The 57,671-nt window shown below is 70.1% G+C and carries 43 protein-coding genes, 1 pseudogene and 2 CRISPR repeat arrays (2 of these 46 only partly in view); of the genes and pseudogenes, 26 read left to right on the forward strand and 18 right to left on the reverse strand.

Annotated elements, in window-relative coordinates:
- Both DYI95_RS07645 and DYI95_RS07650 read right to left on the reverse strand, forming a co-directional pair.
- Window positions 1-364: the 5' end (the start) of an XdhC family protein gene (locus DYI95_RS07645; RefSeq protein ID WP_116900375.1), read on the reverse strand. 983 nt of this gene lie to the left of the window's left edge; only the first 364 of its 1,347 coding nucleotides appear in the window; the start codon lies at window positions 362-364; the stop codon falls past the left edge of the window.
- Between the two features lie 302 nt (window positions 365-666).
- On the reverse strand, window positions 667-1,554 hold the full coding sequence (locus DYI95_RS07650) for a MoxR family ATPase (RefSeq protein WP_116900374.1): 888 nt from the start codon (window positions 1,552-1,554) through the stop codon (window positions 667-669).
- A 282-nt stretch (window positions 1,555-1,836) separates the two neighbouring features.
- On the opposite strand from DYI95_RS07650, the gene DYI95_RS07655 reads away from it, so the two are divergent.
- The 6 genes from DYI95_RS07655 to DYI95_RS07680 all read left to right on the forward strand — a co-directional run bounded on the left by DYI95_RS07655 (window position 1,837) and on the right by DYI95_RS07680 (window position 10,835).
- Window positions 1,837-3,090, forward strand: a complete 1,254-nt coding sequence (locus DYI95_RS07655; protein WP_116900373.1) for an ROK family transcriptional regulator — start codon at window positions 1,837-1,839, stop codon at window positions 3,088-3,090.
- Between the two features lie 128 nt (window positions 3,091-3,218).
- Complete coding sequence (locus DYI95_RS07660; protein WP_116900372.1) at window positions 3,219-4,571, forward strand: sugar ABC transporter substrate-binding protein; 1,353 nt, start codon at window positions 3,219-3,221, stop codon at window positions 4,569-4,571.
- Window positions 4,572-4,800: 229 nt separating this feature from the next.
- Window positions 4,801-5,910, forward strand: coding sequence for a carbohydrate ABC transporter permease (locus tag DYI95_RS07665; RefSeq protein ID WP_243149679.1), 1,110 nt, complete (start codon window positions 4,801-4,803; stop codon window positions 5,908-5,910).
- Window positions 5,798-6,652, forward strand: coding sequence for a carbohydrate ABC transporter permease (locus DYI95_RS07670; RefSeq protein ID WP_243149680.1), 855 nt, complete (start codon window positions 5,798-5,800; stop codon window positions 6,650-6,652). The genes DYI95_RS07665 and DYI95_RS07670 overlap by 113 nt, the downstream gene beginning before the upstream one ends.
- A gap of 22 nt (window positions 6,653-6,674) precedes the next feature.
- Window positions 6,675-7,760, forward strand: coding sequence for a glycoside hydrolase family 130 protein (locus tag DYI95_RS07675; protein ID WP_116900370.1), 1,086 nt, complete (start codon window positions 6,675-6,677; stop codon window positions 7,758-7,760).
- A 15-nt stretch (window positions 7,761-7,775) separates the two neighbouring features.
- Complete coding sequence (locus tag DYI95_RS07680) at window positions 7,776-10,835, forward strand: beta-galactosidase trimerization domain-containing protein (RefSeq protein ID WP_116900369.1); 3,060 nt, start codon at window positions 7,776-7,778, stop codon at window positions 10,833-10,835.
- 31 nt (window positions 10,836-10,866) lie between these two features.
- Here the strand turns inward: DYI95_RS07680 and DYI95_RS13105 are convergent, their stop codons facing one another.
- Window positions 10,867-12,864: a VWA domain-containing protein gene (locus DYI95_RS13105; RefSeq protein ID WP_116900368.1), complete on the reverse strand. Its 1,998-nt coding sequence runs from the start codon at window positions 12,862-12,864 to the stop codon at window positions 10,867-10,869.
- A gap of 378 nt (window positions 12,865-13,242) precedes the next feature.
- Window positions 13,243-13,545: direct repeats of the CRISPR family, unit length 31 nt; unit sequence GTTTGTAGGGTACCTATGACTCGGGTTTGAC.
- Window positions 13,546-13,852: 307 nt separating this feature from the next.
- Here DYI95_RS13105 and DYI95_RS07690 point away from each other — a divergent pair.
- The 3 genes from DYI95_RS07690 (at window position 13,853) to istB (ending at window position 18,059) form a co-directional block, all read left to right on the forward strand.
- Entirely contained in the window at window positions 13,853-15,319 is a 1,467-nt protein-coding gene (locus tag DYI95_RS07690; RefSeq protein ID WP_243149681.1) for an IS1634 family transposase, read from the forward strand.
- Between the two features lie 66 nt (window positions 15,320-15,385).
- Window positions 15,386-15,885: a CRISPR direct-repeat array (repeat unit 30 nt; unit sequence GTTTGTAGGGTACCTATGAGGGATCGAAAC).
- 153 nt (window positions 15,886-16,038) lie between these two features.
- Window positions 16,039-17,262 carry an IS21 family transposase gene (istA, locus tag DYI95_RS07695; RefSeq protein ID WP_164581349.1) on the forward strand — a complete coding sequence of 408 codons (1,224 nt, stop codon included), beginning with the start codon at window positions 16,039-16,041 and terminating at the stop codon, window positions 17,260-17,262.
- Window positions 17,259-18,059 (forward strand): IS21-like element helper ATPase IstB, encoded by an 801-nt coding sequence (istB, locus tag DYI95_RS07700; RefSeq protein WP_135225726.1) that lies wholly within the window; start codon window positions 17,259-17,261, stop codon window positions 18,057-18,059. Before istA ends, istB begins: the two co-directional genes overlap by 4 nt.
- A 407-nt stretch (window positions 18,060-18,466) precedes the next feature.
- On the opposite strand, the gene DYI95_RS07705 is transcribed toward istB, so the two are convergent.
- From DYI95_RS07705 to DYI95_RS07755, 11 genes are all read right to left on the reverse strand, one after another.
- Window positions 18,467-19,662, reverse strand: a protein-coding gene (locus DYI95_RS07705) for an IS3 family transposase (RefSeq protein WP_164581350.1) whose coding sequence is annotated in 2 segments (ribosomal slippage) — window positions 18,467-19,419 and window positions 19,419-19,662 — 1,197 coding nt in all. Because the reading frame shifts where the segments join, the coding sequence is not laid out codon by codon here.
- A 21-nt stretch (window positions 19,663-19,683) separates the two neighbouring features.
- Window positions 19,684-20,553 carry a CRISPR-associated endonuclease Cas3'' gene (locus DYI95_RS07710; protein ID WP_116900360.1) on the reverse strand — a complete coding sequence of 290 codons (870 nt, stop codon included), beginning with the start codon at window positions 20,551-20,553 and terminating at the stop codon, window positions 19,684-19,686.
- Between the two features lie 70 nt (window positions 20,554-20,623).
- Window positions 20,624-21,349: a CRISPR-associated protein Cas5 gene (gene cas5, locus DYI95_RS07715; RefSeq protein ID WP_243149682.1), complete on the reverse strand. Its 726-nt coding sequence runs from the start codon at window positions 21,347-21,349 to the stop codon at window positions 20,624-20,626.
- An 11-nt stretch (window positions 21,350-21,360) separates the two neighbouring features.
- Complete coding sequence (locus tag DYI95_RS07720) at window positions 21,361-22,299, reverse strand: CRISPR-associated protein (RefSeq protein ID WP_116900359.1); 939 nt, start codon at window positions 22,297-22,299, stop codon at window positions 21,361-21,363.
- An 82-nt stretch (window positions 22,300-22,381) separates the two neighbouring features.
- A complete protein-coding gene (locus tag DYI95_RS07725; RefSeq protein ID WP_116900358.1) occupies window positions 22,382-24,484 on the reverse strand; it encodes a hypothetical protein in 2,103 nt (700 codons plus the stop codon).
- Window positions 24,474-25,709: a CRISPR-associated endoribonuclease Cas6 gene (gene cas6, locus DYI95_RS07730; protein ID WP_116900357.1), complete on the reverse strand. Its 1,236-nt coding sequence runs from the start codon at window positions 25,707-25,709 to the stop codon at window positions 24,474-24,476. Before cas6 ends, DYI95_RS07725 begins: the two co-directional genes overlap by 11 nt.
- 808 nt (window positions 25,710-26,517) lie before the next feature.
- A complete protein-coding gene (locus DYI95_RS07735) occupies window positions 26,518-27,516 on the reverse strand; it encodes a YafY family protein (protein WP_116900356.1) in 999 nt (332 codons plus the stop codon).
- A gap of 376 nt (window positions 27,517-27,892) precedes the next feature.
- Window positions 27,893-29,530: a Sapep family Mn(2+)-dependent dipeptidase gene (locus DYI95_RS07740; protein ID WP_116900355.1), complete on the reverse strand. Its 1,638-nt coding sequence runs from the start codon at window positions 29,528-29,530 to the stop codon at window positions 27,893-27,895.
- Between the two features lie 58 nt (window positions 29,531-29,588).
- Window positions 29,589-30,371 (reverse strand): amino acid ABC transporter ATP-binding protein, encoded by a 783-nt coding sequence (locus DYI95_RS07745; protein ID WP_305849853.1) that lies wholly within the window; start codon window positions 30,369-30,371, stop codon window positions 29,589-29,591.
- A complete protein-coding gene (locus DYI95_RS07750; RefSeq protein WP_116900354.1) occupies window positions 30,364-31,041 on the reverse strand; it encodes an amino acid ABC transporter permease in 678 nt (225 codons plus the stop codon). The genes DYI95_RS07745 and DYI95_RS07750 overlap by 8 nt, the downstream gene beginning before the upstream one ends.
- A 197-nt stretch (window positions 31,042-31,238) precedes the next feature.
- Window positions 31,239-32,120 carry a basic amino acid ABC transporter substrate-binding protein gene (locus DYI95_RS07755; RefSeq protein WP_116900353.1) on the reverse strand — a complete coding sequence of 294 codons (882 nt, stop codon included), beginning with the start codon at window positions 32,118-32,120 and terminating at the stop codon, window positions 31,239-31,241.
- Between the two features lie 280 nt (window positions 32,121-32,400).
- Here DYI95_RS07755 and DYI95_RS07760 point away from each other — a divergent pair, with 280 nt between their 5' ends.
- From DYI95_RS07760 to DYI95_RS07785, 6 genes are all read left to right on the forward strand, one after another.
- Window positions 32,401-33,783: an FAD-binding oxidoreductase gene (locus DYI95_RS07760; RefSeq protein ID WP_116900352.1), complete on the forward strand. Its 1,383-nt coding sequence runs from the start codon at window positions 32,401-32,403 to the stop codon at window positions 33,781-33,783.
- 185 nt (window positions 33,784-33,968) lie between these two features.
- On the forward strand, window positions 33,969-35,270 hold the full coding sequence (locus DYI95_RS07765) for a cysteine desulfurase-like protein (RefSeq protein WP_164581351.1): 1,302 nt from the start codon (window positions 33,969-33,971) through the stop codon (window positions 35,268-35,270).
- A 60-nt stretch (window positions 35,271-35,330) separates the two neighbouring features.
- A complete protein-coding gene (locus DYI95_RS07770; protein WP_243149683.1) occupies window positions 35,331-36,254 on the forward strand; it encodes a metallopeptidase family protein in 924 nt (307 codons plus the stop codon).
- 48 nt (window positions 36,255-36,302) lie between these two features.
- Window positions 36,303-37,508 carry a CaiB/BaiF CoA-transferase family protein gene (locus DYI95_RS07775; protein ID WP_116900351.1) on the forward strand — a complete coding sequence of 402 codons (1,206 nt, stop codon included), beginning with the start codon at window positions 36,303-36,305 and terminating at the stop codon, window positions 37,506-37,508.
- 54 nt (window positions 37,509-37,562) lie between these two features.
- On the forward strand, window positions 37,563-41,117 hold the full coding sequence (locus tag DYI95_RS07780; RefSeq protein WP_305849854.1) for an SNF2-related protein: 3,555 nt from the start codon (window positions 37,563-37,565) through the stop codon (window positions 41,115-41,117).
- 158 nt (window positions 41,118-41,275) lie between these two features.
- Entirely contained in the window at window positions 41,276-42,037 is a 762-nt protein-coding gene (locus DYI95_RS07785) for a TlpA disulfide reductase family protein (RefSeq protein WP_243149684.1), read from the forward strand.
- On the opposite strand, the gene DYI95_RS07790 is transcribed toward DYI95_RS07785, so the two are convergent.
- Window positions 41,965-42,207 (reverse strand): zinc ribbon domain-containing protein, encoded by a 243-nt coding sequence (locus tag DYI95_RS07790; RefSeq protein ID WP_116900350.1) that lies wholly within the window; start codon window positions 42,205-42,207, stop codon window positions 41,965-41,967. The two genes, DYI95_RS07785 and DYI95_RS07790, sit on opposite strands and share 73 nt — an antisense overlap.
- Before the next feature lie 685 nt (window positions 42,208-42,892).
- A complete protein-coding gene (locus tag DYI95_RS07795; RefSeq protein WP_116900349.1) occupies window positions 42,893-43,096 on the reverse strand; it encodes a heavy-metal-associated domain-containing protein in 204 nt (67 codons plus the stop codon).
- Window positions 43,097-43,350: 254 nt separating this feature from the next.
- On the opposite strand from DYI95_RS07795, the gene DYI95_RS07800 reads away from it, so the two are divergent.
- The 5 genes from DYI95_RS07800 (at window position 43,351) to DYI95_RS07820 (ending at window position 48,245) form a co-directional block, all read left to right on the forward strand.
- Window positions 43,351-43,671: a metal-sensitive transcriptional regulator gene (locus tag DYI95_RS07800; RefSeq protein WP_371731862.1), complete on the forward strand. Its 321-nt coding sequence runs from the start codon at window positions 43,351-43,353 to the stop codon at window positions 43,669-43,671.
- Window positions 43,672-43,822: 151 nt separating this feature from the next.
- Entirely contained in the window at window positions 43,823-45,505 is a 1,683-nt protein-coding gene (locus DYI95_RS13275; RefSeq protein WP_371731863.1) for an HAD-IC family P-type ATPase, read from the forward strand.
- Window positions 45,408-46,529 (forward strand): HAD-IC family P-type ATPase, encoded by a 1,122-nt coding sequence (locus tag DYI95_RS13280; RefSeq protein ID WP_371731903.1) that lies wholly within the window; start codon window positions 45,408-45,410, stop codon window positions 46,527-46,529. Before DYI95_RS13275 ends, DYI95_RS13280 begins: the two co-directional genes overlap by 98 nt.
- A 149-nt stretch (window positions 46,530-46,678) precedes the next feature.
- Window positions 46,679-47,662: a F510_1955 family glycosylhydrolase gene (locus DYI95_RS07810; RefSeq protein ID WP_243149685.1), complete on the forward strand. Its 984-nt coding sequence runs from the start codon at window positions 46,679-46,681 to the stop codon at window positions 47,660-47,662.
- A gap of 340 nt (window positions 47,663-48,002) precedes the next feature.
- Window positions 48,003-48,245, forward strand: coding sequence for a hypothetical protein (locus tag DYI95_RS07820; RefSeq protein WP_164581333.1), 243 nt, complete (start codon window positions 48,003-48,005; stop codon window positions 48,243-48,245).
- A 103-nt stretch (window positions 48,246-48,348) separates the two neighbouring features.
- On the opposite strand, the gene DYI95_RS07825 is transcribed toward DYI95_RS07820, so the two are convergent.
- A complete protein-coding gene (locus tag DYI95_RS07825; RefSeq protein ID WP_371731904.1) occupies window positions 48,349-50,238 on the reverse strand; it encodes a heavy metal translocating P-type ATPase in 1,890 nt (629 codons plus the stop codon).
- 104 nt (window positions 50,239-50,342) lie between these two features.
- Here DYI95_RS07825 and DYI95_RS07830 point away from each other — a divergent pair.
- Window positions 50,343-51,536, forward strand: a pseudogene (locus tag DYI95_RS07830) (IS3 family transposase).
- A 62-nt stretch (window positions 51,537-51,598) separates the two neighbouring features.
- Window positions 51,599-51,775: a hypothetical protein gene (locus tag DYI95_RS07835; RefSeq protein ID WP_158556038.1), complete on the forward strand. Its 177-nt coding sequence runs from the start codon at window positions 51,599-51,601 to the stop codon at window positions 51,773-51,775.
- 616 nt (window positions 51,776-52,391) lie between these two features.
- Here the strand turns inward: DYI95_RS07835 and DYI95_RS07840 are convergent.
- Window positions 52,392-52,595: a heavy-metal-associated domain-containing protein gene (locus tag DYI95_RS07840; protein ID WP_116900330.1), complete on the reverse strand. Its 204-nt coding sequence runs from the start codon at window positions 52,593-52,595 to the stop codon at window positions 52,392-52,394.
- 123 nt (window positions 52,596-52,718) lie between these two features.
- Here DYI95_RS07840 and merA point away from each other — a divergent pair, with 123 nt between their 5' ends.
- The 4 genes from merA to DYI95_RS07860 form a co-directional block, all read left to right on the forward strand.
- Window positions 52,719-54,089 carry a mercury(II) reductase gene (gene merA / locus DYI95_RS07845; RefSeq protein WP_116900329.1) on the forward strand — a complete coding sequence of 457 codons (1,371 nt, stop codon included), beginning with the start codon at window positions 52,719-52,721 and terminating at the stop codon, window positions 54,087-54,089.
- 305 nt (window positions 54,090-54,394) lie between these two features.
- The gene (locus tag DYI95_RS07850) at window positions 54,395-54,766 is read left to right on the forward strand and encodes a metal-sensitive transcriptional regulator (protein ID WP_305849855.1); all 372 of its coding nucleotides are present in this window, start codon (window positions 54,395-54,397) and stop codon (window positions 54,764-54,766) included.
- A 29-nt stretch (window positions 54,767-54,795) separates the two neighbouring features.
- Window positions 54,796-57,324, forward strand: a complete 2,529-nt coding sequence (locus DYI95_RS07855) for a heavy metal translocating P-type ATPase (RefSeq protein ID WP_371731905.1) — start codon at window positions 54,796-54,798, stop codon at window positions 57,322-57,324.
- Between the two features lie 244 nt (window positions 57,325-57,568).
- Window positions 57,569-57,671, forward strand: the beginning of a protein-coding gene (locus DYI95_RS07860; RefSeq protein ID WP_243149687.1) for a F510_1955 family glycosylhydrolase. It continues 833 nt past the right edge of the window; 103 of the gene's 936 nt are visible here — the first part of the coding sequence; its start codon is at window positions 57,569-57,571; the stop codon falls past the right edge of the window.

A 57,671-nucleotide genomic window follows, 5' to 3' on the forward strand; every position in this document is an offset into this window, starting at 1 on the left:
CCAGGCGATGCCCCTGCTCCCGCCAGCGGAGCACCTGCCCGTGTCCGGATTGCAGCGGCTCGATCAGCACGTCGACCGCCCCGTTGCAGCCCAGACCCAGGCCCCAGAGGGCATCGTCGTCGGCCGTCATATCGTACCCGACCCGCCGGGGTCGCCCCGTGGCGATGACCTCCGCCGCCACCGCCAGGACGTCGCCCTCCAGGCAGCCGCCGCTCAGGCTCCCCACCGGCTCCCCTGCGGCGGGGATCCACATCCGGGCCCCTTCCCGCCGGTAGGTGGACCCCCGCGCCCGGGTGATGGTCGCCACCGCGCCCGCCCGGCCCTCCTCCAGGGCCGCCAGGATGGCTGCCGTCACCGCCTCCATGGTTCCACCCCTCTCCCGGACTCTCCCGAAGGCCCTCGCGTACGACGCTCCGTATCCACCGCGCCGCCTACCCACCCCCGGCGCCGGCGAACCCGACCTCGCCCACCGCCGGCCCCACGCCGGCCACCGCCGGCCCCCACGCCACCTCGAGCCATACCGCCGGGCCCCGGCTCCGAGGCCGGCCAACCCGACGTCGCCCCGCTCCGTCCCCGCCGCCGCCCGGCGCCGGCCCGAAGGGCGCCCCCAACCGTACCGCCTGGCGCCGCCCCCACACCGGCCCCCACGGCGCCCTCAACGCCGGCCTACGGCTCGCCCCGCACCGAGGCCAGGATCTTCTGCAGCTCCCCCCGGTCGAGCCGCTCTACGTCTTCCACGTGCTTGAGGACGCAGCCCAGGGTCGCCTCCACCGTCTCCTCGTCCAGCTCGTCCCGGTGCAGGGCCACCAGCGCCCGGGCCCAGTCCAGAGTCTCGGCCACCCCCGGCGGCTTGTTCAACCCGAGGGTGCGGAGCTTCTGGATGAACCGGACGATCTGCTCGGCCAGCCGCCGGTTGATGCCGGGCAGGCGGGCCTCCACGATCCGCGTCTCCTTGGCGAAGTCAGGGTAGCCGATCCACAGGTACAGGCACCGCCGCCGCAACGCCTCCGACAGCTCCCGCACCCGGTTGGAGGTGAGGACGACAAAGGGCCGGTGCTGCGCCCGGATCGTGCCCAGCTCGGGAATGGTGACCTGGAAGTCGGCCAGCACCTCCAGCAGGAAGGCTTCGAATTCCTCGTCGGCCCGGTCGACCTCGTCGATGAGGAGCACCGGCGCCCGGTCTTCCCGGGTGATGGCGTCAAGCAGCGGCCGCTTGAGCAGAAACTCCGGGGAGAAGATCTCGGCCTCCCGCTCCGCCGCATCCCGCCGGTCACCCTCCTGCATCCGGATCCGCAACAGCTGGCGGGGGTAGTTCCACTCGTACAGGGCGGAGGCAGCATCGAGCCCTTCATAGCACTGCAGGCGAATCAGATCGGTCTCCAGGACATCGGCCATCACCCGGGCGATCTCCGTCTTGCCCACGCCGGCATGCCCCTCGATGAGGAGGGGCTTCTCCAGCCGGATCGCCAGGTGGATCGCCGTGGCAATGGACCGGTCGCCGATGTAGCCCCGTTCCTCCAGCCGGGTCAGGATGTCCTGAACGGCCTCATGCACCCCCGTGTCCCTCCCGCAGGTTGGGGTTCCGCACCCCGTGCTCCGTTGGGTTGCATCAGGAAAGGCCATTCGCTGCCCGCCACCCGATTCCCCCCAGCCCGGCAGCTTCCACGGCCCTTCGGGGGGCCGGCTCAGGTCTTTGGCAGCCGGCCGCCGGGCACCGCCCCGCCCCCTTGCCCCCACCCCTTCCCGCCCCAGGAGCCGGGGCCGGCAGGAAACGGGGCGGGTTTCAACTAAGTTATTTACCGTTAGCAACAATCTTGGGAGGTCCGCCACCGCACCATGAAGCGCCGGCCCGCACAGCAGGGCAAGGACAAGGGCCTGGCCGCACCTTCCGGCAGGCCCCAGTTGCTGCGGCTCCACAACCGCACCCTGATCCTTTCCCTGCTCCGCCAGCAGCCGCTGTCCCGGGCCGAACTGTCCCGCCGGGCCGGGCTGGCCTTGCCCACCGTATCCCGGCTGGTCGACCAGTTGATCCGCGACGGGCTGGTGGAGGAAGGCCAGAAGCAGGCCACGGGTGGGCGCCACGCCACCCGGCTGCACCTGCGGGCGGAGGCCGGGTTCGTCCTGGGCGCCGAGCTGGGCCGGGACCAGATCTCCGTGGTGCTCAGCGACCTGCAGGGCAGCGTCCGTGCCCAGGCCGGCCAGCCGCGGGCCGAGACGGCCGAGCACGACGTGGCCCGGCTGGCCACCATGGCGGGCGGCCTGTTGAAGGAGGCCGGGGTGGATCCCCGGCGCCTGGTGGGCATCGGGGTGGGCGTGCCCGGCCCGCTGGACGCCAGTGCCGGCACGGTGATCCAGCCGCCCAACTTCCGCGGCTGGTCCTATGTGCCCTTGCGGGACCTGCTCCGGGAGCGGTTCCGGGTGCCGGTCTGGATCGAAAACGACGCCAATGCCGGTGCCCTGGCGGAGCACGTGCTCGGCTATCCCCAGAGCCGCAACCTGGCCTTCGTCCTGGCCGACGCGGGCGTCGGCGCGGGCCTGGTGCTGGAGGGCCAGCTTTACCGCGGGGCCGGCGGCGCCGGCGAGCTGGGCCACTGCCCGGTGCAGCTGGGCGGCCCGACCTGTCCCTGCGGCCGGCGGGGCTGTGTGGAGGCCATCGCCTCCACCGATGCCATGCTGGAACGCTTCACCGCCCTCCGGCACGAGCCTGCCGGCCCGGCGCCCGCCGGTTTCGAGGACCTCCTGGCGGCCGAGGCGGCGGGAGATCCCCTGGCTCGCCAGGTGCTGGCCCGGGGCGGGCGGGCCCTGGGCGCCGGTCTGGCCATCCTGGCGAACCTGGTGAGCCCCGAAGTGGTGGTCCTGGGGGGCAGGTCCATCCGCAGCCCGTCCTTTCTCCAGGCGGCCCGCCGGGAGCTGGGGCGCCGCCGGTTCGGCACGGGGGAGGTGAAGCTGGCCACCACCCAGCTGGGTCGAACCAGCGTGGCCCGCGGGGCCGCGCTGCTGGCGCTGCAGGGTCTCTTCCAGTCGCCCTTCACCATGGGTGCTGAGGCGCTGCCCCCCTCGGGGCCGGTGCCCCAGGGGGCCGGGGGCTGACCGACGAGGCGACCCGCCCTTTAGGGATGGGCTGCTGCGACGATGCGGCAGGCGATCCCCAGGAGGGGGGTCCCGTCCAGACGAACTCCGCCCGGAGCCGGAGCCGGGCGCGAAAAGGGGGAGCTACGGTGAACCTCGTCACCTGGTTCAAGCAGCGGGCGCTGGGCCGCTGGGCCCGAACCCTGACCATGCTGCTCGCCACGGCCGTGCTGGCCACCGGCTGCTCGCTCCCGTCCGCCGGTGGCAGCCAGCCCTCCGGTTCGACCGGCGGCAGCGAGCCGGCCGCCGGCGGGCCCGGAGGCGAGAAGGTGACCATCCGCCTGGCCACCTGGGCCCATGCCGAGGAAGCCAAGGAGCTGCAGGCCATCCTGGACCGGATCAACGCCGAGAGCGACCGCTGGCAGATCGTCCACGAGCCCATTCCCAGCGACTACGCCACCAAGATCCAGACCATGCTGGCGGGCAACACCGCCCCCGATCTCTTCTGGCTGGCCCAGGAAGACGTGATCCCCTTTGCCGCCACCGGCGTCCTGCTCAAGCTGGATGAGCACCTCCAGGGCGATTCTCGGCCGGCGGCCAACCTGAGCGACTACTTCGAGCCCATCCTGGGCGCCTTCACCCATGAGGGCGGGGTCTACGGCCTGCCCTGGATCGCCCAGCCCGTGGTCCTGTACTACAACAAGGCGCTCTTCGACGAGGCCGGCGTGCCGTATCCGGACGAGACCTGGACGTGGGACACCTTCAAGGAGGCCGCGGCCAAGCTGACCCGCGACACCAACGGGGACGGCAAGCCCGACGTCTACGGGTTCACGATGAACGGCTGGCCGCCCTTCGCCATGTTCGTCTGGCAGGCCGGCGGCGACATCGTCGGCGAGGACGGCCGCACGGCCCCCATCGACTCGCCGGAGGCCCTGGAGGCGGCCCGGTTCTACCAGGAACTGATCTACAACCCCAAGTACGCGGTGCCCGAGGACGTCATCGCGGAGCAGGGCTTCGCCGACATGTTCAAGGCCGGCAAGGTGGCCATGTTCATGGGCGGCGCCTCCGACGACCTGGACCGCGTGCCCAACCTGGACGTGGGCGTGGCGCCGGTGCCCAGCGGCCCCAAGGGCCGGGTGACCTTCGCCTGGACGGCGGCCACGGTGGTCAACGCCCGCTCGCCCCACGTGGAAGAGGCCATCGACGCCCTGATCGAGCTGACCGAAGGCATCCACCACTGGAAGATCGTCGCGCCGCGCAAGTCCCTGGCGACCCGGGAGCACCTCCTGGAGTCCGAGCCGCGGAAGGAAAAGGCGGCCGACGTGATCCTGCAGTCGCTGGAGTTCATGCGGCCGCTGCGCATCGTGCCCCAGTACAAGGCCTTCGATCAGGCCCTGTGGGAGCAGTATCTGGATCCCCTGTTCCACAAGCAGGGGAAGCCGGAGGAACTGGCCCCCAAGGTGCGGCCTGAGCTCGAGAAGATCCTGCAGCAGGAGTCGTGACCTTAGAACCCGGCGGCGGCGGCGCCGCCCGGCAGGGGCCGGGCAAGGACCCTGCGGTCGCGGGGGCCGGTCGGAGGGCCGGCCCCCGCGGCCCCCGGCGAGTGACGTGGCGCGCGATGGGCGAGCTGGCCGATCGGGGGCGAACCGTGTCCCGGGGGCCGGCGTCCCGGGACGACCGCGGGATCGGCCGGAGGCCGGGCGGCGCCGCCGGTCTGCCGGAAAGGAGGGGGTGGCGGTGTGGTCGTGGTACGTGGACGCCCTGCGGGATTATGTGGCGACGGTCATCCTGCTGGGCATCTTGATGCTGCTGGTCTACGCCGGCCTGCGGGCCCTGGGGCGTAGCCGGGAGACCGCCCTGGGGTTCACCTTCGTCCTTCCGTGGCTGGTGGGCTTTATGGCCTTTCAGCTCTTCCCCTTTGTCGCGTCCCTGTACCTGGCTTTCACCGACTACGACGTGCTCACGCCGCCCCGCTGGGTCGGCCTGGCCAACTTCGCCCGCCTGCTGGACGATCCCAAATTCGCGGCGTCCCTGAAGTTCACGGCCCTCTATGCGCTCTTCAGCGTGCCCCTGGGCATCGCGGGGTCGCTGGCCTGTGCCCTGCTGCTCAACCGCAACATCAAGGGCGTGGGGTTCTGGCGCACGCTGTATTACGTGCCCGCCGTGATTCCCGCCGTAGCCACCGCGGTGCTCTGGCGCTGGCTGCTGTCTACCGATGGGCTGGTCAACGCGGTGCTGGGGCCCGTCTACGCACTGCTCGGCATGGAGAAGCCCCGCTGGTTTTTGGACCCGGGGACCATCCTGCCGGGGTTCGTCATCATGAGCCTGTGGGGCGTCTTCGGGGCCAACACGGTGATCCTGCTGGCGGGCTTGAAGAACATCCCGCGGGAGCTCTACGATGCCGCGGCGGTGGACGGCGCCACGGGCTGGGGCCGGTTCCGCCACGTCACCCTGCCCATGCTCAGCCCGACCCTTTTCTACGTGCTGGTCACCGGGCTGATCGGCGCCCTGCAGATGTTCACCCAGGCGTTCTTCATCGAAACGCCGCGCTCCACCGTCACCTTCCTGCAGGTTTACATCTACCAGGAGGCCTTCGGGCTCCGGCACATGGGCTACGCCTCGGCCATGGCCTGGGTCTTCCTGCTGGTGATCCTGGGGTTGACGCTGCTGGTGTTCCGCTCGTCACCCCTCTGGGTGTATTACGAGAGCGAGGTGCGAGGTGAGGACCGTGCCGCGCGAGGTGCAAAGGCGCCTGGCCGACGCCTTCACCTATTTCGTGCTGGCCTTCGGCGGCGCCTTCGTGCTGGTGCCCCTGCTGTGGATGATCAGCACGTCGCTTAAGGGGCGGGACCAGCTCTACGTCTACCCGCCGCAGTGGATCCCCTCGCCGGTGCGGTGGGAGAACTACGTGGAGGTCTGGACCACCCTGCCCTTTGCCCGGTTCTTCCTGAACAGCCTGTTCATCACCATCCTGGCCACGGTGGCCGAGGTGGCCAGCGTGGCGGTGGTCGCCTACGGCTTTGCCCGCTTCAACTTCCGCGGGCGCCACTTCCTGTTCATGTTGATGCTGAGCACCATGATGCTGCCCAGCGTGATCGGGATGATCCCCACCTTCCTCATCTGGCGCGAGCTGGGGCGGCTCGACACCTTCACCCCCCTGACGGCGCCTGCCTGGTTCGCCTGGGGGCCGGCCAGCGTCTTCATGCTGCGCCAGTTCCTCCTGAGCCTGCCCAGGGACTTCGAAGACGCGGCGGTGCTGGACGGGGCCGGGCCCCTGCAGGTGCTGCGGCACGTGGTGCTGCCCATGGTCCGCCCGGCCCTGCTGGTCATCGCCCTGCTGGCCTTCCAGGGGAACTGGACCAACTTCATGGCGCCGCTGATCTATCTCAACACGCCCGACAAGTTCCCCGTGACCCTGGGGCTCAAGTTCCTGGAGACCTCCCTGGGACCGGGCAGCGAGGCGCCCATGTGGAACCTGATGATGGTCGTCTCGCTGCTGGTGGCGCTGCCGATCCTGGTGCTGTACGCCCTGGCCCAGCGGGCCTTCATCGAGGGAATCCGGCTAGGCGGGACCAAGGGCTGATTCCGGAAAGGAGTTGTACCGGTTGCTGCGCGTTCTCGATCCACAGCACGCCAGGGCCTATCTTCTGGGGCCCTTTGCGAAACACCCCGGGAACCCCATCCTGGGTCCCCAGGGCACCACCTGGGAGGCCAAGGACGTCTTCAACCCTGCCGCGGTGGTCAAAGACGGGCGGGTGTACATGCTCTACCGGGCCGAGGACCACACGGGCCCCGGCCAGTGGAACGGGACGTCCCGCATCGGCCTGGCCGTCAGCGACGACGGGATTCACTTCGAGCGCTACCCCGACCCGGTGCTGGAACCCACGGAACCGTACGAGCTGCCCGGCGGCTGCGAGGACCCGCGGGTCGCCTGCATCGACGGGCGCTACTTCCTGACCTACACGGCCTACGACGGCACCTCCGCCCGCCTTTGCCTGGCTACCTCGGACGACCTGGTGCGCTGGGAAAAGCACGGCGTGCTGTTCCCCGAATGGGACGGGGGAACGGGCCGGGTCTGGTCCAAGTCCGGGGCCATCTGCCCGGTGAAGATCAACGGCCGCTACGTGATGTACTTCGGGGACACCTCCATCTGGATCGCCACCTCCGAAGACGGCCTGCGCTGGCAGCCGGAACCCGAGCCGGTTCTTCAGGTCCGCACGGCCGGCGACGCCTTTGACACCCTGCTGGTCGAACCCGGCCCCTCGCCCCTGGTCACGGACCGGGGCATCCTGCTGATCTACAACGCCGCCCACCGCCTGGCGGACGCCCCGCGGGTCCGCAGGCGGGTCGAAGCCGCAATGGCCGGGAACGAGGCCGCCGGCCCGGCTACCTGGCCCGAGGGAGAAGAGCCGGCAGCCGCTGGCGAGCCCCCCGCCTACGGGGGACCCGCGGGCTCGGGCTATGTACGTTACGCCGCGGGGCAGGCGCTGTTCGACCTGAAGGATCCGCGCAAGCTGATCTGGCGGTCGGAGATCCCCTTCTTTGAACCCGAAACGCCCGAGGAGATCCGCGGCCAGGTGGACCACGTGGTCTTCGTCGAAGGCCTGGTCGAGCACCGCGGCACCTGGTTTTTGTACTACGGGATGGCCGATTCCCGCATCGGCGTGGCCACGTACCGGCCCCAATCCTGACATGAGGTGAAGCCATTGGCCAGCGAGATCCTATCGCCGATCCAGGGCGCGGCCCCCCAGCCGGGGGCCGCGCTGGGTGCCGGCATACGGCCCGGCGCCCCGGCCCGGCCGGCCTCGTCCTTCTGGCTGGGCGTCAACTACTGGGCCAGCGGCCAGGGGGTGGCCATGTGGCAAGACTGGCAGCCTGAGGCCATCGCCGCCGAACTCCGGGCTCTGGCCGCAGCCGGCTGCCGGGTGGTCCGGTTCTTCCTCAGGTGGGTCCACTTCCAGCCTGAAGAGGACCGCGTGGACCCCACCGCCCTGGCCCGGCTCAAGGCCTTTTGCGACCTGGCCCATGGGGTCGGCCTGGCCGTCATCCCCACCTTTTTCACCGGCCACATGAGCGGAGAGAACTGGGACGTGCCGTGGCGGCGGGGTCGCTGCCCCTACACCGACCCGGCCATGCTGCGGGCCCAGGTGCGCCTGATCCGGGCCGTGGCCGAGGCCATCGGGCACCACCCCGCGCTGCTGGCCTGGGATCTGGCCAACGAGCCGGACATCTTCGCCCGGCCGCCCTCCCCCGACGCCGGCTGGCTGTGGTGCCGGCTGCTCTACCGGGAGCTCAAGGCCGTCACCCCCTGGGTACCGGTGACCCTGGGGATCCACGTGGCCTCCCTTGTGGACGACTGCGGCTTCCGGCCTGCCGACGTGGCCGAAGCGGCGGACTTCCTCTGCATGCACCTCTACCCCATCTACTCGCCCTGGTGCCCCGATCCCGTGGGGACGATCCGGCCCAACCTGCTGGTGCCCTTCGGCGACCGCCTGGTGGCCGCCATGGGGCAACGGCCGGCCCTGGCCGAGGAGTTCGGCGGGACGACCCTGATGATGTCGCCCGCCCGTCACGGCCGTTACGTCAGTGCCGTGCTGGGCAGCCTGCTCCTCCACGGCAGCATGGGGGCCGTCGCCTGGTGCGGCCTGGATTTCCGCTGCCAGGAAGACCTGCCATACGACAGCACTCCCTACGAGGTGGCCTTCGGGATCCTGGACGACCAGGGCCGGCCCAAGCCTGCCGGCGAGGCTTTCCGCCGCTTCGCCCGGCTGCTGGAGCGGCTGCCCGAGGGACTGGTGCCTGCCCCGCGCCCCGCGGCCATCCTGCTGCCCGAGCGCTATTACGAGAACCAGGACCCCGACATCACGCCGGAGCGCAACTTCGCCGTGCTGTTCAACGCCTTCGTCCTGGCCCGGCGGGCCGGCCTGCCCGTGGACCTGGTACGCCCCGACGCCGACTGGACCGGTTACAGGCTCCTGATCGTCCCCTGCCTGCCCCGGCGCAACAGCCTGTCCAACCGGACGTGGAACCGGCTGCGCCGCTGGGTGGAGCAGGGCGGCACCCTCTACCTCTCCTACGACGGGGCCGCCCTGCCCGGGATGGAGGCCGTCTTCGGCATCCGCATCGAGGACGCTTACCCGCGGGAAGCCGTTCACGGGCCGGGCCCGTGGGATCTGGTCCTGGACCTGGACCTGCGGCCGGAGCCGCAGAGCGGCCCGGAGAGGCGGTGCGGTCCGGAGCCGCGGTGCGGCCCGGGGCCGCGTGGCGGTCCGGAGCCGCGGGGCGGCCTGGAGCCGCAGACCAGCGGCGAGGGCAGCCGGGACGGTGGTGACCAGGCGGGCGGTCGCGCGGACCGGACCGGCGAGGAGCTCCGCCAAGGCGGCGCTGCGGCGGCCGGCGGCGCTTGTGGTGGTACCCATGGTGGTACCCGGATCGTCCACCACGGTGCCGCCGCGGCCGGTGACGCCGGCGGGGGCGGCAACGACGCTGGCAACGGCGCCATGGCGGGGGCCCGAAGCGACGGCGGCATGGCCTGGGTCGGGAGCGAACCCTGGGACGGTGGCGGCGTTGGGAGCGGCGGGTACCCCCGCGACAGCGGTGGGGCTGCCGCACTGGGGACACTGGCGCACTCCGGCCTGCAGCCTGTGGTCCGGCTGATCCCCGCGCCCCGGCCAGCCCCCCGCAAAAGGCTGGTGGCCTCGCCCGCCGGCGCCCGCGTAGCCGGTTGGATCCGCCCGGCCCCCGCCACCGGCACAGGCCCAGCGGGTCCGGTGCACCCTCCGGCCGCCGCGGCCCACGGCGGTCACCCCACAGGGCCCCTGGAGGAACCGGCCGTGTTCGTCCACCGGTATGGGCGGGGATGGGCGGTGCTGGTCACCGACCCCCTGGAATGGATCCTGGCGTGCACGCCCGGCGCCTATGGGAGCGAGGCCCACGGGAGCAGCGCCTGCGGGAGCAGCGCCTACGGGAGCAGCGCCTACGGGAGCAGCGCCTGCGGAGTCGGCGCCAGCGGGAGCGGTGGCGAACACCACGGGCCCGAATACCGCGGGCCCGAACCACACCGCGGGTACGGGAGAAGCCAGGATGGCCCCGGCAGCGAGGGGAGCGCAGGACCCGAGGGCGAAGCGCGGGCTGAAGCACCCGCAAGCTCTTCCGGCCTCGCCACCGCCGGCCGCACCCGACCGGAACAGGTGTACCGGCTGGCCGCCCGCCTGGCCGGCATCGTCCCTGAATGGGAGGCCGATCACGCGGATGTGGAGGTGGGGGTTCTGGTCCAGGGTGCTCCGGGCCAGCCCTGGGCCGGCGGACCAGGGCCGGGCAGCCGGGCGACCGGAACCGTGCCCGAAAGCCTCCCTCTCAGCGTGCCCGCCCGCTATCTCGTGGTGGTCAGCCACCACCCGCAACCCGTGAGCGTGGTCCTGTCAGGGCTGGCACCTGCCCGGCTGGTCGACGCCGAAACCGGCGCCACCCTCTACGCCCGCTCGAACGGCCGAAGGCCCGTACCAGCCCCCTGGCCCCGCGCCGCCGTTCCCGACCCTGGTGCCAGGCCGGCTCCCGGCACCAACTGGGCCGCGGAGGCCCCTCCGGCGGGCGCAGGTGCTCCCTACCCCTTGAGCCATGGCGCGAGCCATGGCGAGGCGGGGCGCTGGCAAACGCCCCCCGTGCGGCTGGAACCGGGCAGCTGGCGGGTGTTTCGCATCGAAGACCTGGACCAGGAGATCCCCCGTTGCGATCCAGATGTTGCGATCCAGGTTCATCACAGTTGACAGCCAGGTCCGAAGGTACTGAACAGCCCGCTCAACGATGACGGACACCCCGGCCGAACTCCCGGCCGAAGCCGGAGCCGGCGCCGGCGCCCGTCCGGGACAGATACCGGCGGGCGCCGGGCCGGTTCCTCCGGTGAAGCTGGCGGAAGGTCGAAGGATGCCGCCGTAGCCACAAGGCCAGTTCAACCAGGCTTTGCAGGCTGTGGGCCGGCGCCAGGACGTCGATGTGGGGCAGGGCCACCTGCATGCCCCGGGCCAGCGGTTCGTAGCGAGGATCCCCCGCCAGGGGGTTCATCCAGACCACGGCCCGCACCCGGCGGCGGCACCAGCGCAAGGCCCGGTCCAGCAGGTCCAGGTTGCCCCGGTCGAGCCCGTCGCTGATGACCAGCAGCACGGTGTCGGGATCGAGCAAATAGCCGTACCGCTGCGCCAGGGCCCAGAGTCCCTCGCCGAGCCGGGTTCCGCCGGACCAGTCCACGGTCACCGTCGCGGCCCGGGCCATGGCGATCTCCGGCCGCGGGGTGCGCAGGACAGACGTCAGCCGGGTCAGCCGCGTTCCGAGGGCGAAGGTTTCCACCCGCCCGCCCTGCTGCTGCAGGCCGTGAAGGAAGTGCAGGAAGAGCTGGCTGTAGACGTCCATCGACCCGGACACGTCCAAGACGGCGACGAGGCGCAGCTGGCCGGGACGCCGGCGCCGGCGCGGCCAGCGGAACAGGTCGCCCGCCTTGCGGGCCGCCTCCCTGAGGGCACGGCGGCCATCGATGGGGCCCTTCCGTGCCCGGACGAACCGGCGAGACGGGCGCGTGGCCAGCCGGCGCCCCAGCTCGCGGGCCGCGGCCATGACCAGGCGGCGGCTGGCGTCGTCCAGCACATGGACGTCGCGGCGGGTGAGGACAGCCAGGGGGCTGTAGCCCCCGGGGCTTCCTCCTGCCCGTGCCCGCCAGGCGAGGCTGCTGGCTGGCGCGTCCTCTGACCCGGGGCTGCCTCCCTGGCCGCCGGGTCCCTGGCCGCTCGGCCCCTGGCCGCCCGGCGCCTCGCCTCCCGCACCCGCAGCCGTGGGATCGTGCCCGCCCGCATCCCGCTGGCCCGGGCCCCGGCTGGGCTCATGCCCTGCGGTGTGCGGGTCATCCGGATTCGGGCTGCCTGCGCCTTGAGCTCCCGAACCCCAGCCGCCGCCGGGGGTATCGGGGCCGGGACCGGTGGCGTCACCGCGGGCACCGGGGGCACCGTCCGGCCCCGCCAGGGACACGGTGCCCGCCGGCGAGAGCAGGACCATGATGAGGTAATCCGCCAGCTCGGCCGGATCGGCCATGAGGTCCGAGCCGTGGGGGTCATATCGATCCCCGGGCCGGCCGGGAAGGGCGGTGATGTCTGGCACCAAAGGGTCCACCCCGGCCAGGCTGGGGTCATGCACGGGGAAACCTGTCGGCCCGTACGGGGAACCCAGGCCGGGGATGGAGCCGGGGCCGGCGGCGGCCATTGCCTCGCTGGGCGAGGCTGCGGTTGCGGCGGTTGCACCGGCGGAGGGTACGGTAGCGGCATCTGCGCTGGCGGCAGCTGTGCCTCCCGCGGTGGCGTTGGCGGACGCGGCGCCGGCCGAGGCCGCGTTGGCGGCAGATGCGCCGGTCAAGTCCGCAACTGACGGGGGCACACCGCTCGGCGGCTCGCCGTCACCCACCCCCCAGGGGCCACGGGCGGGATCGCCCGGATATCCTGAGGAGCCTGAATCCGCCACCGGGCCTGCCTGCCCCGGGCGCCGGCGGGCCAGCCATTCGGGCAACCGCCGGTTCACCGGTTCACCCCAGAAGAAGGCATCAAGCGCCCGCTCCACGACAGCCAGGTGCTCGGGCCGGCGGGCCAGGACCACCCGCAAGGCCGCTCGCACTTCCGCCGGATCCTCAAGGTCCACGTGCTCGAGCGCAGCGAGGACGTTGACCGCGTCGGCCGGGCTCGTGGGAACTCCCGCGGCCCGCAAGCGACGCACCAGGTGGATCACGTGGTCCCGCAAGGTCTTGGACGGCGCCTCCAAGGGATCATCCCCCCAGCCATGTTTCCGGTGATGCTTTCGGCGATCCTTTCGGCGATGTCTTCGGCGCTCTTTTCGGGGCTGGTCCGCAGGACCGGCTTGTTATGCAGCGGTTTCCGGTTGTTCGTGCAGCCGCGCCCGTAGGTGTTTCTGTAACCGTTGCCGCAGTCATTGTCCACCTACCCTAATGTTTTCTGTCGACCTCCGAACTCCCCCAAACCCCTGGAGGTCGACAGCAGGACCCACGTTTTTCCACCCCTTTGCCAGCAAGGCTTCGTCGCCTATTTGCATACATGAGGACCCAGTTGACCATTTTCTGGATCGACAGCACTGCCGTCGGTGAAGCCAAGAAGGACAAGGCTTCGGCGGGGCGAATAACGGGTTTGTAGGGTACCTATGACTCGGGTTTGACATCGCGGCGCCACCCGCCAGGGAGAGGGGCGCTGTGTTTGTAGGGTACCTATGACTCGGGTTTGACCGGCCGCATCCGCTGGCAAAGCGGATCAAGGTCAGCAACAAGTTTGTAGGGTACCTATGACTCGGGTTTGACTTGTGCACGCCCGCGACGATGTGCTCGCCCTCGTGGGTTTGTAGGGTACCTATGACTCGGGTTTGACGCGACCTGAACGACGGATGGCAGCGGGGCCTCCGATGTTTGTAGGGTACCTATGACTCGGGTTTGACCGTTGACGGCCCTGCTTGGTGCCACGCCGCCCCAGGAACCCGCATGAATCAAGGGGTTTCCATGGGGCGGCGGTTCTTTTGGGTCAAAAGTGTAGTGCCACGTGTATTCGGGAAACACTTGTATGGTAAGCACGAACATGCTATGATGGTTGTGCCATGTTCATCCGCCAGAAGACCTTCAAGAACAAAGACGGCTCCACCCGCACCTACCTCCAGCTCGTCGAGAGCGTGCGCCAGGGCGGCCGCGTCCGCCAGCGGGTGGTCGCCACCCTGGGCCGGCTGGAGGATCTTCAGGACGGCCGCCTCGATGCCCCTCATCGAGAACCTGGCCCGCTTCTCCCAGAGCACCTGGCGTCGGCTCGAAGAACAGGCCGAACGTCTGAACGTCCGCTGGTCCAAGCAGTGGGGACCGGCCCTGATCTTCGAGCGCCTCTGGCAGGAGGCAGAGCTGGACAAGGCCTTCGCCGCCCTGCTCGAAGACCGCCAGCTTGCCTTCGATGTCGCCGAGGCCGTCTTCACCATGGTGCTCAACCGCCTCACCGACCCCTGCTCCAAGCGCGGCCTGGTGCGCCAGTGGCTGCAGGGCGTCTACCGGCCCCAGGCAGAGCAGTTGGAACTGCACCACTACTACCGGGCCCTGGATGTGTTGGCCGAGCACAAGGAGGCGATCGAGGATCGCCTCTTCGCCCGGGCTCGCGACCTGTTCTGGACCGAGGTCGACGTGGTGATGTGGGACTGTACATCCAGCTACTTCGAAGGCCGAGGGCCGGAGGGGTTGGCTGCCTACGGCTATTCCCGCGACAAACGCCCGGACCGGCCCCAGCTGGTGGTGGGCGTGCTCATGACCCGGGACGGCTACCCCATCGCCCACGAGGTCTTCCCGGGCGATACCGCCGACAAGGCGACCGTGGCGACCGTGCTGGATGCCCTCAAGCGGCGCTTTCACCTGCGCCGGGTGATCTTCGTGGCCGACCGGGGCATGGTCAGCCGTCCGATCCTGCGGGCCATCGAGGAGGCCGGGATGGAGTACATCGTCGGCATGCCCCTGCGTCGGCACCGGGCGGCCGAGGCGGTCTTGAGCCAGCCGGGACGGTATCGCAAGGTGAACAAACAACTCCAGATCAAGCAGGTGACCCACCAAGGCCAGCGCTACATCCTCTGCCACAACCCCCTGCAGGCCGAGCACGACCGCCAGGCCCGGGAGGCGGTGCTCGCGCACCTGAAGCAGCGGATCGAGCGCGGCCAAGCCAAGGATCTCCTGCGGAACCGCCTCGTGGCCCGTTACCTCAAGGCCCTGCCCCAGGGCGCGTTGGTGGTGAACACCGACGCCGTCAAGCGAGCCACCCGCTACGATGGGAAGTACCTGCTGCGCACCAACACCGACCTGGAACCGGAGGCGGTGGTCCGCGCCTACAAGGATCTCTGGCGGGTCGAGCGCGCCTTCCGCACCCTCAAGTCCGCCCTGGACTTGCGGCCGATGTTCCACTGGACGGAGCGGCGGGTCCGGGGGCACGTCATGGTCTGTTTCCTGGCGCTGGTGCTGGAGAGCCTGTTGTTGCGCAAGCTCCGCCAGCAAAACCCCGAGGCGAGCTACGAGGACGTGCTGAGCGACCTCGCCCAGCTCCATGCCGTGGCGGTGGAACTCGACGGCGAGACCTACCTCACCCGGACCGAGCTGGTGGGCCAAGCCTACGAAGCCTTCAAAGCCGTAGGTCTGCGGCCGCCGGCGCGGGTGCAGCCGATGCCACGTCCCGCCACGACCCCCGCCGGGTAGTGTAGTGGTACGCAGTCCCCGTGTGCCCAAGAAAGCCTTGTGTTTCAAGGGTTCTCAAGGATCACGGTGTCAAAGTCGAGTATGAGGGATCGAAACATCGGGCACTCGGGCCACGGCCAACGCTGGTGCGGTCGGTTTGTAGGGTACCTATGAGGGATCGAAACTACTGCGGCCACACTGGCCGTGTCAAGCTGGCTGTCGTTTGTAGGGTACCTATGAGGGATCGAAACGAAGGGATGGATGCCTCTCGTTCATGCGTGGTACGCGTTTGTAGGGTACCTATGAGGGATCGAAACTGGCCCATGGGGCTGGTGGTGAAGATGCCCCAGCCCCGCGTTTGTAGGGTACCTATGAGGGATCGAAACAACGCCTCCGCATTGAGCGGGTCGAGGCCGTCCGAGCGTTTGTAGGGTACCTATGAGGGATCGAAACCGCAGGTCGATGAGCGTATCTCGCAGCGACTCATTCTGTTTGTAGGGTACCTATGAGGGATCGAAACCGGGAGTACGCGGAGTGGGCCGCCTTTTATGCGGCCGGTTTGTAGGGTACCTATGAGGGATCGAAACCCATCGCAGAGCGTCACCTCCCAATTGTCATCGCCGGTGTTAAACTGACCCGGGATCGCCGGGTAAGAATTGACCCACCCCCCAGCAAAGACACCTTCCAAATCCAGCCACGGAGCGGGAGGTGTCCTCGGCAACATGCTGGGAGGTGGGAAGGTGAAACGCCTATACGAGCTTCATGGCGAGGGTCGGTCCATCCGGGAGATCGCACGAATCCTCGGGATCTCCCGGAACACGGTGCGGCGGTACTTGCGTGCCACCGAGGTGCCCAAGCCGGCCCCTCGGGCGGCCCGCGGCTCCAAGCTCGACCCCTACAAGGAGTTTATCCTGCAACGGGTGGCGGAGGGAGTGGAAAACTGCGTCGTCCTTCTTCGCGAGCTGCGGACCCAGGGTTACGAGGGGGGCTACACCATCCTCAAGGAGTTCGTCCGGCCCCTGCGTCGCCCCCGCTCCATGCCGGGCACCGTCCGGTTCGAGACGCAGCCGGGCCAGCAGACGCAAGTGGATTGGGGCAGCTGTGCCTATACGCTGCCGGACGGCACGGACCGGCGAAAGTGGGTCTTCGCGATGGTGCTCAGCTGGTCGCGGGCCCTGTACGTCGAGTTTGTCGACCGGGCCGACACCGCGACGTTCATCCGCTGCCATCTGAACGCGTTCCGGTACTTCGGCGGGGTACCGGAAACGTGCCTGTACGACCGGACCAAGCTGGTGGTGTTGGGGCTGGATGAGAACGGCGAGCCCAAGTGGAATGAACGCTTTCTGGACTTTGCCCTGCGGCTGGGTTTTGCCATCCGGCTCTGCCAGGGCTACCGCCCCCAGACCAAGGGCCGGGTGGAAAGCGGCATCAAGTACGTCAAGGGCAACTTCTGGCCCGCGGTTCGGTTCACGGATCTGGATGACCTGAACCGGCAGGCCCTGGCGTGGTGTGATACCGTGGCCAACGTCCGCATCCACGGCACCACCCATGAGCGGCCCGTGGACCGGTTGGCGATCGAACGAGGGGCCTTGCGGCCGTTGCCCCCGCAGGAGCGGCTTAGGCCGTGGCTGCGCGAGCAGCGGCAGGTGGGCCGGGACGGTTACGTACAGTGGGAACGGGCGTGGTACGGCCTGCCGTGGCCCTGGCGGCCCGGCCAGCTCGTCCAGGTCCAGCCGGGCGAGGGCGTGGTCGAGCTCTGGGTCGGTGACCAGCGGGTGGCGGTGCATCCCCGAGCCCTCCGGCCGGGCCAGCGCTTCACGCACCCGCAGCAGTGGGCGGGGTTGTCCGCGAAGCGTGGCCGTCCGCGGCCGGAGCCCCGGGCGGTGCAATGGCCCACGGTGGAAGTCGAGCGACGGTCTTTGAGCACCTACGAGGCTCTGGCCGAGGCGGTGAGTCGGCGATGATCGCCCTGGAGAAGGCCCGGCAGTACCTGGAGCAGCTGGGCTTGAGCCACGCGGCGGCGGTTCTCGAAAGCCGCCTGGAGGCCGCCGCCCAGAAGCAGCTCCCCTACCCCGACTTCCTCGTGGACCTGCTGGGCCTCGAGGCGGCGGCGCGCCGGGAGCGCTACCTGCGGACACGGACACGACTGGCGCATTTGCCCTTTCACCGCACCCTGGAGCAGTTCGACTTCGGGTTCCAGCCGTCCGTCGACGAGCGCCAGATTCGCGAGCTGGCTACCCTCGCCTTCGTCGCCGACGCCGCCAATGTGATCTTCCTCGGACCACCAGGCGTGGGCAAAACCCACCTGAGTGTGGCTCTCGGGATCAAGGCGATCGAGGCCGGTTACGGAGTGTACTTCGTGCGGGCTCACGAGCTGCTCGAAGACCTGCGCCGCGCCCAAGCCGAGCACCGACTCGACCGACGCATGCGAGTCTACTTGGCCCCCAAGGTGCTGATCATCGACGAATTCGGGGTCTGGCCCTACGACCGGGCTGCGGCGACCGCCCTGTTCGCCCTGATCTCGGCCCGTTATGAACGGGGCAGCATCATCTTGACCAGTAACAAGGGCTTTGCGGAGTGGGGCGAAGTGTTGGGCGATTCGGTGATCGCCACCGCCATCCTCGACCGGTTGCTTCACCACAGCCACGTCATCAACATCCGGGGCGAGAGCTACCGGCTTCGGGAGAAGAAGCGGGCGGGACTGTTCGGCGGAACCCCACCCCGAAGGGAGGTGATGCCACAGGACGGCTCTGCGGAGTAAGTGACCCGAAGGGGTGGGATTTCCTAAGCGCTTGTCAAGGTGCAGACGGCGCGAACTGTGGTAGCTTTAAAGTTGGGGGCACCCCTACGGGGAGCTGGGTGGCTCAGCCGACCCGAACGTTATCCCCCGGGTGCCCTTCACGATTGCGGCGGGCGCGCCGCACGGAGTCGGGAACGGTGTACGCCTGTGCCAGGCGCCGAGCCGTTTCCCGGTCCACGGGCGTGCCGTGTGCATCGCGCAGGACGTACAGCCTTCCGTCCCTTCGCACGGCATACAGCCGGTCGGCAAGGTGCACCGCCACGACGCACACGGCCTGCGTGTGGTGGTGGCCCTTCTCGACGAGGCAGCGGCAATAGAGCCGGGCGAGTTCGGGTGAAGTTGACCCGGTTTCGTGGACAGGTTGAGGCTTACGCGACAACCCCTTCCTGTGGCTGAGCCTTTCGCTCCTGGATCCAACGCTCCTCGTACTCGTAGGGCGAGAGGTAACCAAGTGCCGAGTGACGCCGCCGCCGGTTGTAGAACCCTTCGACGTACTCGAAGATCGCCATGCGCAGTTGATCCCGTGTGGCCCAGGCTTGGCGGTCGAGGAGCTCCCGTTGCAGGGTCGCGTAGAAACTCTCCGCCATCGCGTTGTCCAGCGCATCGCCCACGGAACCCATTGATCCGGCGATGCCCAGGACCTCCAAGCGGCGGGTGAATGCCAGCGAGGTGTATTGCACGCCATGGTCCGAGTGGTGGATCAGACCGGGCCCCGGCCGGCGACGCCGTACCGCCATGGTGACGGCGTCGACCACCAACTCCGCCACGGGCCGGTCCCCCATGGCCCAGCCCACCACGGCGCGGGAGAAGGCATCCACCACCGTGGCCAGGTACAGCCAGCCTTCCTCCGTGCGATGCTGCGTGAGGTCCGCCACCCACACCCGGTTGGGGGCATCGGGCACAAACTGCCGACCCAGCCGATCAGGGTAGACGGGGCGGCGGGGATCCCGGAGTGTGATCCCCCGGGTCCGGCGCCGGTGCACGCCGGCCAGCCCCATAGCCCGCATCAGCCGGGCGACCCGCTTCCGACCACAGCGGACCCCATGCGTCAACCGCAGCTCTGCATGGATGCGGGGCGCGCCATACGTGCCCCGGCTGCCAGCATGGATGAGCCGGATCCGCTGGCTCAAATCCGCGTCCTCCTGGGACCGTCTGGAGGCACCCCGTTGCCGCCATGCGTAATAGCCACTCGTCGAGACGCCCAGGACACGGCACAGCGTGGCCACCGGATGGTGGGCCTTCTCCTGCTCGATGAACCGAAACACGGTCACCGGTTCCGTCGGCTCTCCTGGGCAAAAAAGGCTGCGGCTTTTTTTTAGATTTCACGCTCCTCCCGCAGGATCCGGTTCTCCCGCCGCAGCCGGTTGAGTTCCTCCCGTTCGGCGGTCGTCAACCCGGGGCGCTGCCCCGCGTCGATCCCGGCTTGCCGAACCCACTTCCGCAGGCTGGCCTCCGAGACGCCGAGGTCGGCGGCAATCTGCTGGAGCTTCTTCCCACTCTCCCGGACGAGGCGGACGGCTTCGGCCCGGAACTCGGGAGGATACGGCGGCTTGGTAGCCGGCATGGGGATCACCCTTTCCGGGGCTTACGCCCCAAGTATCGGGGTGTCCACTAAACCGGGGCAAGTCCAAATACCCCGGGTGGCCCCGGACCCCGTAGCATCACCGGCGGCCGAACCTGCAGCACCCAGGGACGCTTCGAGCCGTTCAATGGCAGCCGCCGCCTCACCAGGCAGCAGAGTTTCGGGTTCGATCCCGGCCACCGAAAACCGGTCGGCCTGGATCAGCCGCGCCGTATGGTGGCGAAGGAGGCGCCGGACCTCCAGCGATGCGGTTTGTCTGTGGCGTTGCAGGCGGACGACCGCCCGCCCCCATGCACCCCGAGCCAGATCGACCCAGCGCCCCCATTCGGCACCGTCGCGAGGCCATCGGCCGGCCGCGATGGGGAGATTAGCCGCCCGCACGAGCCGGAGGAGTCCCTCCACGTCCATCTCGTCCAGTACGCCTGGGGTCCATAAAGCCTGCCATGGGGTGTCGGTCTCCAGGTCCGCCAGCGTTCCATGGTGATCCGCGATGTCCCGCGTCAACGCCAGCAGCCGGTCGACGGCCAGCGTGGCCGAAGGGGTGACGGTTCCGCCGGCACCCGCCTGCACGCCGGGGCCCCGGTTCCACTGAAGAACCAGCGCAGCGAACAGGGCGGCTCCGACGAAGGCGTGGGGGCCCACGGGTCCCCTGCGCTGGGGATCCAGCAGCCGTTCCTGCCAGCTGCGACGTGCTTTGCCGGCATCGTGCAGCAGGCCCGCCAGATAGAGGAGTTGGTCGTCCACGGAGCCCTGCGGATCGCCCGCGCGGCGGGCCACTTCCACCAGGTGATCGACCAGGGGGTAGGCGCGGCCCCCCTCGGGAGGCCGCGCCACACACCTTTCAAGAGGTATCCAGCCTCGCACCGTATTCATTCCTGGCGGGAACCTCCGCCTGCCGCCCTTCCCGTGGACTCTGTGCCCGAATCAGAGTCACTCTACAGCTCTACCAGAGACAGACCAGCCCGTCGGAACAGCGCACCCAGCGCACGGGCGGATCGTATGGCCCCGGGGCCGGCCGGAACCGCAGGCTCCCCCCGTTGGGCTCGTAGAGGAAGCTCATGGAGCGCCGAAAACGCCGGCCACCAAGGTGGGTGTGAAGGACACCGCCCACGCGGGCATAGACCCGTCCGGGAACGGGTTCAACGCCCGCCACGACATGGGCAGGCACCACGGCGGGTGACTCCACAGGCTCGCCGTCACCCGCCACCTCGGGGGCCCAGTCCAGTTCCTCGGCTTCCTCCACCGCCACAAACCGCGGCACCGTCAAGGCAAAGGCGGAGCCGAGGTATGTCGGGTAGACGCTTTGCTGGTTGCGGATGCGTTCCGCCAGGTCATCAGCGTCAGGCCCAGCGTAGTAGACCCGGTAGGCGGGTTCCACCACCAGCTCGATGGCCGTAGGCCGGTTGAAACTGTCGCTCCCACCCAGCCATCCCTTTCCCAGCAAGGATAGCTCCTGGGAGCGGGTGCGAATCGGGCGCAAGCACCGGACGCCCGTCCAGGCTTCCCGGGTGGTCCACTCGGGCAGCCCCAAAATGGCCCCCAGCATGCCCCTTAAGGCCGTGCGGGTTGGGAACGGATAGGTGGCATGGGTCACGGCGGTGTCCGGGCGCCGGTAGTGGGCGATGGACCCGGCGACGTCAAACACCAGCAACGGCAAGGACCGTGCCATGATCACCCCACCTACATGGCGGGCTGGGGCTCGCCGCCCAGTTCCCGCAGCGCTGCGTCACCCTGCAGCTGGAAGGCCGGGTTGAGCCAGTAGCGGACCCGGGCAATGCGGTCCTGAAACTCCAGCAGGCGCTGGCCGAGAACCTGGACATCCAGGCTCACCTCGGCAACCGACGTGGGCCGCGACGGCTGGAGCCAGGCCTCCCGGCCCGGCTCCAGCCGAACCAGGCGGTCCAGGTCGCCGATGCGGAAGAAGGGATCCTGGTACTCCACGTGGAGCAGGAAGAGCGGCTCCTGGATGCCACGGCCCCGGGCCTGGCGGAAACGGGTCCCCTTCCAAAGGCCCTCCAGCACCAGGTCAACATCCTCGCTGGATAGACCGGTCTCCTTCGCCAGGGTCGCGTTGATGATTCCATGCATGGCAAAGACGGCGAAGGGAACGATGTAAGTGGTCCAGATGGTGCCCTGTTCCTTGCCCCGGTCATCCTCGGACGCCATGACCACCGTTCCCTGCACATACCGGCTCTCCACGGGGTGCAGGGAGTGGGCCCAGGCGAACTGCACCGGACCGGTGAGGTGGAAGGACACATCCCGAACAGAGTAGACGACACCGAAGGCCCGGACGTCGAAGGCCTTGCGCGGCAACTCGGCCCGCGCCTCACCAGGGCTGATTCCGAGGACCTGTTCCGCCAGAGCCTTGCGCCCCAGCAGCTTCCCGTCGGCCGACCGGGCCTCCCGGACATAGATGTGGCGGGTACCGTCACCCCCATCCGGATACCGGGCCAGGACGTAATCCCGCACGTCCCGCTTGATGCTGACGTCCGAAAGGCTGATGCGGCCGTCCTCCTCGTCGAACAGCCGGCGGGCATCGCTATCGTTGAGCGGATCGCGGTTGGGAATACCATCCTTCACCGACTTGACGAAGAGCAGCTCCCCACTTCGAACGGCCATGGCTTCTCCTCCCCGCTTTGCACTCGATTTGCTTTCTTACTTGAAGATGGGTCGGGTCCCCTCGGTTACACCTGTGAGCCCGTCATGCGGTCGCGCCGGGAGTCTCGTCCTCCAGTTCCCCGGCGGGTTCCCCGCTCTCGCTGCCGGCGCCCGGGCGGTTGGCATCCGCCAGGAGGTAGCCGGCCCAGAAGCCAGCCAGGAACCGGTCTGGCTGCGCCTGAACCTCACGGCGCGCCTGTTGCGCCTTGACCAGAAGAACGCCGTTCAGGTGGCGAAAACGCTCCGAAAGGGCCATATTGAGCCGGGCAGCATACTCGGGGAATCGCGTAAGAGCCCGCGTAATGATGGCCTCAGGCGTCAGGTTCGTGCCGAAGGTCATCACCCGGTGCTTGAGAAACTCCTTCCCCCGAGTGGCTGCATAATACTGCCTGGAAAACTGCCGGGTCAGGTCGCCAATGGCGAAGCCCAGCTCCTCCACATCCTGCAGATCCAGTTCCTGTGGGGGAATGGACCGCAGCTCAGCCTGCAACTCCTGCCAGGGGCGAATGGCAAACACCTCCCCTGCCGGCCACTGGCCGGCGATGTCGCGATGATAGCGCTGCCAGAAATCACGAAACACCACGTACAGGCGAATCTCGGCCTGCATGCGGTACATGGCCTGGCGGTCGCCCAGCCGGTGAGCCAGCTCCGTCAGGCGAAGCGCCAGGTTGCGTACGAACCGCCGGTAAGAGATGGGCCGCCGGCGCAGTACGGCCTCCATGCCCTGCCAGACGTAACCGGGGCCGTAGGCGTTGATCAGCAGCGAAGGAAGCGAGCGTAACCGCCGGAGGGCTTCATCGGCGAACCGGTTGCCTCCCCGGATCAGCTCCTCGTGGGTGCTGACCACTTCATACAGGGCATCGCGAACCTCCGACGCGACCGCGGGGACTACATCCTCGATCATCGCCCGCAGGTGGATATCACCCCGTTCCGGCGCACCGCTGAAGTAGACCAGCGTGATGCGGTAATGGTCGGTGAAGAAGTCGTCAGCCACAGCAAACTCAAATCCGGCGACGGACTCCAGGTGCCGGGTCCAGCCGGCCTCCCCGGTCCGCATGTACATGAACCCCGTGCAAAACTGCTCCACCGCCTCAGGATCCCGGAAGATGCCGTCGGACAGAGGCAGAACAAAACCCGTTCCGTAAATGGTACCGGGCATCCGCCCCCTTTCGGCCATCTCTCGCCCGCCGGGGCTGTCGGCGGGGGCGAACAGCTCGCGCGTGAGCCACAAGGGCAGCGGTCGCGTCAACGCGTTAAAGACCTGGGCTCCCTGGGTCAGGGCTGCGTAGCAATCGGTGCAAAGGGCAGCACCCTCCACCAGTTCTTCCTTGGCAAGGGTCTCCGGAAAGGGGGCCTCCCACGTTGGTGCAAACCACGGCCAGGCCTTGGAGTAGATCGAAACCACATCGCCTTCACGGTGGCACAGGGTGCACGTACCCTGCATCTGACCCAGGGTCGCGCCTTCCTCGGCCTTCGCCGCCCATACCAGGGGCACCAGGGCGGGCAGGTAAGCCACCACCCGCCGGCCGGGGTATAGCCGGCTGGCCCCCAGTTCCACCACGGTGTTCGGGTCGGCAGCAGGGCCCTCCATGTAGCGATAGGGCCCCTCGCCGGTGACGGGCACGATCAAAAGGAGCCCCATGACCTTACGCCCCTTGCCAGCCTTGCCTAGGGACGCACCCGTCACCATGGCCGCGGCAGCCCTGGCGACAACACCGACGGCGGCATCCGGCCGGTGCAGGGTCCTCTCCCACCGGCCCTGAATGAAGCGTTCCACCACACCCCCGTCGTGGAACGCCGCCAGGTCGCCTTCGTAGATGATGTAGGCCGGAACGGGGTAGCGGCCCTGGGCATGGCGGGGGTTCCCACCCCGGGGCAGCGTAAAAGGGGCGGCGACCGCGATGTCCAGTTTGGTTTCGACCACCTCGCTCTTGCCCTGGACGCGCCGGGCCGTCCAATCCTGGAGCGGCCACGCCGCAACGGGCTTGTCGGGGTGGCTCTCGTCAACCTCCACGATGATGACGTTGCAGAAAAACCCCACGGCCTGCGGGCTGCCTACGTCCGTGATGTCCAGCAGGGTTTCCCGGGCCGCCGCGCTTTGACCCAGAAAGGGGCGCCCCAGCCGAACAAGGTTCTCAATCAGCACCCTCTTTCACCTCCCTGCTCACTGCCACCTCTACCGCGGGTGCGGTCTCCTCACCGTTGCGCAAGGCAGGGACGGGCTCCTCAGCAGCGCGGCCATTGCCCCGTGACGGAGTCTGAGCTCGTGCGGACACGAGGTCACACAGCCCGAACCCCTGGGCGTTCTTCGAGCCGAAGCCGGCTTCCAGTCCCAGGGCAATCAGGGCGGGGTCGCCCGTTGCCTCGAAGGTGCCGGTGTAGCCCTTGATGATCCCGTGGCGGAACCGGGCCACATGGCCGCGGGCGGTGCCCCACCAGCGGATCTGAATGCCCGGCCCCTCGTAGGTGCGCCCGGTGAAGGCCTCCCACTTGCGAACCAGGTTCTCGGCCACCAGCCGCTCGAACTCCCCGCTGCGCGGTTCGAAGAAGTACGTAAAGCGGCTGCCGTCGGGCCGGTTCACGGTGCTGTATACGGTGATGGGCGTCCGCGCCCGCAGGGTGACGGGCGGGGTGATGGAAGGCAGCTCTTCAAAGCGAACCGACTCGATTTCCACCAGCTGGCTGCCAAGCCGGAGCGTGCCCAGCTGCAGGGCCCGGGACGCCAGGGCATGGACCACCGGGGCAAAGGGCGAGCTCACCGTGAAGTGGACGCTCCCGGCAAAGCGGATCGCCTTGCTGCCGTTGGGCCCGTGGAGGCCGCTGCCGTTGTTGGGGCCGTTGCCGTTGTTGGGGCCGCTGCCGCCGCCGGTGTCGCCAGTGATGTTGACGGCGTTGGAGCCGGTGCCGGAGGCGCCGCTGGTGCCGCTGGCACCGTCGAGGCCCGTGCTGGCCGCACCGCCGGTTCCGCTGGCGAGGCCAGCCCCACCGGTACCGCCGGCAATGCCGCCACCGCTGGCATGCGTAGTGCCGGAGGTTCCGGCCGTACCGGGGATGCCAGCGGTGCCGCTGGCGCCGGTGGTGCCGCTCGCTTCGCCCTTGCCGTTCGGGCTGCCGTCCGAGCCCCGGTCGCCCCGGGTCCCCCGCCCAGCAGCCCCTCCGGGCGACCGCTCGATGGTGTACATCCCCTCCAGCCGGGAGAAGGTGAACATCTTGTACCGGCGGGCACCGCGGGTAAAACCCTGGTCATGGAGGAACCCCGCCACATCGGTGCCTTCGAGAAGGTGGTAGACCAGGCCCTGGAGCAGGCTGTTGTACTGCAGCGGCAAAACCAGCTGGCCCGAAACCGGTCGCAACTCCATGATGACCCGCATGGATGACTCCCCCCTGCTCCCCCCACTGGGGACATCGGTCGGCTGCCCCTCACCCTTAGGCTCCACGGACCCGTGTCCAGCGCCCCCCACCGGCAGGACCCGTGGCGCACCGCCTCACCGCTCCGCGCCGGCCCCGAGGCCCCGTTCGTCCGGCCGGGTTCGTCGGTACAAACCCGCTGCGCGCCACCTCCTTTCCAGCCCGCACGTTAAGCCCTTGCGGTATCTCCCCTCGGGTATCTCCAGGTGTCTTCAAAGGTACGGAACCCGGGCTGACAAAACGTGTCATCGCCACCCGCGCCCTTGGCTGGGCCTGCAGCCGCCCTTGCCAGGCCCAGGCCGGCGTGGCCACCCTTGCCTGGCCTTAGCCGGCGCACCGCCCTTGCCTGAGCCCGCCCACCGCGCCGCCCTCGCCGGGGCCTGACCGGCGCCGCCCTCGCCGCCGGAGCCGTCCTCTCCGGAGGCCCCCTTGCCGGCGCAACCACCCTGCGGACCCGGCCCTGCCCGGCAATGCCGCCCGCCGGCACCCCGCGGCACCGCCTCACCGCTCTTGCAGGAATTCTGGCCCGCAACACGCCCAGGGCTTGGTCCCGGCGCCGTCAGGCGGGGACCACGGCCCGCCACCGGCCCGCCACAGCCCGCCGCCGGCCCGCCGCTCCGGCCCGCCGTCGGGCAGCAACCAGGCCCCCCACCAGCCCTGGGTTGGGACCGGCACCAGGCCGAGACCACGGCCCGGCGGCCGCCCGGAGCCTTTCCCCGTTACGGGCTCGGGTCCGCGGCCCGCCCAAGGGCCGGCCGCTCCGGCTCGCCATCAGCGGTAGACGCGCGCCATGGCCGCCGCTTCCGCAGCCATGGCCTCCCGCAGCGAAGCGGGTTCCAGCACCTCGACCCCAGCCCCAAACTGCAAGAGCCAGCGCATGATTTCTTCCGTTCCGAGCACCCGGAAGGAGAGCACCAGCGATCCGTCCGGTTCTTCCCGGGACTCCTGGCTGGGATGCCAGGTCCGGCCCCGGACGTAACGGGCCTGGGGCGGATGGAACCGCACCACCACCTTCTGGCGCTCGGCGCCCCTCTGCAGGCGCCAGGCCTCGCCAAAGTAGACATCGGGGGAAAAGCGATCGGGGGTCGGAGGAGGGAAGGTTTCCGCCAGCACCTCGATCTCCCGGATCCGGTCGACGGCAAAGGTCCGCACGTCCTGGCGCCAGCGGCAGAACCCCGCCACGTACCAGGCGCCGTCGTAATACCGCAGGTGGTACGGTTCGACCAGGCGCGTGGTCTCCTGGTCCCGGGAGGCGGTGTAATACCGCAATCGGACCACCCGGCACCCCTCGATGGCGGCCCGCAGGGCCCCCAGCCGCTCGCCCACGGCCTCCGGGTCGCCGCGGGCCGGCTCGAAGAAGAAGGACACCTGGTGGGCCAGGGACGCCAGGTCGACCGTCACCTGGTCCGGCAGCAACTCGGGCAGCCGGTTCAAAAGCGTCCGGAAGGCGTCTTCCAGCCCGTGGGCCCGCACCGCCTCCAGGGCCTGCAAGCCCAGGACCAGCGCCAGGGCCTCACCGGCGCCCAGCCGGGCCAGCCCCGCTCCCACCGGCGGCTGCCACCCCGGGTCCGCCAGGTAATACCCGTTCCGGCGCCGGTCGAACTCCAGCGGAGCGTGCCAGTCGTCGCGCAGCACGTCCAGGTCGCGGTGGATGGTCCGGGAGGTGACCTCCAGTTTCTCCGCCAGGGTACGGGCATTGGGATAGCGTTTCGCCCGCAGCTCGTCGACGATGCGCACCAGCCGGTGGAGCTGGGCACGGTTCATCGGCATTTGGTCCCCCCATCCCCAGGAACTCCCCCGAAAAACGGTAAAAACTCCCCCTGTGGGATATGACGCCCCAGGAAAGAATTCCAAGGGATGGGTCAACTTCCTGCCGAATGTTGCCGCGAATTGTCGCCTATTGGCCGAATCAGCAAATACGTACAAAAGCGCCGGGCATGCCGCTCGAGGCGGCCCACCCGGCGCAACGACACCGCCACCGGCCCAAGAAGGCCGGGCAGCCGATGAGACCAGCCCGACGGGTCGCCGGCTCTGACACCCACCGGCCCCTAACCCCGCCCGGCTCTCTCGCGCTCCGGACGAACCCGGCCCGCGACCTGGACAAACAAGGCCCGGGACCGGGACGAACCCGGCCCCGGGGCCGGCATCAGCGGGGCGCAAACATCAGGCGGTACAGGGCCCGAGCGTAGATCCGGACGCAGCGCACCAGGTCGTCGATGCTCCAGTACTCGTCGGGCTCGTGGGCCAGCTCCCGCTGCCCGGGGAACAGCGGGCCGAAGGCCACGCCGTTCCTGAGCACCCGGGCGTAGGTACCGCCGCCGATGGCCAGGGGCCGGGCCGCGGGATCCCCCGCCTCCTCCCGGTAGACGGCCAGGAGCCGGCGGACGATCTCGCTGTCGTCGGGCACGTGGTGGGGCGGCATGTCCTCCCGGGATTCAAACCGCCAGCCGGTTCCCGCCAGGGCGGCCACCACGCGCCGGGCCAGGTCCTGGGCCGAAGCCGTCACCGGGTAGCGCACGTTGCAGTCGGCATAGAGGATGGCACCCGCCGTCCCGGCCCGCCCAGCACCCCGGGAGGCCTCGGGCGCCGCCGCCTCCCCCGGCGCACCGGCGGCAAGGCTCGCCGCCCCCTGCAACGGATGCTCCCCCACCAGCCGGATCAGGCCCAGGTTGACGGTCAGCGGCCCCGACACCTGGTCCGCCACCGCGATCCCGAAGCCCGAGCCGTCGGTCCGTGCCCCCGCCCCGGCCAGGAACGCCAGGTCGGACGAGCGTGGCAGGGCGGGCCCCAGCGCCCGCGCCAGGGCGTTCAGCAGACCGGCCACGGCGTTGATGCCCTTCTCCGGGTGCATCGCATGGGCCGCGGCACCCCGGGCCTCGACCACCAGCCGTTCCCCCTCCACCCGGGCCGTGATGCGGGCCCGCCCCGGGCCGCCGCCGTCCTGGAGGCGGCGGGCCAGTTCGTCCAGGGAGGGGGCCCCGGGCCCCTCGACGGCCAGTTCTGCCACGGCATGTTCGGGTACCACGTTGACCCGGGTGCCGCCCTCCAGGCGGAGCAGGCGGGCGCGCCAGCCGGTGCCCGCGGCCTGGGCCTCGCCGGGCAGCTCCAGGCTGAGGCGGAAGGTCCACATCCCCTTCTCCGCGTTGACCAGGGGGAACATGGCGTCGGGGCTGAAGCCCAGGGCGGGCTGGGGCTCGCGGGCGAAGTAGTACTTGACACACTCGAAACCCGACTCTTCGTTGCCGCCCACCACCAGGCGGGCGCGGCGGGCGGGCCGCCGGCCTTGGGCCAGGGCCAGATCGGCCACGGCCTTCAGCGCATAGAGAGCCGCCACCGTGGGGCCCTTGTCGTCGACGGCGCCACGAGCGTAGATGCGGCCGTCGTGGATCTCCGCCCCGTAGGGCGGGTAGGTCCAGCCCGTGCCTTCGGGCACCACGTCCACGTGGCCGAGGACGGCGATCCACTCCTCCCCCTCACCGATCTCGGCATCGACGGCATAGCCGTCGAGGTTCCGGGTTCGGAAGCCCATGGCCTCGGCATGCCGGCGGATCCACTCCAGCGCTTCGGCCACCCCGGGCCCGAAGGGCTGGCCGGGGGCCGGTTCGTCCTGCACGCTGCGGATGCGGCAGAGGGCCTGGACGGCCTCGATCATGGCCTGGCGGTGCTCGCCCAGCCAGCGGTCGAGCTCGGCAACGAAATGGGCCTCGCCGGCAGCATCCTCGCCGGCCAGACGACCATGCCCGGCACCGCCTGCGTTCTCGCGCACCTCACCCTCGCCTGCCACGGCTGGCACTCCTTCCTGAATGGCATCTGCCCGGCGCGGCATCGGCCCGGGGCGGGTCTCAGGCCTGGGCGTGCCAGAGGACCCGGCCCAGGAAGTCCCGGGCCCGCGGGTGCCCGGGATCGCGGAAGAACTGCTCCGGCGGCACGTCCAGCAGCACGCGCCCGTCGTCCATGAACACGATGCGGTGGGCCACCTCCCGGGCAAAGCCCATCTCGTGGGTGACCACCACCATGGTATACCCCTGCCGGGCCACGTCGAGCATCACGTTCAGCACCTCGCCCGTCAGCTCGGGATCCAGGGCGGAGGTGGGCTCGTCGAAGAGGATGACCTTGGGCCGCATGGCCAGGGCCCGGGCGATGGCCACCCGCTGCTGCTGGCCGCCCGACAGCTTGGACGGCCGGTGGTCCATGCGGTCCGCCAAGCCCACCCGGGCCAGCATCTCGCGGGCGATCCGCTCCGCCTCCTGGCGCGGCATCCGCCGGACCGTCACCAGCCCCTCCATCACGTTCTCCAGGGCCGTCATGTGGGGGAACAGGTTGAACTGCTGGAATACCATGCCGATCTCCTGGCGCTTGCGGTTAATCTCGGCCGGGGAGTCTTCCACCCAGCGGTTGCCCTGGCGGCGCCGCCCGATGGGCTCGCCGTCCACCAGGATCTCCCCCTCCTGCACCGGCTCCAGGTAGTTGATGGTGCGCAGGAGGGTGGACTTGCCGCTGCCGCTGGGACCGGCGATGACCACCACCTCGCCGCGGCCGATGGTCAGGTTGATGTCCTTGAGCACGTGCAGGTCGCCGAACCACTTGTTGACGCCACGGAATTCGATCATGGGCGCCTCACTCATACTCCTTCAACTTCCTTTCCAGCCACGACCCCAGGGTGGTGAACAGCGTCGTCATCACCAGGTAATAGAACGCGGCATAGCCGAAGAACCACACCGACTTCAGCGTGGCAGAGGCAAACTGCCGCGAGTTGAGCATGATCTCCTGAAGCCCAATGACCGACACCAGGGACGAGTCCTTGAGCAGGATGACGAACTCGTTCACCATGGGCGGGATCATGCGGCGGTACGCCTGCGGCAGGATGACCCGGCGCATGGCCTGGCCATAACTCATCCCCAGGGACCGGGCGGCTTCCATCTGGCCCCGCGGGATGGACTCGATGCCCGCCCGGATGATCTCCGCCAGGTAGGCTCCCGAGTTGATGGACAGCGCGGCCACTCCCGAGGGGAAGGCGTCCAGAACGATCCCGTAGTCCGACAAGCCAAAGTAGATAAGGTAGATCTGAACCAGCAGGGGCGTCCCGCGAATGATCCACGTGTAGGCGGAGCCGATGGTCCGCAATACCCCGAAGCGGGAGAGTTTCATGAGGGCCACCAACAAGCCGATGGCGAGGCCGAGAACGATCGAGACCACCGTCAGCTTCAACGTAAGCCAGGCGCCGGCCAGGTAAATCGGCGTTACCCGGTGCAGCGCGCCCCACAAGCCCAGATCCACCAGACCTTCTTGCGGCATCTTCTGTCGCCGTCCTCCCATCACCCGGGGTCAAGAGCCCGCCCGGCCCCACACGTGGCTCCGGAAACCGCACGCCGGCGCTGCGGTTGCCGCGCGCCGGCGTGGCTCGTGCCTCGGACTCTCATCTCACCCGGCGTTGTGTGCTGATCGTGGTGGCGCAGGCGGGCCGGCCCACCTGCGGCCCGCCGGGCGGCCGCTCACTGCCCACCGAACCACTTGGTGTAGATCTGGTCGTAGGTCCCGTCCTGCTTCAATTCGTCCAGGGCCTTCTGGATCGCCTGCACCAGGTCCTCGTGGCCCTTTGCCACGGCGATCCCCACCGGCGCCCGCTCAAACGGTTCGCCCACGAACTCGTACTTGTCGCCCTCGATATTGGCGTAGTAACGGGCCACCGGCTCGTCCAGGATGGTGGCGTCAGCCCGCCCGACGTGGACTTCCTTCAAGGCGTCGGGGAAGGTCTGGAAGGTCTTCACCGTCGCGCCCTCGATGCCCCGGGCAATCTCTTCGTTGGTGGTCCCGATCTGCACGGCGATGACCTTGCCCTTCAGGTCATCCAGCGAGTAGATGCCCTTGGGGTTCCCCTTCGCCACGACGATCATCTGGCCCATTTCAAAGTACTGGACGAAGTCCGCGCTCTTCTGCCGCTCCTCGGTGATGTTCATGGAGCTCATCACCACGTCGTAGCGGCCGGACTCCAGACCTGCCAGGATGCCGTCCCAGTCCACCACCACCGCCCGGTGCTCCACGCCCAGCTTCTCGGCGATGGCCTTCCCCAGATCGATGTCAAACCCGATCAGCTCACTGGGATTCTCCGGGTTGGGGAATTCCATGGGCGGGTACGCGCCGTCGGTGGCGAAGGTCATGTACCCGCGCTCCTTGATCTCATCCAGCAGCGACTTCTCGCCACCTTCGCCCCCGGCGCCGGTGCCCGTGCCGCTGCTGGTACCGGAGCTGCTGCCCGAGTCCCCTGTGGCCGGCTGGCCGGATCCACCGCAGCCGGCGACGATCACCAGGGCGGCCACCAGGGCCAGGGCGGCCCACAGCCGGGCCATGCGCCCCCTACGACCGAAGATTGCCAACACGTTCTCCCACCTTTCCTGCCGGAAACGCATAAAAATACAAGCAACACGTTTGAAAATAAAGATTCGGGGCCGGCTCGTCAACTCCTTGTGGACAGCGGCGATTTTCTGTCGTTTTTCGTTGCGGGGCCCGGTGGTTTCCAGAGGGAACGGCGCACCGGCGGCGAATCGCTGACGGGTTACGACAGCGATCGACACCGGCCCGCAGGTGCCCATCGACCCCTGCGCGGAGGGGCGCAGGGTGCCGGCACCGGGCCGGCCAGCGAAAGGAGGATGTCCTTTGCAGTTTGAGGTCGTCATCGTGGGCGGCGGCATCGCCGGCCTGCAGGCCGCCTGGCACCTACGCGAGATGGGGATCCGGCGGATCGCCGTCATCGAGCAGGGGGCTGTGGGGGGCGGCGCCACCTCCCACGGGGCGGGGTTCCTCTCCCACTTCACGTGGAACCCGCTGGACGCCCACCTGGTACGGCGCAGCGCGGAGCTCTACGCGGCCCAGCAGGCGGAGCTGGGCGGCTCCTTTTTCCGGGTCACGGGCTCGTACGTGGTGGTGTCGCGGACCGTGCCGCGGCCGGGGGCCAGCGGCCATGGGGGCACGGTGACCGGGGTGCCGGGAAGCCGTGCCCGGCAGGAGGCACCGGCCGAGGTGCCTGCGCCGGCCCGCCGGGCAGGGGTGCCGGCGCAGGCAGCGGCCACCAGCGGCCAGGCGAACCAGGGCGGCGAGGCAAGCCAGGAAAGCATGGTCGAGGGCGTGACTCGCCAGCTGGCCGCGCGGGCTGCCATGGTGCGGGAAGCCGGCATTGCCGTCCACGACCTGACCCCCGCCGAGGGTGCGGTGGCGGTGCCCGCCTGGAACTGGGCGGACGTGGAAGCCGCCTGGTTCGTCCCCGGAGACGGCACCTTGCTGCCGGGCGAGGTGGCCCGCACCCTGGCCCGGCGGCTGCGCCAGCGGGAGGTGGCCATCCTGGAGGAAACTCCCGCCCTGGAGCTGGGGCTGGGGCGCGGTGCCGCCGGCCCGGTGGTGGCCGGGGTCCGCACCCCCGCCGGCCCCGTGGCGGCCGATGCGGTGGTGGTGGCCACGGGTGTCTGGACCCGCCGGCTGCTGCAGACGGCGGGACTGGACGCGCCCATCAAGCCCTATCGCACCCAGCTGTCCTTCTGGGCGCTGCCCGCCGGTCTTGACCCCTCCACCGTGCCGCCCCTGCACGACGTCACGGGCGAATATTACTGGCTGCCCCGGGAGGGCTTCCTGGCCGTGGGCGACGGCACCCAGCTGGTGGAACAGGACCCTGCCGCCTTCCGCCGCGAGCCCGACCCCGAGTTCATCGCAGCCTGCCGGGCACGGCTCGAGCACCGGCTGCCGGCGGCCCGGGGCGCCGAGCTGGTTCGCGGCTGGGCCCACCTGTGCGACGCCACCCCGGACCGGCGGCCGCTGCTGGGGCCCTACGGAGGCGTTGAGAGCCTGCACCTGGCGGTGGGCTTCAACGGCTTCGGTGTGATGCGGGCACCGGCGGTGGGGGAGCTGGTGGCCCGGTTCGTCCTGGGGGAAGAACCGGCGCTGGGCGGCCGCCCGCTGGAAGGCACCGAAGCCCTCCGCGCCAGCCGGTTCAGCGGCTATACCGATTTTGAGATGGGGCAGGGCTTCAACACGGCCGGCGAGGGCTAGCGGGTGGCGGCCCGGAGAGCGGGTGCGGAGGGGAGCGGGCCGGGCGCCCCGCCGGACCCGCAGCCCCCGGTCACCGGCGTGTTCGGCAGGAACCGGGCCGCCCACCCCTAAGCAATCATCAAAGGACAGCAGTTTAAGGAATCTTCGCGCGCCTTCGACTTTCGAGTCGCGTCGTCTGGAGGGTCATGCCCGTGGACAAGCCGATTCCGGCCCCTGCCGCGGCCGCGGCGGGTGCCATCGACCTCTCCTGGTGCCGGGCGGAGTTCCCCGCCCTGGAGCTGACCGTCAACGGCCATCCTGCAGCCTTTCTGGACGGGCCCGGCGGGACCCAGGTCCCCCAGGCGGTGATCGAGGCCATGGCCGCCTACCTGGTCAAGAAGAATGCCAACACCCACGGCGCCTTTATGACCAGCAGGGCCACCGATGAAACCATCGCCGAGGCCCGGGCCGCCCTGGCCGACTTCCTGGGGGCCACGCCCGCCGAGATCGCCTTTGGTGCCAACATGACCACGCTCAACTTCAACCTGGCGCGGGCCATCGGCCGCACCCTGCGCCCGGGCGACGAGATCGTGGTGACCGAGCTGGACCATGACGCCAACGTCAGCCCCTGGCTGGCCCTGGAGGAACAGGGGGCCGTCATCCGCTGGCTGCCCGTGGACCCGGAGACCTGCACCCTGGACCTGGACCAGCTGGCAGGCCTACTGGGGCGCCGCACGCGGGTGGTGGCCATCGGCTGGGCGTCCAACGCGGTGGGCACCATCAACGACGTGGCCCGGGCCGTGCGCATGGCCCACGACGCCGGCGCCCTGGCGGTGGTCGACGCCGTCCACTACGCGCCCCACGCGCCCATCGACGTCCGGGCCATCGGCTGCGACTTCCTGCTCTGTTCGGCCTACAAGTTCTTCGGCCCCCACGTGGGCGTGCTCTACGGGCGCCGGGCGGCCTTCGAGGCGCTGGCCACCTACCGGGTGCGGCCCCAGTCGCCCTCGGCACCGGAGAAGATCGAAACGGGGACCCTGAACCACGAGGGGCTGGCCGGGGTGGTCGCGGCCATCGACTTCATCGCCCGCCTGGGCCGTCGTCACCTGGACACCTTCCGGCCGCTGCTGGGCGAGGCCACCGGCCGCCGGGCAGAGATCCTGGCCGCCATGCATGCCATCGAGGCGCACGAGGCGCCCCTGGCGGCCCGCCTGCGGGCCGGCCTGGCCGCCCTGCCGGGGGTCAAGGTCTACGGGCCTCCCGAAGGCCATCCCCGCACCCCCACGGTGTCCTTCACCGTGGCCGGGCATCATCCGGCCGATGTCGCCCGGTACCTGGCCGAGCGGGGCCTGTTCGTCTGGGACGGCGACTTTTATGCCGTCACCTTGATCGAACGCCTGGGGCTGGCGGCGTCGGGTGGCCTGGTGCGGGTGGGCCTGGCGCCCTACAACACGGTCGCGGAGGTTGACCGGCTGCTGGCGGCGGTGGAGGAACTGGCGCGCCGCTAATCCAGTACCCCGCCCGCGCCGGCCCCCGCCAGGGCCTCGAGGGGAGGGAAGCCCACCACCATGGACCTTGCTGGTCACGGGCCGGCCCGCCGCTCCGGCGAGGTGCCTGGCCACGGGACGGACCAGCCCCCGGGCGGCGAGCCGCTCGGTTTCGGGACGGACCATCCCCCGAGCGGCGATCCGCCTGCGCCCGCCCCCGGCCGGCCGCAAGCGGGCGAGCCGGCTCAGGGGTACAGGCCCGACCCCGTCCAGGAGCGCAGTCCCGAGCCGGCCGCCCGGGGGGCTGGGGGGCGCGCCCGGGAAGGTGCCCGGGGGCGTGCCCGCCGGCCGGCCCGGCCCCCGGCCCGCCGGCCGCGCCGCCTGCGGCGGTACCGGTTCGTCCCCGTGGACTTTGAGACCTTCACGGCCTGGGCGGAGGAGATCGTCGGCCGGCTGCCGCCCCGCCTGCTGCAGGAGCTCGAAGGCGGGGTCCAGATCGACCCCGAGGCCCGGCGCATCCCCTCGGACCCGCCGGGGGTCTACCTGCTGGGCGAGTACATCACCGAGCCCTACCTGGGCCGGTTCATCCGCATCTACTACGGCTCCTTCGAGCGGGTGCTGGCGGGAGAACCCGCCGGCGTCTGGTACGCCGAGCTGGAGGAGACCATCCTCCACGAGCTGCAGCACCACGTCGAAGGGCTGGCCGGCGTGGACTGGCTGGGGCTCGAAGACCTCCGCCAGCTCCAGCAGCTCTGGGAGGAGGCACGCCGGGGCAGGGCCCCGGGATCCGGGGAAGCCCCCGGCCCGGAGGCACCCGGAGCCGCCGGTACACAGGCCGGCACCGGCCCAGCACCAGCCGATCCGGCGCAGGGCACAGCCCCGGGCGCCGGAGCCGGGCCGGAAGGGGCATCCCGGGCGGAAGCCCCCGGCATCGCGGGCATCGCGCAGGAGCCGCCCAGGCGGGGCACCCGGCGGGGCACAGGCCACGGCCGGCACCCGGGGTAGGAAGGCGAGGAACCCAAGCCCATACGTCACGGGAGGGAGGAACGGACGGTGAAGGGCCGCCAGGGGCCGCTTCAGGGCATCCGCGTGCTCGACCTTTCGCGGGTGCTCAGCGGGCCGTACTGCACCATGATGCTGGCCGACTTCGGCGCCGACGTGATCAAGATCGAGCGCCCGGGGGCGGGCGACGACACCCGGGCCTGGGGGCCGCCCTTCGTCAACGGGGAGGCCGCCTACTTCCTATCCGTCAACCGCAACAAGCGCAGCGTGGTGGTCGACCTCAAGGCTCCCGAAGGCCGCGACCTGATCCGGTGGATGGCGCGGCACTGCGACGTGGTGGTGGAGAACTTCCGGCCGGGTACGGCCGCCCGGCTGGGCATCGGCCCCGAGGACCTGCTGCGGGAGAACCCGCGCCTGGTCTATGCCTCCATCTCGGGCTTCGGCCAGGACGGGCCGTACCGGGACAAGCCGGGGTACGATGCCATCGCCCAGGCCATGGGGGGCATCATGCACGTCACCGGCGAGCCCGACCGGCCCCCGGTGCGGGCCGGCGTGGCCATCGCCGACATCGGCGCCGGGATGTGGGCCGCCTTCGGCATCCTGGCCGCCCTGTGGGAGCGGGAGCGCTCCGGCCGCGGCCAGGTGGTGGACGTCTCCCTGCTGGAGGGCCAGATCGCCTGGCTGACCTACGTGGCCGGTAACTACTTCGCCACCGGCCAGGTCCCGCGCCGCTACGGCTCGGCCCACCCCAACCTGGTCCCCTACCAGGCCTTCGAGACGGCCGACGGCCACCTGATCGTGGCGGTGGGCAACGACAGCCTCTGGCGGCGCTTCTGCGAGGCGGCGGAACGGCCCGATCTGGCCGCCGACCCCCGTTACGCCACCAATGCCGGCCGTGTGGAGCATCGGGACCAGCTGCTGCCGGAGCTGGAGGCCCTGATGCGCAGCCGGACCACCGCCGAGTGGCTCCGGCGCCTGGACGCGGCCGGGGTGCCGGCGGGTCCCATCCTCAGCATCGCCGACCTGGCCCAGGACCCCCACGTGCAGCACCGGCAGATGATCGTCTCCCTGGAGCACCCGCGGGCCGGGGTCATCCGGGTGACGGGCATCCCCGTCAAGCTCTCGGTCACGCCGGGCGCCATCTACGCCCCGCCCCCCCTGCTGGGCCAGCACACCGACCAGGTGCTGGAAGAACTCGGCCTGCCGGCCGAGGAGCGGCAGCGGCTTCGGGAAGCGGGCATCATCGCCGGCGCTTAGGGCGAAGGACGGTGGCCGGAAGGGCAGCTGGCGAAGACAGGAGGACCGGTTCAGGTGAGCGGCACGGCAGCAGGTCCAACCCGCATCAAGAACCCTGCAACCCCCTCCTTTCCCCTCCCGGCATTGCTGGACGCCCTTTCCGATCTCGTCGATACGGCGCCGCCGGTCATCGCGCGGCGGGGGCGGGACTACGCCGCCGGGGGGCAGGTCCTGGAGGTCGGCTGGGAACCGGGCCCGCGCCTGGTCGGCCGGGTCCAGGGGACCGCTGCCGAACCCTACCGCGTGGCGATCTGGTGGGACCCGGCCATGGAGGACTGGCAGGCCGCCTGTTCCTGCCCGTACGATGACACGCCGTGCAAGCACGCCGTGGCCGTGGCCATCGATGTCCTCACCACCTGGAGTCGCCTGCGGGAGGCCGGGACCACGGCCGGGCCCGAAGAGGGGCCGGATGAACCGGCCCCCGAAGGGCCGGCCCACGGCCTGGCGCCGGCGGCCGGTTCGTCCCCCGCCGCCGCGCCGCCTGGACCCGCCACCGGCCAGCGGGCACCCGGCACCGGCCAGGGGGCTCCGGCCCCCGGCTGGCGGGAAGCCATGGAGCGCTGGACACGGCCCGCGGGATCCGGCGGAACCCGGGTTGCGGGGTCGCACCCTGCCCGCCACCCGCTGCCCCGGCCCGGAACGGACCAGGTGGTCGTCCGCGTCTACTTCTACCCCGGCGGCCCGCGCCTGGCGATCCACCGGGCCCGCTGGGGCCGCCAGGGGCTGGGCAAGGAGCGGCCCCTTTCCTTCGACCCCTTCTCGCCCTGGGGCCCCTCTCCCGCCGGGCCGCTGCACCGGCTGCTCTTCCGCCTGGTGGAGCAGGCCGGTCCCCATTCCCGCCGGCCCGCACCGGCCGGTTACGACCCGCTTTACGAGCTGCCGCCCGGCATGGTCGACCTGGGCTTCGAAATCCTGGGCCGGCTGCCCTTCGTGTTCGCCGGCGACGGCTCCGAACCCCTGCGCATCGAGCACGAGCCCTACCGGGTCGAACTGCTGGTCGCACCGGCCGGAAGCGGCGGCGACCTGACCCTGACGACCCTCTGGTCGACCCCCACGGGCCAGCCCTGGTCACCCCCGGCGGGCAGCATCGGGATCCCGGGGGAGCGCTACCTGTGGGTGCAGTGGGGGCCTGTGGTGCGCCCGGTGCTGCCGGAGGGCGACGTGGCGCTGCACCTCGCAGTGGGTGCCCGGCCGCTGGTGATCCCGGCGGCCGAGGTGGCGGAGTTCGTCGGCCACTACCTGCCGCGGCTGCAGCAGCAGGCCCGGGTGCGGCTGCCCCGCCTTCTGGAAGAGCGCATCCGGGACGGCACCCCGCGGCCCGTGGTCCTGCTCTCGGAGTCCGAGGGCGCCCTGGTGGTGGAACTGGCCTTCGCCTACGCGCCTGGCGGCCCCACCGTCCGGGTGCAGGACGAGGAACCCGTCCTGATCGAAGGGGAGGCGGGCTTCCGCAGCGGGAGGAAGGAGCCGCCCGTCTGGTACCGCCGCCGCCGGGACCTGGAGCAGGCGGCCTGGGACGAGTTTGCCGCCCTCATGGCCGCCGCCAGAGCCCGGCCGGACGCCGCCGGCCGCTGCCTCCTCTTCGCGGACAGCGCCCTGGACTTCCTCACCCAGACCCTGCCCCGGCTGGCCACACGATGGGAGGTCCGGGGCCAGGAGCGCCTGGTCCGCTTCCGGGTCGGCCGCGGTCCCCTGCGCTCCCGGGTTCAGGTGCGGACGGGCATCGACTGGCTCGACCTGGACGTCGCCCTGGAAGGGCCCGACGGCGCGGCGGGAATCGACGCCCTGCTGGACGCGCTGGCGCGAGGCTCCCGTTATGTCCGCCTCGACACGGGGGTACTGGCGCGGCTGCCTGAAGCCTGGCTGGAGCGGCTCGACACCCTGGCCGCCCTGGCGCCCCGGCGGCGGAAGACCCAGCGCCCCTCGGCCGGCAAGGGGCAGGGTTCGCCCCTACCGGAGCCGCTGCGGCTCAGCCGCTGGGCCTTCGGCCTGGCTGCGCAGATCCTGGAAGGAGCCGACGAGGCGGAGGCCGACGAGGGCTACCGCCGCCTCAGCCGGTTGCTGGACGGCTTTCGGAGGATTCCCGCCGTCCCGCTGCCCCGGGGGCTGAAGGCCCGGCTGCGGCCCTACCAGATCCTGGGCTACCACTGGCTTGCGTTCCTGCGGGACCACGGGCTGCACGGGATCCTGGCCGACGACATGGGCCTCGGCAAAACCCTCCAGGTGCTGGCCCTGTTGCTGGCCGAGAAGGAGGCGGGCCGGGCGGCAGCCCCCAGCCTGGTGGTGGTACCCACCTCCCTGGTCCACAACTGGGTGGAGGAGGCCCGCAGGTTCGCCCCGTCCCTCGACGTGCTGGCGCTGGCGGGACCGCGGCGCAGCACCCTCTTCCGCCAGGCGGGCCGGTACGACCTCCTGATCACCACCTACCCCCTGGTCTGGCGGGACGCGGAACGCCTGCTCGAGCGGGACTACCACTACCTCATCCTAGACGAGGCCCAGCACGTGAAGAACCCCGAAACCCAGTCCTGGCGGACCTTGCGGCAGGTCAAGGCCCGGCACCGCCTGGCCCTGACGGGAACGCCCGTGGAGAACCACGTCCTCGACCTCTGGGCCCTGTTCGAGATCCTGCTGCCGGGATACCTGGGGCCCCGGGATGCCTTCCTGCGCCGCTACGGCGGCGCGGAGGTCGAACCTGGACCGGCGGCGGCCCCGAGGGCGGCACCGGCACCGGCGGAGGGCCGGCTGGTTCCGGCCGGTGAGGCGGATCCGCGGGTGGTGGAGCTGCGGCGCCGGATCCACCCCTTCATCCTGCGGCGCCTCAAGGATCAGGTTGCCCGGGACCTGCCGCCCCGCACCGAGGTCGTCCAGTACTGCGAGATGGCGCCCGCCCAGCGGCGCCTCTATCGCGAGCTCCTGCTGGCCTACCGCACCCGGGTCCAGGACGAGGTGGATCGGGTGGGCATCGCCCGCAGCCGGATGACGATCCTGGAAGCCCTGCTGCGGCTCCGCCAGGCCTGCTGCCACCCCGCCTTGCTCGACCTGCCCGCCTATCGCAAGGCGGGGTCGGCCAAGCTGGAGGCCTTTCGCGAGCTGGTGGAGCACGCCGTGGGCGGCGGCGGGCGGGTGCTGGTCTTCAGCCAGTTCGCCCGCATGCTGGACATCCTGGGCCAGGAGCTGGACCGCATGGCGATCCCCTGGGAGCGCCTGGACGGCCGAACCCGCAACCGGGCGGCCCGGATCGAGCGCTTTCAGGCGGGCCAGGTGCCGGTGTTCCTGATCAGCCTCAAGGCCGGCGGTACGGGCCTGAACCTGACCACCGCCTCATACGTCATCCACTTCGACCCCTGGTGGAACCCGGCGGCGGAGGAACAGGCCACGGGCCGCGCCCACCGCATCGGCCAGGACCGGCCGGTGTTCAGCTACAAGCTGATCACCCGGGGTACGGTGGAGGAGAAGATCCTGCAACTCCAGGCCCGCAAGCAGGCCCTGGCGGGGGCGCTGCTGGCCGGCGATGGCAAGCTGGGCAAGGACCTGACCCGCGAGGACCTGGAGTTCCTGCTGGCGCCGGATTGATTTCCGGCCCGCCGTAGGGCATGGTGGACCCGGACGAACCGGCCTCGACCCGGGCGCGCCAGCCTGAACGCGGACACGCCGCCGGGGACGCGAACGCACCGGCGCGATGAAGGCGCGACGGCCCGGCCCGATGGACCGCCATGGAGGGCAACCGGCCCATGCGCAGGAACGAGCCAGCCAACGGAGGAGCGGACCCACGAGCGGAACCGGCGGAACCGGCAGCCGCAACCCCTCGCCCCGACGGGGTGGAGGGTGGAGCGGCCGCAACCCTGGCCAGGACCGGTGACGACCCGGCGCCCGGCCGGATGCCGGCGACGCGCCGCCGGCGGCGCGTCGCCCTGGCCGTCGCCCTGGTTCTGGCCCTTGCTTTCCTCGCCGGCGTCCGTTCCATGGAACACATCCTGGCTTCTGCCCCGGCTCCGGGCAAGCCGGCGCCGGACTTCACCCTGCCCCAGCTGGACGGCCCGCCGGTGCGGCTGGCGGAGTTGAAGGGACGGGTGGTCGTCCTCAACTTCTGGGCGTCGTGGTGCCTGCCCTGCCGGGAGGAAACGCCGGCCCTGCAGGCGTTCTACCAGCGTTACGGCGACCGGGTGGCCTTCTACGCCATCAACGTGGCCGAGCCGGTGGACACGGTCCGCGCCTTCCTGGCCGAGTTCGGCGCCACCTACCCCGTGCTGCTGGACCGGGATAAGACGGTCTTCCGCCGGTACCGGGTCACCGGCTACCCGGAGACCTTCTGGATCGACCCCCAGGGGATCCTGCGGGTCCACTGGCACGGCCCCATGACCCTGGCCGACATGGAGCGGCTCTACCGGGAGACGGTGGCCGCTTCACAAGGGGCGGCGCCTCACCCGCCGAAGAGCACGTCCAGAATGGTCGAGAGGGTGCCGCGCTTGCCGGCCAGGGCGCGGGGGTCGTAGACCTCGGTGTAACCGCAGTTCTGGCACGACACAAAAAGATAGTGGTTGTGCTGGATGTCGAAAATCTTGCTGAGGCCCGCTCCCGTCATGGCCACTTCCTTGACCCGGGCCCCATCGTGCCCGCACTTGCTGCACTTGAAGCGCTGCGCGATGGCGCTGGCGATGTCCACCCCGGATCCTCCCTCCTGCCGGCGCGGGCACCCGGACACCGTGGGGACGGGGTCCGGCCGGCCGCTCCCTCTCCCGCGAGTCGCCCGGCTATCCTGCGGCAGGCGGATGGCGGCGCGGTGCCGGGCCAGCGGCGCCTATCGGCGCATCGACGGCCGGGCTCCTCACCTGCACCGGATGGTCGCGGGAGTCCTGGATGACGACATTCGCCTCTCGCTTTCAGTATCCTGGTCCGGTCTCCCGGGCATCTCCGCCGGGGGGACCGGATGCCGCCGGGACCTATTCCCGGCTGCCGGGGACGAGCCTGGCGGCACCTGTCCGCCATCACGATCCCGCGAGCTCACTGCCCGAGGTCCGTTGTAATCCGCGGGTCTGAAGAATGGAGGAAAGGCCGCTGGGACGAACCGCTGCGGAGCGCTACCTTCCCCCACTTGGCCATCCGCCTGGGTGGCCTGCGGGCAGCGCTGCAAGACCCATCTCAAACCGGCCGCGGCGCCGGCCGCCCGAACCCGGGAGCCCCCGCGGCCCTGCGGAGCGGACGAACGCCGGGACGAACTCGGCGTAGCGGGCCTCCCGGAACCGGGCGGCCGGACGAACGCAGGCCCTCCCGTACCGAGGAAGCCGTGAGGCCTCCTGGACGGCCGCCGGTCACCGCCGGCCACGGCCGGGCCGGGCACGCGCCGGCCGTTACACCACCTCGTAACCGGCGTCCTCCACGGCCTCCCGGACGCGGACGTCGTCCAGATCACCCTCGTACGTCACCGTCACCCGGCCCGTCGCCAGGTCGACCTCCACGTCCTTGACCCCCGCCACACCGGAAATGGCCTTCTTGACGGCCATCTTGCAGTGGTCGCAGGACATGCCCCGCACCTGGTAGACTCGCGTCGCCATGGGACCCATCCCTCCTGCCTGGCCGGCGGAGCGCTTTCCTTCAACCAACCCCAAGCGCGCCCGCCTTGGGCCGTTTTGCCGAAGATACCCACAGGGGGTATCCTTCCCCTATCCTAGGCGCTTCCCGCGGGCGCTGTCAAACTCCGCCGGGCGGGGTCGCCGTTGACACCCTTATACCCCATGGGGGTATGATGGGGGAGAACCTGAATTCGCCTGCGTAGAGACCGAAAGGAACCGCTGAGGAGGCGCGTCCCTTGAACGCCGAGCCAGCCAAGTGCCACGACCCCGGGTCGCGGCGCATGACGCCCCACGCCGACCGCAAGAAGCTGCTCGACCGGCTGCGCCGCATCGAGGGACAGGTCCGCGGGCTGCAGCGCATGGTCGAGGAGGAACGGTACTGTGTGGACGTGCTGGTCCAGGTGGCGGCAGTGCGGGCGGCCCTGGACGCCGTGGCCCTGCAACTGCTCGAACAGCACACCCACCATTGCGTCCAGGACGCCGTGCGCAGCGGCGATGGCGACGCGGCCATCGACGAGGTCCTGGCCGTGGTGCGGCGCCTCTTGAGGACCACATGACCTGCCAGGCGTCCCGAGGTAGCGTACGCGCCACGGGCATGCACGCTGACGCCACTGCCGGAACCCATCCCGGACGGGGCCGGCCGGGTTTCGCGCCCGCTGAGACCCGAATGCCGCCCCGGCCGGACTGCCGGGCAAGGAGGGATCGCTGATGACGGAAACCCGCGTCCTCGACCGGCCCTCGTCGGCGGAGGCCGACACCAGGCCGCCGGCCGCCCCGGCCGAGATCACCCTGCCCATCGAGGGCATGACCTGTGCCGCCTGTGCCGCCCGCATCGAGCGCGGCCTGAAGAAGATGGAAGGCGTGGATGACGCGGCGGTCAACCTGGCCCTGGGCCGCGCGCGGGTCCGGTTCGACCCCCACCGGGTGAGTTTGACCGACATGGCCGGGCGGGTGCGGGATCTGGGGTATGACGTCCCCCTGGAGAGCATCCAGCTGGCCGTCACCGGGATGACCTGCGCCGCCTGCGTCAACCGGGTCGAACGGGCCCTGCGCCGGGTCCCCGGCGTGGTCGACGCCGCCGTCAACCTGGCCACGGGCACGGCCACCGTACGGCTCATCCCCGGGGCGGCGGCGGCCGGCGACCTGATCGCCGCCGTCCAGGCGACCGGCTACGAAGCCCAGCCCGTGGGAGAAACCCGCGACGAGGCCGAGGCGGCCCGCCAGCGGGAGATCCGCGGCTGGTGGAACCGGTTCCTCCTGGGCGCGGTGCTGTCCCTGCCCCTGGTGCTGGCCATGGCGGCCCACCTCTTCGGCTGGCACGGGCCGGCCGTCGCCGTCCTGCAGAACGGCTGGCTCCAGCTGGTCCTGGCCACGCCCGTGCAGTTCTACGTGGGCTGGGTCTTCTACCGCGACAGCTACTTCAACCTGAAGAACCGCAACGCCAACATGTCGGTGCTGGTCGCCCTGGGCACTACGGCAGCCTACCTGTACAGCGTGGTGGCCCTGCTCTGGCCGGGCCTCGGCACCACGGGCCTGTACTTCGAGACCAGCGCCGTCCTCATCACCCTGGTGGCGCTGGGCAAGTACCTCGAGGCCGTCGCCAAGGGGCGGACGTCGGCCGCCATCAAAAAGCTCCTGGGCCTGCAGGCCCGGACGGCCCGGGTGATCCGGGACGGGCGCGAGATGGACGTCCCGGTGGAAGACGTGACCGTGGGTGACGTGGTGGTGGTCCGACCCGGCGAGAAGATCCCCGTGGACGGGGTGGTGCTGGAGGGCCGCTCGGCGGTAGACGAGTCGATGCTCACCGGCGAGAGCCTGCCCGTGGAGAAGGGCCCGGGCGATGAAGTGATCGGCGCCACCGTCAACACCACCGGCAGCTTCAAGTTCCGCGCCACCCGGGTCGGGCGGGACACGGCCCTGGCCCAGATCGTGCGCATCGTGGAGGAGGCCCAGGCCTCCAAGGCGCCCATCCAGGCCTTTGCGGACCGGGTGTCGGGCGTGTTCGTCCCCGCGGTCATCGCCGTGGCCCTGGTGACCTTCGGCGGCTGGCTCGCGGTGACCGGCGACTTCACCCGGGCCCTGCTGGCCGCCACCGCGGTGCTGGTCATCGCCTGCCCGTGTGCCCTGGGTCTCGCCACCCCCACGGCGGTCATGGTGGGCACCGGGCGCGGCGCGGAGAACGGCATCCTCTTCCGCGGCGGCGAGCACCTGGAGGCGGCGGCCACCCACCCTGGACGCCGTCCTGCTGGACAAGACGGGGACGCTCACCGTGGGCAAGCCGTCGGTGACCGACGTGGTGGTGCTGGCGCTGCCGGACGGCCTCGAAGCACGGGATGCCGGTCCTGGCGCCGGCCGCGACGCCGCCGGGGATGCGGCCGGGGAGGCGGGTAAGGCCCCAACCGGCACCGGCGTGAGGGGAGACGGCACCGCAGCCGGTGCCGGCGCGGGCGGGGACGCCGCCGCAAGCGGTGATGCAGCCCCCGGCCGCGGCGGGGCCGGCTCGTCCGGGCTGGATGTCGCCCAGCGGGCCCTGTTGCGCCTTGTCGCCTCGGTGGAACGGGCCTCCGAACACCCCCTGGCCGCTGCCGTCGTCGAGCGGGCCCGGGAAGCCGGCCTCGAACTGGACGAACCGGCCGCCTTCGAGGCCGTCCCCGGCCACGGGGTGACGGCGCAGGTGGCCGGCCGCCAGGTGGCGGTGGGCAACCGGCGGCTCATGGAGGCGCGGGGCGTCGCCGTGGGCGCCGCGGCGGACCGGCTGGCGGCCCTGGAGGAACAGGGCAAGACGGTCATGCTGGTGGCGGTGGACGGCCGCCTGGCGGGCCTCATCGCCGTGGCCGACACCCTCAAGGAGACGGCCCCCGAGGCGGTGGCCGCCCTGCACGCCATGGGCCTCGAGGTCTGGATGATCACCGGTGACAACGCCCGCACCGCCCGCGCCGTGGCCCGGCAGGCGGGGATCCCCGAAGAGCGCGTCCTGGCCGAGGTGTTGCCGGCCGACAAGGCCGCCAAGGTACGGGAGCTGCAGGAGCGGGGCCTCAAGGTCGCCATGGTAGGCGACGGGATCAACGACGCCCCCGCCCTGGCGGCGGCCGACGTGGGCATCGCCATCGGCACGGGGACCGACGTGGCCATCGAGGCGGCCGACGTCACCCTGATGCGGGGGGACCTGCGCACCCTGGCCGCCGCCATCGACCTCAGCCGCGCCACCCTGGCCAAGATCCGGCAGAACCTGTTCTGGGCGCTGATCTACAACACCCTGGGCATCCCGGTGGCCGCCCTCGGCTATCTCAGCCCGGTGCTGGCCGGCGCGGCCATGGCCCTGAGCTCCGTCTCGGTGACGACCAACTCGACCCTGCTCAAGCGTTTCGATCCCATGCGACGCTTCCGCCGCCAGGAAAGGGGCCGCCCAGCATGAGCCCGCACGGTAGCATGAAGCGCCAGGGCGGTTCGGGGAACCAGGGCCCCCGGCGCCAGAGGCAACCGGGTCGAGGAGCGCCGGAGCAGGAGGCCTCACGCCAGGTAGCTTCCGCCCGCCAGGCAGGGCGCCGGCCGCGGGGACGGCGCTTGTCCCGCACGGGCGCCGGCCGCGCCCGGGGGCTGCGGATTGCGTGGATGGTGGCGGTTCTGGCCGTCCTGGTGACCGCCGGGGTGCTGGCCTGGAGCAGGGCCGCTTCCTCCCCCGCCATCCGCCATGTCCACGGCATGACCTTCGACCCCCGGGATCCCGGCAAGCTCTGGGTCGCCACCCATGACGGTCTTCTGGTCTGGGAGGAACCCGGCCGCTGGCGCGGGCGCGTGGGGCCGGTGGTCGACCTCATGGGCTTTGCAGCCGCTCCCGACGGGACCCTCTATGCCAGCGGCCATCCGGGACCGGGGCTCGACCTGGCCAACCCCCTGGGGCTGGCCCGCAGCGCCGACGGCGGCCGGACCTGGGAACCCGTCAGCTTGGAGGGCGTCGTCGACTTCCATGCGATGGCGGTGAGTCCGGCCCGCCCCGGAGTGATCTACGGTTACTTTTACGGTGACGGCCGGCTCTACCGCAGTGAAGACGGCGGGCAGACGTGGACCCGCACCCCCGCTTCGGATCTGGCCGGCCCCCGGGGTCTGGGCCCGCTGCAGCTGGTGGCCCATCCGACCGATCCCGCGACGCTGCTGGCGGCCGGGGAGAACGGGCTGCTCCTGAGCACGGACGACGGACAAACGTGGGAACCGCTGCGGGACGGGGTGGTGACGGCGGCGGCCTTCATTCCCGGAAGGGACCGTGGGACGGGAGCCGGAACCGACACCGCAACGGCGCGCGGCACGGACTCCGGATCGGTCACCATCCTGGTCTACGACGCCGCCGAGGGGTTGCTGCGCTCCACCGACGGGGGCCGGACGTGGCAGCCCGCGGGGTCGGGCTTGCGGGTGGACCCAGAAGATCCACTGGCCGCCCTGGCGGCCCACCCCGACGCTCCACAGCGCATCTACGCCATCACCATGACAGGCACGCTCTGGCGCAGTACCGACGGCGGAGGCGCATGGGAAACGATCTGGGCACCGGAATGACCCATGGCGCGCCCAGCTTGACGGCTCCCAGCGCACCCTCCTTCTGCTCAGGCCACGGGTTGTGGACAGGTGGGGCCGGGTCCCCCGTGGCCTCACCTGTTGTCGCCGGCGATTCCTGGCAGACCCGTGGCAAAAGGAGCGGTGTACGATGCCCATGGGCCCATGCCGGACGTCGCTGGGCAAGAGGGTCACCTCAAGCAAGCCAAGGCACCCCGTTGCCTGCCGCTGGCCGCGAACACCCACCACACCACCCGGGTGGCCGGCCGCCATCCCATCGCGACCAGCGTGGCCGCGTCACAGACGGCGTTCCCTGACCCGTCCGTACCCGAACTTCGTCCCGGTGTCGCCATCCTGGCACGAGGCGAGGAGGACCACTTCAGGACGCCCTGGTCGCGTCCCCCTGCTGCTGGTTGAACGCGGGCGCGTCCCCGACGTGGTCCGCACCTGTCTCCTGAGCGTCAACCCTCGCCACACGGAGCCCGCCCCTCCGTTCATGCACGGCTCCATCGCCGGTCCGCCCGGCGAGGTGGCCTGCCGGGTCCAATTCGAGCTGGAGGTGCTCCTCCGCACGGTCATCGAATGAAACAAGCCGGCCGCATCAGGCCGGCCCGTCCGCCGACGAGAGGCATGGCGCCCGCCGCCGGCGGCCCATGCCTCTCCCCTTGCTCCTCCCGCTCGCCCGCTGCTCACTCGAGCCGCAGTCGCCGCAGCAGCATCGCGTTGACCGCCACCACGACCGTGGAGAGGCTCATGAACACCGCACCCAGGGCCGGAGAGAGCAGGATGCCCCAGGCCGCACCGACGCCGGCCGCCAGCGGCAGGGCCACGGCGTTGTAACCGGTGGCCCAGAAGAGGTTCTGGACCATCTTCCGGTACGTGACTCGCGATACGCGCAGCGCACTCACCACGTCCAGGGGGTCGTTTTCGATTAAGACCAGATCGGCCGACTCGATGGCGACGTTGGTGCCGGCACCGATGGCCACGCCTAGATCGGCCTCCAACAGCGCCGGTGCATCGTTGATGCCGTCGCCCACAAAGGCCGTCGGACCTTCCTGCTTGAGCTGGCGAACGATCTTCGCCTTGTCTTCGGGCAATACCCGGGCGTGGTACCGCTGGATCCCCAGTTCCGAGGCGACCGAGCGGGCCACCGCCTCCGCATCGCCAGTGATCATCACGACCTGGATGCCCATGTCATGCAGCCTGCGCACGGCCTCCCGGGCGCGCCCGCGCACCTTGTCGGCCAGGGCGAACAGGGCCAACACCCCGTGCTCGTCCAGCAGGGCGATGACGCTCTCACCGCGGGATTCGGCCTCATCGAGGCCCCGGCGCAAGGAGGCAGGCAGTTCAAGCCCAAGCTCCGCGATCCATTCGGGGCGACCGATCCGATAGGCCTTACCGTCAACTGAACCGGTCACGCCCTTGCCGGCGACCACCCTGAAATCCTCCACCGCCGGCACCTGCAAATTCCGTTGCTGCGCCAGTTCCACCACGGCCCGGGCCAGGGGATGCTCGGAGCGGCGTTCCAGAGCCGCGGCGATCCGCAGGGCCTCTTCTTCCTCCACGCCGGCCGTGTAGACGCTGCGAACCCCGAATTGGCCTTCCGTGAGAGTGCCGGTCTTATCAAAGGCGACGATTTTCAGGTCTCTTGCCCGCTCGAAAGCTTCCCGATTACGCACGAGGATGCCCGCGCGCGCCGACAGGGCCGTGGCGTTGACCGTCACCAGCGGAATCGCCAACCCGAGGGCGTGGGGACAGGCGATGACCAGAACGGCCACCGCCCTCGTGAGCGCGAACTGCAAGGGCTCCCCGGACGCCCACCAGGCGAGGAAGGTGAGGGCACCGGAGCTGATCGCGATGTAGGTTAGCCAGCCCGCCGCCCGGTCGGCCAGGTTCTGGAAGCGACTACGGGAGGCCTGGGCTTCCTGCACCAGGCGCTGGATCTGGCTCAGGGTCGTGTCGTCGCCGGTGCGGGTGACCCGGACCTTCAGCGCGCCTTCGCCGTTGACCGACCCCGCGACCACCTCGTCGCCCGGCTCCTTGGGGACCGGCCGCGATTCCCCGGTCAGAAACGCTTCGTTGACACTGGAGCTGCCGTCCTCGACCACACCGTCCACCGGTACCTGCTCGCCGGGCCGGATGAGGATGCGATCCCCTTCTTTTAGTTGTTCCACCGGTACGTCAGTGACCGTACCCCCCTCCAGCTTGTGGGCCCGGGAGGGTACGAGCGCCGCCAAGTGCTCCAGAGCCCTGCTGGCACCCTGGACCGACGACATCTCGATCCAGTGGCCGAGCAGCATAATGGTCACGAGCGTAGCAAGCTCCCAGTACAGGGGCATTCCAGGCAAGCCCAGGGTCACGGCCAGGCTGTAGGCGAAGGCGACGGTAATGGCGAGGGAGATGAGCGTCATCATGCCGGGGGCACGCGCCCGTAGCTCGTGGGCCGCCCCGTTGACAAACACCAGGCCGCCGTACACGTAGATGACAACGGCCAGGAGTGCCTGGATCCATTCTGCGCCGGGGAACTGAACCGCCCGGTATCCAAGCCATTCCTGCGTGAGGGGGGCGAAGTAGAGAATCGGAACTGTTAAGGCAAGGCATACCCAGAACCGGTCCCTGGACTTGCCCCGGTTTAGTGGACACCCCGATACTTGGGGCGTAAGCCCCGGAAAGGGTGATCCCCATGCCGGCTACCAAGCCGCCGTATCCTCCCGAGTTCCGGGCCGAAGCCGTCCGCCTCGTCCGGGAGAGTGGGAAGAAGCTCCAGCAGATTGCCGCCGACCTCGGCGTCTCGGAGGCCAGCCTGCGGAAGTGGGTTCGGCAAGCCGGGATCGACGCGGGGCAGCGCCCCGGGTTGACGACCGCCGAACGGGAGGAACTCAACCGGCTGCGGCGGGAGAACCGGATCCTGCGGGAGGAGCGTGAAATCCTAAAAAAGCCGCAGCCTTTTTTGCCCAGGAGAGCCGACGGAACCGGTGACCGTGTTTCGGTTCATCGAGCAGGAGAAGGCCCACCATCCGGTGGCCACGCTGTGCCGTGTCCTGGGCGTCTCGACGAGTGGCTATTACGCATGGCGGCAACGGGGTGCCTCCAGACGGTCCCAGGAGGACGCGGATTTGAGCCAGCGGATCCGGCTCATCCATGCTGGCAGCCGGGGCACGTATGGCGCGCCCCGCATCCATGCAGAGCTGCGGTTGACGCATGGGGTCCGCTGTGGTCGGAAGCGGGTCGCCCGGCTGATGCGGGCTATGGGGCTGGCCGGCGTGCACCGGCGCCGGACCCGGGGGATCACACTCCGGGATCCCCGCCGCCCCGTCTACCCTGATCGGCTGGGTCGGCAGTTTGTGCCCGATGCCCCCAACCGGGTGTGGGTGGCGGACCTCACGCAGCATCGCACGGAGGAAGGCTGGCTGTACCTGGCCACGGTGGTGGATGCCTTCTCCCGCGCCGTGGTGGGCTGGGCCATGGGGGACCGGCCCGTGGCGGAGTTGGTGGTCGACGCCGTCACCATGGCGGTACGGCGTCGCCGGCCGGGGCCCGGTCTGATCCACCACTCGGACCATGGCGTGCAATACACCTCGCTGGCATTCACCCGCCGCTTGGGGTCCTGGGCATCGCCGGATCAATGGGTTCCGTGGGCGATGCGCTGGACAACGCGATGGCGGAGAGTTTCTACGCGACCCTGCAACGGGAGCTCCTCGACCGCCAAGCCTGGGCCACACGGGATCAACTGCGCATGGCGATCTTCGAGTACGTCGAAGGGTTCTACAACCGGCGGCGGCGTCACTCGGCACTTGGTTACCTCTCGCCCTACGAGTACGAGGAGCGTTGGATCCAGGAGCGAAAGGCTCAGCCACAGGAAGGGGTTGTCGCGTAAGCCTCAACCTGTCCACGAAACCGGGTCAACTTCACCCGGAACATTTCCGGGGTGTGACCCGCGTGCTTGTCGTGGGCTCTGTGGCCGTCATGCGCGCGGTGATGATGGCCCACGCTTTGGGCGTCGTGGATGTCACGGCCGTGGACGCCCTTCTCAAGCCCTTGTGCTTCCGACGCCGCGACTACGTCCCGGGGACGCGGCCGGCGGCCTTCGCGCCGGGGAGGCTCGTCCCGGCGTGACGCGCCCTTCGCCCCGGCATGTGGATGGTGGTGATGGGCGTGTGGGTGCGAATGATGGCGATCAGCATGCTCACGGCGATCGCGGTGATGGTGGGATTCATTAGATTGGATCATATTATCAATGACCTCCTATGATCGGGGAGCAGAGGCTGCGGCAGGCGATGAGCAGCGTCGGTTTCTCAACACCCACCGACGCGTCAGGCACCCAGGGATTATACCCTTCCAGGGTCATCTGGCATGCACCGTGCCACAGACACGGAATCGGGTCTGGCCGCCGAATCGTGCCATTCAGTTATCTAAAGGCGCCTTTGAGAAACGTGTGAGGAAGCTGGACCGAACCTGTGTCTGGCACCCATACGGAAGGGTGGGCTCATCCTGCGGTTGCAACAAAAGGTCGACGACTGGCTTTCGTCGGTGATGGGATCTACGACTGTCGGGCTGGTTGATCCCATCGGCCGTGATCGGCGAGCAGCGGAACCGTGGAACAAACTTCAAGGGAGCCGCGCGAGCAAGTGAAGAAGGGGCTCGACGGCCGGATGGCGTCGCTCGCGGAACAAAGCGGAACAGAGAGGACGGGACCCGGCCGGAGTGTGCCGGGTCCCGTCGCGCCGTTGGATCAGACCACCTCGTAGCCGGCTTCGTCGACGGCCTCCCGCACCTTCTGGTCGTCGGGCTCGCCGGAGAAGGTCACAGTGACCTTGCCCGTACCCAGGTCCACCTCGACACCGGTGACACCGGAAAGGCGGGAGATGGCCTCGGTCACCTTATGCTTGCAGTGGTTGCAGGACATGCCCTTCACGTCGTAAGTCCTGGTCGCCATAGCACAACCCCCTTGTAGAGAATCTCCACGAAGCGCCGGGCCCTACCCCGGTCCCGCCGCAGATATACCCCCCATGGGTATATCCAGCCCCATCGTAAATCTTTTCCGGCGGGGTGTCAACCCATGGGCGGCGCCGCGGCCTTCGCGGCGGCTATCCAGGCAAGCGGGCGCGGAGCCCGGGTGGTGATAATCGAGCGCCGGGTCATCGGCGGCACCTGCGTCAATATCGGGTGCGTCCCCTCCAAGACCCTTGTGCGCGGCGCCGAGATCTACTTTCAGACCCGCAACCACCCCTTCGCGGGCCTGGATACCCATGCCGGTCCGGTCGACATGAGCCTGGTCATCGGCCAGAAGGACGAGCTGGTGGCCAGGCTACGCCGGGAGAAGTATGAGGCATTGATCGATGAGTATGGCTTTGACTTCGTGCGCGGCGAGGCCAGGTTCGTCGACGCGACCACCGTGGAGGCCGGTGGTCGCCTCATCCGCGGGAAAGCATTTCTCGTTGCCACCGGGGCCTCTCCCGCCATACCGGACATCCCGGGGCTCCGGGAGGTCGACTTCCTCACCAGCACGACGGCGCTGGAACTGCGCCGGGTGCCGGAAAGCGTGGCCGTCATCGGGGCGGGATACATCGCCCTCGAGATGGGTCAGCTCTTCCGCCACCTGGGCGCCCGGGTCACCCTCATGCAGCGGAGTGAGCGCCTCCTCAAGGCGTACGACCCGGAGATTTCGGAGGCCGCGGCCCGGTTGCTGGCCGAGCAGGGCATCGAGTTTCTCACGGGCGTGCGGTACCTGCGGGTGGAAAGCGGCCATGCCGGGAAGCGAGTCGTCTTGGAGGTGGGCGGGCGACAGCGCGTGGTGGAGGCCGAGGAACTCCTGGTGGCGACGGGCCGGCAGCCCAACACAGCGGCCCTGAATCTTGACCGGGCGGGAGTGCGGGTCGGCCCGCGGGGCGAGGTAATCGTGGACGATCACCTGCGCACCAGCGTGCCCCACATCTACGCCGCCGGCGACGTCACCCTCGGCCCGCAGTTCGTCTACGTAGCCGCGCATGAGGGCGCCGTGGCCGCCGACAACGCCCTGGGTGTCGCGGACCGCCGGGTAGACCTGCGCGTCCTGCCCCGGGTCACGTTCACCACGCCGGCCATCGCCAGTGTGGGGCTCACCGAGACCGAGGCCCGGGCGGCCGGTCACGCGGTGCGCACATCTGTGCTCCCGCTCGACGCAGTTCCGAGGGCGCTGGCCAACCGGGAGACCACCGGGGTATTCAAGTTGATCGCCGACGCCGATACCGGCCGCCTGCTGGGCGCCCACGTGGTGGCGGAGAACGCCGGCGACGTGATCTACGCCGCCACGCTGGCGGTCAAGTTCGGCCTGACGATCCAGGACCTGCAGGAGACGCTCTCTCCCTACCTGACCATGGCCGAGGGGCTCAAGCTGGCGCCCCTCACCTTCGACGTCGACGTCTCCCGGCTCTCCTGCTGTGCAGGGTAGACGGGGCGAGCACGTGCGGTGGATGCAGTCGATGGCGGGACCACGCGGCAACTCCTCCCACAAGGGCTCGGGAGGCTAAACTTGCCACGTAGTCCCGCCACCTGCGTGTGGTACCCGATCCCGCCCGCTGTGTCGCCCCGGGCGGGATCAAGCAACTGTCGACTCACCGGCAAATCCTCGACCGGTTGGGTGGAAACACCCACCAATCAGGATGTCTCCGGCCCGGGCGAGCCCCTGTGAGCACCTCATCTTGACAAGACGATACCCCCGTGGGGTATGTTATAGCTGAACGGAGCGTGATGTCCATGAGTGAGCCGCGGATCGCAGCGGGCGCAGCGGATTCCCGGGCTGAAAAGGTCGTTGCGCCTGTGCTCTCACCCACCGTGTGTGAAACTACCTGCGAGCGGCGCATGACGCCCTACGCCGACCGGAAGAAGCTCCTGGACCGGCTGCGCCGCATCGAGGGCCAGGTCCGGGGACTGCAGCGGATGGTGGAAGAGGAGCGCTACTGCGTGGATGTGCTGATCCAGGTGGCGGCCGTACGCGCCGCCCTGGACGCCGTGGCCCTCCAGCTCCTGGAGCAGCACACCCACCACTGCGTCCAGGACGCCATCCGCAGCGGCAACGGCGATGAGGCCATCGACGAGGTCCTGGCCGTGGTCAAGCGCTTGTTGTAGCCGGGCAAGGAGGGATGACCGTGAGCGACGTGGCCGTGAAGGACAGAACTGCCGCCGGTACGGGGGGCCAGCGCAAGGACGCCACTTCAGGGGCCGAGTTGACCCTGCCCGTGGAGGGCATGACATGCGCCGCCTGTGCCAACCGCATTGAAAAAGGGCTGAAGCGGCTGGACGGCGTGATGGAGACGGCGGTGAACCTGGCCACCAACCGCGCCCGCGTCCGGTTCGATCCGGCGCGGGTGAGCGCGGCGGACATGGCGGCCCGCGTCAGGGATCTGGGCTACGAGGTCCCCATGCAACAGGCCCGCCTGTCCATCGAGGGCATGACCTGCGCCTCCTGTGTCAACCGGGTCGAGAGAGCGCTGCGCCAGCTGCCGGGCGTCGTCGACGCGGCCGTGAACCTGGCGACCAACACGGGCACGGTCCGGTACGTCCCCGGCGCGGTGGATGTGGCGGACATGGTGCGGGCCGTGCGCGACGCCGGTTACGAGGCCAACCCGCTGGAGGACACGGGCGACGAGAGCGATGCGGCCCGCCAGCGCGAGATCCGCGGCTGGTGGAACCGGTTCCTGCTGGGCGCGGTCCTCTCGCTGCCGCTGCTGGTGGCCATGGCCGGCCATGTCTTCAAGTGGCATGGCCCGGTGATGGACGTGTTGAGCAATGGCTGGGTGCAACTGGCCCTGGCGACACCCGTCCAGTTCTATGTGGGCTGGGTCTTTTACCGCGATTCCTACTACAACCTGAAGAACCGCAATGCCAACATGTCGGTGCTGGTTGCCCTGGGCACCACGGCCGCGTACGCTTACAGCCTGGCGGCCGTGCTGTGGCCGCACCTGGGCATCCCGGGCCTGTACTTTGAGACCAGCGCCCTCCTGATCACGCTGGTGGCGCTGGGCAAGTACCTGGAGGCCGTGGCCAAGGGGCGCACGTCGGCGGCCATCAAGAAGCTGCTGGGCCTGCAGGCCAAGACCGCCCGGGTGATCCGGGAGGGCCGGGAGCAGGACATCCCCGTGGAAGCCGTGGAGGTGGGCGACATCGTCGTCGTCCGCCCGGGCGAGAAGATCCCGGTGGACGGCGTGGTCGTCGAAGGCCGGTCGGCCGTGGACGAGTCGATGCTGACCGGCGAGAGCCTGCCCGTGGAGAAGGGGCCGGGCGACGAGGTCATCGGCGCCACCGTCAACACGACGGGCACCTTCAAGTTCCGCGCCACCAAGGTCGGCAAGGACACGGCGCTGGCCCAGATCGTCCGGATCGTCGAGGATGCCCAGGCCTCCAAGGCGCCCATCCAGGCCTTCGCGGACCGGGTGTCCAACTACTTCGTCCCGGCGGTGATCGCCATCGCCGTGATCACCTTCGGGGCCTGGCACTTGCTGACGCGCGACTTCACCAGCGCCCTGCTGGCGGCCACGGCGGTGCTGGTCATCGCTTGCCCGTGCGCCCTGGGCCTGGCCACGCCCACGGCGGTGATGGTCGGGACGGGCCGCGGGGCGGAGAACGGCATCCTCTTCCGCGGCGGCGAGCACCTGGAGGCGACGGCGACCCTGAACGCCATCCTGCTGGACAAGACGGGCACCATCACCGTGGGCAAGCCATCGGTGACCGACGTGGTGGCGGTGGGGATGGACGAAGCCGAGTTGCTGCGCCTGGTGGCCTCGGCCGAGAAGGCCTCCGAGCACCCGCTGGCCTCCGCCATCGTCGACCGGGCTCGCGAGGACGGCCTGCAGTTGGAGGAACCCGGCGATTTCGAGGCGATTCCGGGCCACGGCGTGCGGGCCGCGGTGGGCGGGCGGCAGCTGCACGTGGGCAACCGCCGGTTGATGGAACGGCAGGGCGTCGACCTGGCCCCGGTGCGGGACCGCATCGAGGCCCTGGAGAACCAGGGCAAGACGGTGATGATGGCCGCCGTCGACGGCCGCTTGGCCGGGCTCATCGCCGTCGCCGACACCATCAAGGAGAACGCGCCCGAGGCCATCGCCGAGCTGCAGCGCATGGGCCTCGAGGTGTGGATGATCACCGGTGACAACGCCCGGACGGCGCGGGCCATCGCCCGCCAGGCGGGCATTCCCGAAGAGCGGGTGCTGGCGGAGGTGCTGCCCGCCGACAAGGCCTCCAAAGTTCGCGAGCTGCAGGCGCGGGGCCTCAAGGTGGCCATGGTGGGCGACGGCATCAACGACGCGCCCGCGCTGGCCAGCGCCGACGTGGGCATCGCCATCGGCACCGGTACCGACGTGGCCATCGAGGCCGCGGACGTGACCCTGATGCGGGGGGACCTGCGCGGCCTGGTGGCGGCCATCGACCTCAGCCGGGCCACGCTGGCCAAGATCCGCCAGAACATGTTCTGGGCCCTGATCTACAACACGCTGGGCATCCCGGTGGCGGCCCTGGGCTATCTGAGCCCGGTCCTGGCCGGCGCGGCCATGGCCCTCAGTTCCGTGTCGGTGACCACCAACTCGACCCTGCTGAAGCGGTTCGATCCCATGCGCCGCTTCCGCGACGGCCGGCGCCCGCAGGCCGGGCGCGGCGGTCCGGAACCGGCCGCGGTGGGGCGGGCAGCATAGCCGTCATCGCCACGGCGGCATTGCCGGCGGGCCGGCGGTCACGAGGAGGAAGCGGGGCGGTGAGCCGCCCCGCTTCCTCCCTTTTCAGGCACATGGCCGGGGTCAGGAACATGGACTGGCGGTTGCCTCAACATTACAATGTGTAGTGTCAGCGTTACAATGCGTCATGTGAACGCAACGGGGCGCTGGCGGCGCGTAGTTGCTGCCCCGACGCGGTCCAACACGAACCATGGGGGTTATTGCGGTGAAAAAGTCCCGTCCCCGGCCTGCCCGCCGGCCTGCTCCGGCCCGGACGCGCGTGGCACTGGTACTGGCCGCCGCGGTGCTCGTGGCCGGTCTCGGCTACG

Source organism: Thermaerobacter sp. PB12/4term (genome assembly GCF_003403315.2).
Taxonomy (GTDB): domain Bacteria; phylum Bacillota; class Sulfobacillia; order Thermaerobacterales; family Thermaerobacteraceae; genus Thermaerobacter.

Coding starts and splice junctions, on each gene's coding strand:
- merA (WP_116900329.1), top strand. CDS start 52,719: ATGGGCGGCGCCGCGGCCTTCGCGGCGGCTATCCAGGCAAGCGGGCGC.
- DYI95_RS07720 (WP_116900359.1), bottom strand. CDS start 22,299: ATGGCCGTTCGAAGTGGGGAGCTGCTCTTCGTCAAGTCGGTGAAGGAT.
- DYI95_RS07795 (WP_116900349.1), bottom strand. CDS start 43,096: ATGGCGACGCGAGTCTACCAGGTGCGGGGCATGTCCTGCGACCACTGC.
- DYI95_RS07655 (WP_116900373.1), top strand. CDS start 1,837: ATGAAGCGCCGGCCCGCACAGCAGGGCAAGGACAAGGGCCTGGCCGCA.
- DYI95_RS07850 (WP_305849855.1), top strand. CDS start 54,395: ATGAGTGAGCCGCGGATCGCAGCGGGCGCAGCGGATTCCCGGGCTGAA.
- DYI95_RS07690 (WP_243149681.1), top strand. CDS start 13,853: ATGCCCCTCATCGAGAACCTGGCCCGCTTCTCCCAGAGCACCTGGCGT.
- DYI95_RS07840 (WP_116900330.1), bottom strand. CDS start 52,595: ATGGCGACCAGGACTTACGACGTGAAGGGCATGTCCTGCAACCACTGC.
- DYI95_RS07785 (WP_243149684.1), top strand. CDS start 41,276: ATGCGCAGGAACGAGCCAGCCAACGGAGGAGCGGACCCACGAGCGGAA.
- DYI95_RS07770 (WP_243149683.1), top strand. CDS start 35,331: ATGGACCTTGCTGGTCACGGGCCGGCCCGCCGCTCCGGCGAGGTGCCT.
- istB (WP_135225726.1), top strand. CDS start 17,259: ATGATCGCCCTGGAGAAGGCCCGGCAGTACCTGGAGCAGCTGGGCTTG.
- DYI95_RS07750 (WP_116900354.1), bottom strand. CDS start 31,041: ATGCCGCAAGAAGGTCTGGTGGATCTGGGCTTGTGGGGCGCGCTGCAC.
- DYI95_RS13275 (WP_371731863.1), top strand. CDS start 43,823: ATGACGGAAACCCGCGTCCTCGACCGGCCCTCGTCGGCGGAGGCCGAC.
- cas6 (WP_116900357.1), bottom strand. CDS start 25,709: ATGCGGGTCATCATGGAGTTGCGACCGGTTTCGGGCCAGCTGGTTTTG.
- cas5 (WP_243149682.1), bottom strand. CDS start 21,349: ATGGCACGGTCCTTGCCGTTGCTGGTGTTTGACGTCGCCGGGTCCATC.
- DYI95_RS07710 (WP_116900360.1), bottom strand. CDS start 20,553: ATGAATACGGTGCGAGGCTGGATACCTCTTGAAAGGTGTGTGGCGCGG.
- DYI95_RS07735 (WP_116900356.1), bottom strand. CDS start 27,516: ATGCCGATGAACCGTGCCCAGCTCCACCGGCTGGTGCGCATCGTCGAC.
- DYI95_RS07765 (WP_164581351.1), top strand. CDS start 33,969: ATGCCCGTGGACAAGCCGATTCCGGCCCCTGCCGCGGCCGCGGCGGGT.
- DYI95_RS07745 (WP_305849853.1), bottom strand. CDS start 30,371: ATGAGTGAGGCGCCCATGATCGAATTCCGTGGCGTCAACAAGTGGTTC.